The organism is Brevundimonas sp. SPF441, assembly GCF_009661015.1.
Lineage (GTDB): Bacteria > Pseudomonadota > Alphaproteobacteria > Caulobacterales > Caulobacteraceae > Brevundimonas > Brevundimonas vesicularis.
This window is the reverse complement of sequence record NZ_WJWX01000018.1, coordinates 1-53,719: the sequence shown is the minus strand read 5'-3', so window position 1 is coordinate 53,719 and position 53,719 is coordinate 1. Positions and strand designations below refer to the sequence as shown.

At 65.3% G+C, this 53,719-nt stretch carries 62 protein-coding genes, 5 tRNA genes and 1 pseudogene (1 of these 68 cut by a window edge); 42 read left to right on the top strand and 26 right to left on the bottom strand.

The features are described from left to right. Positions 1-170, top strand: the end of a protein-coding gene (locus GGC30_RS11270; protein ID WP_228763712.1) for a hypothetical protein. The gene continues 322 nt to the left of window position 1, outside the view; the window shows 170 of its 492 coding nt (coding positions 323-492); its start codon lies beyond the left edge, outside the window; the stop codon is at positions 168-170. Here GGC30_RS11270 and GGC30_RS11265 read toward each other — a convergent pair whose 3' ends face one another. Then, entirely contained in the window at positions 171-806 is a 636-nt protein-coding gene (locus tag GGC30_RS11265) for a DUF938 domain-containing protein (RefSeq protein WP_153924101.1), read from the bottom strand. Between the two features lie 196 nt (positions 807-1,002). Between GGC30_RS11265 and GGC30_RS11260 the strand changes: the two genes are divergently transcribed. Then, the gene (locus GGC30_RS11260; RefSeq protein ID WP_228763711.1) at positions 1,003-2,850 is read left to right on the top strand and encodes a phosphoenolpyruvate carboxykinase (GTP); all 1,848 of its coding nucleotides are present in this window, start codon (positions 1,003-1,005) and stop codon (positions 2,848-2,850) included. Between the two features lie 48 nt (positions 2,851-2,898). After that, positions 2,899-3,912 carry an NAD(P)/FAD-dependent oxidoreductase gene (locus GGC30_RS11255; RefSeq protein WP_370451959.1) on the top strand — a complete coding sequence of 338 codons (1,014 nt, stop codon included), beginning with the start codon at positions 2,899-2,901 and terminating at the stop codon, positions 3,910-3,912. Here the strand turns inward: GGC30_RS11255 and GGC30_RS11250 are convergent. Then, on the bottom strand, positions 3,909-4,643 hold the full coding sequence (locus GGC30_RS11250) for a TonB family protein (protein ID WP_153924099.1): 735 nt from the start codon (positions 4,641-4,643) through the stop codon (positions 3,909-3,911). The genes GGC30_RS11255 and GGC30_RS11250 overlap by 4 nt on opposite strands. A 166-nt stretch (positions 4,644-4,809) precedes the next feature. Here GGC30_RS11250 and GGC30_RS11245 point away from each other — a divergent pair, with 166 nt between their 5' ends. Together GGC30_RS11245 and GGC30_RS11240 are read left to right on the top strand one after the other, a co-directional pair. Continuing rightward, positions 4,810-5,607 (top strand): transglycosylase SLT domain-containing protein, encoded by a 798-nt coding sequence (locus tag GGC30_RS11245; RefSeq protein ID WP_055754840.1) that lies wholly within the window; start codon positions 4,810-4,812, stop codon positions 5,605-5,607. Positions 5,608-5,695: 88 nt separating this feature from the next. Continuing rightward, positions 5,696-6,835 (top strand): DUF2336 domain-containing protein, encoded by a 1,140-nt coding sequence (locus tag GGC30_RS11240; RefSeq protein ID WP_153924097.1) that lies wholly within the window; start codon positions 5,696-5,698, stop codon positions 6,833-6,835. A 118-nt stretch (positions 6,836-6,953) separates the two neighbouring features. Here the strand turns inward: GGC30_RS11240 and GGC30_RS11235 are convergent, their stop codons facing one another. From GGC30_RS11235 to GGC30_RS11225, 3 genes are all read right to left on the bottom strand, one after another. Beyond that, a complete protein-coding gene (locus GGC30_RS11235; RefSeq protein WP_055754927.1) occupies positions 6,954-7,430 on the bottom strand; it encodes a hypothetical protein in 477 nt (158 codons plus the stop codon). A 61-nt stretch (positions 7,431-7,491) separates the two neighbouring features. After that, positions 7,492-8,244: an NAD kinase gene (locus GGC30_RS11230; RefSeq protein ID WP_153924095.1), complete on the bottom strand. Its 753-nt coding sequence runs from the start codon at positions 8,242-8,244 to the stop codon at positions 7,492-7,494. A gap of 73 nt (positions 8,245-8,317) precedes the next feature. After that, positions 8,318-9,442 (bottom strand): DUF2336 domain-containing protein, encoded by a 1,125-nt coding sequence (locus tag GGC30_RS11225; protein WP_153924093.1) that lies wholly within the window; start codon positions 9,440-9,442, stop codon positions 8,318-8,320. A gap of 172 nt (positions 9,443-9,614) precedes the next feature. On the opposite strand from GGC30_RS11225, the gene GGC30_RS11220 reads away from it, so the two are divergent. The 4 genes from GGC30_RS11220 to GGC30_RS11205 all read left to right on the top strand — a co-directional run bounded on the left by GGC30_RS11220 (position 9,615) and on the right by GGC30_RS11205 (position 15,571). Further along, a complete protein-coding gene (locus tag GGC30_RS11220; protein ID WP_055754843.1) occupies positions 9,615-10,379 on the top strand; it encodes a class II aldolase/adducin family protein in 765 nt (254 codons plus the stop codon). Between the two features lie 35 nt (positions 10,380-10,414). After that, the gene (locus tag GGC30_RS11215; RefSeq protein ID WP_228763710.1) at positions 10,415-11,149 is read left to right on the top strand and encodes a hypothetical protein; all 735 of its coding nucleotides are present in this window, start codon (positions 10,415-10,417) and stop codon (positions 11,147-11,149) included. Positions 11,150-11,261: 112 nt separating this feature from the next. After that, positions 11,262-12,365: an efflux RND transporter periplasmic adaptor subunit gene (locus GGC30_RS11210; protein ID WP_039247238.1), complete on the top strand. Its 1,104-nt coding sequence runs from the start codon at positions 11,262-11,264 to the stop codon at positions 12,363-12,365. Continuing rightward, positions 12,365-15,571: an efflux RND transporter permease subunit gene (locus GGC30_RS11205; protein WP_228763714.1), complete on the top strand. Its 3,207-nt coding sequence runs from the start codon at positions 12,365-12,367 to the stop codon at positions 15,569-15,571. Before GGC30_RS11210 ends, GGC30_RS11205 begins: the two co-directional genes overlap by 1 nt. Positions 15,572-15,575: 4 nt before the next feature. Here the strand turns inward: GGC30_RS11205 and GGC30_RS11200 are convergent, their stop codons facing one another. Next, complete coding sequence (locus GGC30_RS11200; protein ID WP_153924089.1) at positions 15,576-16,079, bottom strand: cytochrome c family protein; 504 nt, start codon at positions 16,077-16,079, stop codon at positions 15,576-15,578. A 151-nt stretch (positions 16,080-16,230) separates the two neighbouring features. Here GGC30_RS11200 and GGC30_RS11195 point away from each other — a divergent pair, with 151 nt between their 5' ends. From GGC30_RS11195 to GGC30_RS11185, 3 genes are read left to right on the top strand one after another with little or no spacing between them, the layout of a single operon-like run. Next, on the top strand, positions 16,231-16,497 hold the full coding sequence (locus GGC30_RS11195) for a FeoA domain-containing protein (protein WP_055754847.1): 267 nt from the start codon (positions 16,231-16,233) through the stop codon (positions 16,495-16,497). Beyond that, positions 16,497-18,365: a ferrous iron transporter B gene (locus GGC30_RS11190; RefSeq protein ID WP_153924087.1), complete on the top strand. Its 1,869-nt coding sequence runs from the start codon at positions 16,497-16,499 to the stop codon at positions 18,363-18,365. The genes GGC30_RS11195 and GGC30_RS11190 overlap by 1 nt, the downstream gene beginning before the upstream one ends. A 33-nt stretch (positions 18,366-18,398) precedes the next feature. Continuing rightward, the gene (locus tag GGC30_RS11185) at positions 18,399-19,163 is read left to right on the top strand and encodes an A24 family peptidase (protein ID WP_153924085.1); all 765 of its coding nucleotides are present in this window, start codon (positions 18,399-18,401) and stop codon (positions 19,161-19,163) included. On the opposite strand, the gene GGC30_RS11180 is transcribed toward GGC30_RS11185, so the two are convergent. Continuing rightward, entirely contained in the window at positions 19,160-19,786 is a 627-nt protein-coding gene (locus GGC30_RS11180; protein WP_039247253.1) for a TetR/AcrR family transcriptional regulator, read from the bottom strand. The genes GGC30_RS11185 and GGC30_RS11180 overlap by 4 nt on opposite strands. Before the next feature lie 21 nt (positions 19,787-19,807). After that, positions 19,808-19,883: transfer RNA gene (locus GGC30_RS11175), tRNA-Thr, on the bottom strand. A gap of 334 nt (positions 19,884-20,217) precedes the next feature. Between GGC30_RS11175 and GGC30_RS11170 the strand changes: the two genes are divergently transcribed. The 11 genes from GGC30_RS11170 (at position 20,218) to GGC30_RS11120 (ending at position 30,201) form a co-directional block, all read left to right on the top strand. After that, positions 20,218-21,414, top strand: coding sequence for a tyrosine-type recombinase/integrase (locus GGC30_RS11170; protein ID WP_370451961.1), 1,197 nt, complete (start codon positions 20,218-20,220; stop codon positions 21,412-21,414). Continuing rightward, entirely contained in the window at positions 21,411-21,956 is a 546-nt protein-coding gene (locus tag GGC30_RS11165; RefSeq protein WP_153924081.1) for a hypothetical protein, read from the top strand. Before GGC30_RS11170 ends, GGC30_RS11165 begins: the two co-directional genes overlap by 4 nt. A 102-nt stretch (positions 21,957-22,058) precedes the next feature. After that, complete coding sequence (locus GGC30_RS11160) at positions 22,059-22,292, top strand: AlpA family transcriptional regulator (protein ID WP_292119016.1); 234 nt, start codon at positions 22,059-22,061, stop codon at positions 22,290-22,292. A 5-nt stretch (positions 22,293-22,297) separates the two neighbouring features. Continuing rightward, complete coding sequence (locus GGC30_RS11155; RefSeq protein ID WP_153924077.1) at positions 22,298-23,446, top strand: AAA family ATPase; 1,149 nt, start codon at positions 22,298-22,300, stop codon at positions 23,444-23,446. A 483-nt stretch (positions 23,447-23,929) separates the two neighbouring features. Next, positions 23,930-24,190 (top strand): hypothetical protein, encoded by a 261-nt coding sequence (locus GGC30_RS11150; RefSeq protein ID WP_153924075.1) that lies wholly within the window; start codon positions 23,930-23,932, stop codon positions 24,188-24,190. Further along, positions 24,187-25,668 carry a hypothetical protein gene (locus GGC30_RS11145; RefSeq protein WP_194943583.1) on the top strand — a complete coding sequence of 494 codons (1,482 nt, stop codon included), beginning with the start codon at positions 24,187-24,189 and terminating at the stop codon, positions 25,666-25,668. Before GGC30_RS11150 ends, GGC30_RS11145 begins: the two co-directional genes overlap by 4 nt. Beyond that, positions 25,665-25,889, top strand: coding sequence for a hypothetical protein (locus GGC30_RS11140; protein ID WP_153924073.1), 225 nt, complete (start codon positions 25,665-25,667; stop codon positions 25,887-25,889). Before GGC30_RS11145 ends, GGC30_RS11140 begins: the two co-directional genes overlap by 4 nt. 11 nt (positions 25,890-25,900) lie before the next feature. Continuing rightward, a complete protein-coding gene (locus tag GGC30_RS11135; protein ID WP_153924071.1) occupies positions 25,901-26,248 on the top strand; it encodes a hypothetical protein in 348 nt (115 codons plus the stop codon). A gap of 2 nt (positions 26,249-26,250) precedes the next feature. Further along, positions 26,251-26,943, top strand: coding sequence for a hypothetical protein (locus GGC30_RS11130; RefSeq protein WP_153924069.1), 693 nt, complete (start codon positions 26,251-26,253; stop codon positions 26,941-26,943). A 121-nt stretch (positions 26,944-27,064) separates the two neighbouring features. Then, on the top strand, positions 27,065-29,377 hold the full coding sequence (locus tag GGC30_RS11125) for a hypothetical protein (protein WP_153924067.1): 2,313 nt from the start codon (positions 27,065-27,067) through the stop codon (positions 29,375-29,377). Beyond that, positions 29,374-30,201 (top strand): hypothetical protein, encoded by an 828-nt coding sequence (locus GGC30_RS11120; RefSeq protein ID WP_153924065.1) that lies wholly within the window; start codon positions 29,374-29,376, stop codon positions 30,199-30,201. The genes GGC30_RS11125 and GGC30_RS11120 overlap by 4 nt, the downstream gene beginning before the upstream one ends. A gap of 427 nt (positions 30,202-30,628) precedes the next feature. Here GGC30_RS11120 and GGC30_RS11115 read toward each other — a convergent pair whose 3' ends face one another. The 3 genes from GGC30_RS11115 to GGC30_RS11105 are packed head-to-tail and all read right to left on the bottom strand — an operon-like array spanning position 30,629 to position 31,463. Next, positions 30,629-30,781, bottom strand: a complete 153-nt coding sequence (locus tag GGC30_RS11115) for a hypothetical protein (RefSeq protein WP_153924063.1) — start codon at positions 30,779-30,781, stop codon at positions 30,629-30,631. Then, positions 30,778-31,152 carry a hypothetical protein gene (locus tag GGC30_RS11110; protein WP_153924061.1) on the bottom strand — a complete coding sequence of 125 codons (375 nt, stop codon included), beginning with the start codon at positions 31,150-31,152 and terminating at the stop codon, positions 30,778-30,780. The genes GGC30_RS11115 and GGC30_RS11110 overlap by 4 nt, the downstream gene beginning before the upstream one ends. After that, positions 31,149-31,463 (bottom strand): hypothetical protein, encoded by a 315-nt coding sequence (locus tag GGC30_RS11105; protein ID WP_153924059.1) that lies wholly within the window; start codon positions 31,461-31,463, stop codon positions 31,149-31,151. Before GGC30_RS11105 ends, GGC30_RS11110 begins: the two co-directional genes overlap by 4 nt. Before the next feature lie 291 nt (positions 31,464-31,754). Between GGC30_RS11105 and GGC30_RS11100 the strand changes: the two genes are divergently transcribed. Further along, entirely contained in the window at positions 31,755-32,012 is a 258-nt protein-coding gene (locus tag GGC30_RS11100) for a hypothetical protein (RefSeq protein WP_153924057.1), read from the top strand. 98 nt (positions 32,013-32,110) lie between these two features. Here the strand turns inward: GGC30_RS11100 and GGC30_RS11095 are convergent. From GGC30_RS11095 to GGC30_RS11065, 7 genes are all read right to left on the bottom strand, one after another. After that, a tRNA-Ser gene (locus tag GGC30_RS11095) sits at positions 32,111-32,200 on the bottom strand. An 87-nt stretch (positions 32,201-32,287) separates the two neighbouring features. Next, positions 32,288-33,220, bottom strand: a complete 933-nt coding sequence (locus tag GGC30_RS11090) for an NAD regulator (protein WP_153924055.1) — start codon at positions 33,218-33,220, stop codon at positions 32,288-32,290. A gap of 4 nt (positions 33,221-33,224) precedes the next feature. Beyond that, the gene (locus GGC30_RS11085) at positions 33,225-33,866 is read right to left on the bottom strand and encodes an HD family hydrolase (RefSeq protein WP_153924053.1); all 642 of its coding nucleotides are present in this window, start codon (positions 33,864-33,866) and stop codon (positions 33,225-33,227) included. Between the two features lie 94 nt (positions 33,867-33,960). Next, positions 33,961-34,764: a methyltransferase type 11 gene (locus GGC30_RS11080; protein WP_153924051.1), complete on the bottom strand. Its 804-nt coding sequence runs from the start codon at positions 34,762-34,764 to the stop codon at positions 33,961-33,963. A 73-nt stretch (positions 34,765-34,837) separates the two neighbouring features. Then, positions 34,838-35,698: a MoxR family ATPase gene (locus GGC30_RS11075; RefSeq protein ID WP_153924049.1), complete on the bottom strand. Its 861-nt coding sequence runs from the start codon at positions 35,696-35,698 to the stop codon at positions 34,838-34,840. 63 nt (positions 35,699-35,761) lie between these two features. Beyond that, complete coding sequence (locus GGC30_RS11070; RefSeq protein WP_153924047.1) at positions 35,762-35,956, bottom strand: hypothetical protein; 195 nt, start codon at positions 35,954-35,956, stop codon at positions 35,762-35,764. Between the two features lie 12 nt (positions 35,957-35,968). Continuing rightward, positions 35,969-36,412, bottom strand: a complete 444-nt coding sequence (locus GGC30_RS11065; RefSeq protein ID WP_153924045.1) for a hypothetical protein — start codon at positions 36,410-36,412, stop codon at positions 35,969-35,971. Positions 36,413-36,568: 156 nt separating this feature from the next. Between GGC30_RS11065 and flbT the strand changes: the two genes are divergently transcribed. After that, the gene (flbT, locus tag GGC30_RS11060; protein WP_153924043.1) at positions 36,569-36,991 is read left to right on the top strand and encodes a flagellar biosynthesis repressor FlbT; all 423 of its coding nucleotides are present in this window, start codon (positions 36,569-36,571) and stop codon (positions 36,989-36,991) included. Then, positions 36,951-37,316, top strand: a complete 366-nt coding sequence (flaF, locus tag GGC30_RS11055) for a flagellar biosynthesis regulator FlaF (protein WP_055808591.1) — start codon at positions 36,951-36,953, stop codon at positions 37,314-37,316. Before flbT ends, flaF begins: the two co-directional genes overlap by 41 nt. A 251-nt stretch (positions 37,317-37,567) precedes the next feature. Here the strand turns inward: flaF and GGC30_RS11050 are convergent, their stop codons facing one another. From GGC30_RS11050 to GGC30_RS11020, 7 genes are all read right to left on the bottom strand, one after another. Further along, the gene (locus GGC30_RS11050; RefSeq protein ID WP_228763708.1) at positions 37,568-38,332 is read right to left on the bottom strand and encodes an exopolysaccharide biosynthesis protein; all 765 of its coding nucleotides are present in this window, start codon (positions 38,330-38,332) and stop codon (positions 37,568-37,570) included. A 99-nt stretch (positions 38,333-38,431) separates the two neighbouring features. Then, positions 38,432-38,617 carry a DUF3008 family protein gene (locus GGC30_RS11045; RefSeq protein WP_039247297.1) on the bottom strand — a complete coding sequence of 62 codons (186 nt, stop codon included), beginning with the start codon at positions 38,615-38,617 and terminating at the stop codon, positions 38,432-38,434. A 29-nt stretch (positions 38,618-38,646) separates the two neighbouring features. Then, on the bottom strand, positions 38,647-39,816 hold the full coding sequence (locus GGC30_RS11040; protein WP_153924038.1) for an isovaleryl-CoA dehydrogenase: 1,170 nt from the start codon (positions 39,814-39,816) through the stop codon (positions 38,647-38,649). Between the two features lie 43 nt (positions 39,817-39,859). Next, complete coding sequence (locus GGC30_RS11035; protein WP_153924037.1) at positions 39,860-41,005, bottom strand: glycoside hydrolase family protein; 1,146 nt, start codon at positions 41,003-41,005, stop codon at positions 39,860-39,862. A 78-nt stretch (positions 41,006-41,083) separates the two neighbouring features. Then, complete coding sequence (mgtE, locus tag GGC30_RS11030) at positions 41,084-42,502, bottom strand: magnesium transporter (protein ID WP_066551775.1); 1,419 nt, start codon at positions 42,500-42,502, stop codon at positions 41,084-41,086. Positions 42,503-42,567: 65 nt separating this feature from the next. Then, positions 42,568-42,652 (bottom strand) — tRNA-Leu (locus GGC30_RS11025). Between the two features lie 86 nt (positions 42,653-42,738). After that, complete coding sequence (locus GGC30_RS11020; protein ID WP_017505209.1) at positions 42,739-42,990, bottom strand: FliM/FliN family flagellar motor switch protein; 252 nt, start codon at positions 42,988-42,990, stop codon at positions 42,739-42,741. A gap of 65 nt (positions 42,991-43,055) precedes the next feature. On the opposite strand from GGC30_RS11020, the gene lipB reads away from it, so the two are divergent. The 4 genes from lipB (at position 43,056) to GGC30_RS11000 (ending at position 46,592) form a co-directional block, all read left to right on the top strand. Next, a complete protein-coding gene (gene lipB / locus GGC30_RS11015; protein ID WP_153924035.1) occupies positions 43,056-43,772 on the top strand; it encodes a lipoyl(octanoyl) transferase LipB in 717 nt (238 codons plus the stop codon). Positions 43,773-43,899: 127 nt separating this feature from the next. After that, complete coding sequence (locus GGC30_RS11010; protein ID WP_153924033.1) at positions 43,900-45,384, top strand: hypothetical protein; 1,485 nt, start codon at positions 43,900-43,902, stop codon at positions 45,382-45,384. A 77-nt stretch (positions 45,385-45,461) separates the two neighbouring features. Beyond that, entirely contained in the window at positions 45,462-45,956 is a 495-nt protein-coding gene (gene msrB / locus GGC30_RS11005) for a peptide-methionine (R)-S-oxide reductase MsrB (protein ID WP_153924031.1), read from the top strand. Positions 45,957-46,004: 48 nt separating this feature from the next. Next, positions 46,005-46,592 carry a hypothetical protein gene (locus GGC30_RS11000; protein WP_228763707.1) on the top strand — a complete coding sequence of 196 codons (588 nt, stop codon included), beginning with the start codon at positions 46,005-46,007 and terminating at the stop codon, positions 46,590-46,592. A gap of 66 nt (positions 46,593-46,658) precedes the next feature. On the opposite strand, the gene GGC30_RS10995 is transcribed toward GGC30_RS11000, so the two are convergent. Further along, positions 46,659-46,733, bottom strand: a tRNA-Thr gene (locus GGC30_RS10995). A 110-nt stretch (positions 46,734-46,843) separates the two neighbouring features. On the opposite strand from GGC30_RS10995, the gene GGC30_RS10990 reads away from it, so the two are divergent. The 12 genes and pseudogenes from GGC30_RS10990 to GGC30_RS10935 all read left to right on the top strand — a co-directional run. Continuing rightward, positions 46,844-47,056 (top strand): hypothetical protein, encoded by a 213-nt coding sequence (locus GGC30_RS10990; protein WP_153924023.1) that lies wholly within the window; start codon positions 46,844-46,846, stop codon positions 47,054-47,056. A gap of 102 nt (positions 47,057-47,158) precedes the next feature. Then, positions 47,159-48,448 carry a UDP-N-acetylglucosamine 1-carboxyvinyltransferase gene (gene murA / locus GGC30_RS10985; protein ID WP_153924021.1) on the top strand — a complete coding sequence of 430 codons (1,290 nt, stop codon included), beginning with the start codon at positions 47,159-47,161 and terminating at the stop codon, positions 48,446-48,448. Beyond that, positions 48,438-48,923, top strand: a complete 486-nt coding sequence (locus GGC30_RS10980; protein WP_066551770.1) for a DUF2948 family protein — start codon at positions 48,438-48,440, stop codon at positions 48,921-48,923. Before murA ends, GGC30_RS10980 begins: the two co-directional genes overlap by 11 nt. Further along, entirely contained in the window at positions 48,920-49,387 is a 468-nt protein-coding gene (locus GGC30_RS10975) for a UPF0262 family protein (protein ID WP_153924019.1), read from the top strand. Before GGC30_RS10980 ends, GGC30_RS10975 begins: the two co-directional genes overlap by 4 nt. Positions 49,388-49,490: 103 nt before the next feature. After that, positions 49,491-49,709: a translation initiation factor IF-1 gene (gene infA, locus GGC30_RS10970; protein ID WP_008261544.1), complete on the top strand. Its 219-nt coding sequence runs from the start codon at positions 49,491-49,493 to the stop codon at positions 49,707-49,709. Then, entirely contained in the window at positions 49,710-50,291 is a 582-nt protein-coding gene (locus GGC30_RS10965; protein ID WP_284877656.1) for a Maf family protein, read from the top strand. Further along, a complete protein-coding gene (locus GGC30_RS10960) occupies positions 50,288-51,322 on the top strand; it encodes a ribonuclease E/G (RefSeq protein WP_153924017.1) in 1,035 nt (344 codons plus the stop codon). The genes GGC30_RS10965 and GGC30_RS10960 overlap by 4 nt, the downstream gene beginning before the upstream one ends. Before the next feature lie 3 nt (positions 51,323-51,325). Beyond that, on the top strand, positions 51,326-51,490 hold the full coding sequence (locus GGC30_RS10955; RefSeq protein ID WP_082854100.1) for a DNA gyrase inhibitor YacG: 165 nt from the start codon (positions 51,326-51,328) through the stop codon (positions 51,488-51,490). Positions 51,491-51,553: 63 nt separating this feature from the next. Further along, positions 51,554-51,629: transfer RNA gene (locus GGC30_RS10950), tRNA-Phe, on the top strand. A gap of 533 nt (positions 51,630-52,162) precedes the next feature. Beyond that, positions 52,163-53,044: a MotA/TolQ/ExbB proton channel family protein gene (locus GGC30_RS10945; RefSeq protein ID WP_017505197.1), complete on the top strand. Its 882-nt coding sequence runs from the start codon at positions 52,163-52,165 to the stop codon at positions 53,042-53,044. A gap of 5 nt (positions 53,045-53,049) precedes the next feature. Continuing rightward, entirely contained in the window at positions 53,050-53,484 is a 435-nt protein-coding gene (locus tag GGC30_RS10940) for a biopolymer transporter ExbD (RefSeq protein ID WP_055754882.1), read from the top strand. Between the two features lie 14 nt (positions 53,485-53,498). Further along, a pseudogene (locus GGC30_RS10935) lies at positions 53,499-53,719 on the top strand (energy transducer TonB); the annotation flags it as partial.

The window sequence follows — 53,719 nt, the reverse complement described above, 5'->3', positions numbered from 1 at the left end:
TGGCGCGCGCCAACGGTCTGACGGTCATCGCCTTCGCGGACGGCGTTGCGCTGGCGGCCGACAGCTTCGGCTTATCGGCCCAGGCTGAGGGCGCGGTGTTCAAGGACGGGGGGGTGACCCTCCTGAACGAGCGGGCCGAACTGTCCAAGCTGGTCGGCGCGATCGTGTGATCAGACGGCGCGGAACAGCAGGATGAGGTTGTTCGCCGGCATCTGAACCCGCAGCGTGGCCGCAAGGCTATGCGAGCGGGCCAGGGTCTCAACCGCTTCGCGATCACGCAGACCCCATTCTACGTTTCGCGCCTTCAGGCTGGCGTCGAAGGCCGCGTTCGACTCCGCCAGCGGAACCTCGGCCTCGCGGTAGGGGCCATAAAGCGCCAGCAGGCCGCCGGGCCGTCGCAAGACCCGACCGGCCAGATCCATCAGCCCCTCGGTCGCCGACCAGGGGCTTATGTGCGTCATGTTCGCACAATACAGGGCGTCAAACATGTCGGACGGCCATGTCGTGTGATCGCCGGCGTCGAGCGCCAACGGCGGCTTCAGGTTCGACAGATCGAGCTGGCGGCTCCAGGCGGTGATGCTTTCGCGGGCTTGATCGCTGGGGTCGCTGGGCGTCCAGTCCAGATCCGGCAGGGCGGCGGCGAAGGCGGCGGCGTGTTCGCCCGATCCGGACGCGATCTCGAGCACCGATCCACTCGCCGACAGGTGGGCGCGGAGCACGCTAAGAATCGCCTCGGCGTTGCGCCGCGCAGCGGGTGATGTCAGTGCGCCGTCCGGCAAGACGCTGATGGAGTCCAGGCTGTTCATTCCTCCCAAGTATCGTCGAAACGCGACGAACACATCTGCGATTTCTCACCGCGAAAGCCCGGTTGTTTGTGCATTTTTTGCGCAACTTGACGATCATCCAGGCCCGGCGCAATTCGCTTGTAACAGTGCGTGATCGTCACGCACTGAAGGCCACGACGGCGTCAGATCGTCGGACCTTTTCGCTCAGGAGACGCCCTTGTCCATTCTCACTACGCCCGGATTGCGTCTGGCGCCCACCGCCCATGCTGGGCTGATCGCCTGGGTCGAGCAGATCGCCGCCCTGACCAAGCCCGCTAAGGTCCATTGGTGCGACGGCTCCGAGGCCGAGAAAGAGGCCATCACCGCCGACTTGCTGGCCAAGGGCACGCTGAAGGCGCTGGATCAGACCAAGCGGCCGGGCTGCTACTACGCCGCCTCCGATCCCCGCGACGTCGCGCGCGTGGAGAGCCGCACCTTCATCTGCTCTGACGACGAGGCTGACGCCGGTCCGACCAACAACTGGGCCGATCCGATCGAGATGCGCGCCCGTCTAGACGGTCTGTTCGACGGCTGCATGGCCGGGCGGACGATGTATGTCGTCCCGTTCTGCATGGGCCCGCTAGGATCCGAGATTAGCGCCCTGGGCGTAGAGATCACCGACAGCGGCTATGTCGCGCTGTCGATGGGGGTGATGACCCGCATGGGTAAGCGGGCGCTGGATCAGTTGGGCGAAACGGGCGTCTTCGTGCCGGCCGTCCATACGCTGGGTGCGCCGCTGGCCGATGGTCAGGCTGACGTGGCCTGGCCCTGCAACGACGACAAATGGATCGTGCATTTCCCCGAGACGCGGGAAATCTGGTCCTATGGCTCGGGCTATGGCGGCAACGCCCTGTTGGGCAAGAAATGCTACGCCCTACGCATCGCCTCGATCATGGCTCGCGATGAGGGATGGCTGGCCGAGCATATGCTGATCCTCAAGCTGACGGATCCGAAGGGCAGGGCGAAATACGTCGCCGCCGCCTTCCCCAGCGCCTGCGGCAAGACCAACCTGGCCATGCTGCAGCCCAGCCTGCCGGGCTGGAAGGCCGAGACCATCGGCGACGACATCGCCTGGATGCGGTTCGGCGATGACGGGCGACTGTATGCGGTCAATCCTGAGGCCGGCTTCTTCGGCGTCGCGCCCGGCACCAGCCGCAACACCAATCACAATGCGCTGGAGACCCTGGCCTCCAACACCATCTTCACCAACACCGCCCTGACCAACGATGGCGATGTCTGGTGGGAGGGTCTGACCAAGGAGACGCCCGAAGGTCTGACCGACTGGAAGGGCCGTCCGCACGATCCCGCGTCCGGCGAACCCGCCGCGCACCCCAACGCCCGTTTCGCGGCGCCCGCCAGCCAATGCCCGGCCATCGCGCCGGAGTGGGAAGATCCCAAGGGCGTGCCGATCGACGCGATCCTGTTCGGCGGCCGCCGCGCCAGCGCAGTGCCGCTGGTGACCGAAGCCTTCGATTGGGAGCACGGCGTCTTCATGGGCTCGACAGTGGCGTCCGAGGGCACCGCAGCGGCCGAGAACAAGGTGGGCGAACTGCGCCGCGATCCCTTCGCCATGCTGCCGTTCTGCGGCTACAACATGGGCGACTATTTCGCCCACTGGCTGAAGATGGGGCAGGGCCGAGACGCCTCGAAACTGCCGCGCATCTTCTTCGTCAACTGGTTCAGAAAGGATCAGGACGGCCGCTTCGTCTGGCCCGGTTTCGGCGACAATGCGCGCGTGCTGAAGTGGATCAGCGAGCGCATCGACGGCGAGGCCGAGGCGGTCGATACGGCGGTCGGGCGCGTGCCGTCAGTCACGGCCTTGGACCTGTCAGGCCTGGACCTGACGCCGGCGCAGTTGTCGACCCTGCTGGACGTGGATGCGGCCGTCTGGGCCGAAGAGGCGGCGCTGATCCCCGACTTCTATCGCCAGTTCGGCGATCGACTGCCGACCGCCCTGTGGAACCAGCACGCGGCCCTGGTCGCGCGTTTGGATGACGCCGGCGCGGCCTCGATGGCGGCGGAATAGGCGAAAGCCATCTTGCAATAGGGGCGTCGCGGGTCGATCAGACGGCCCGTGACGTCTTCCTCTCCCATCGTGATTATCGGCGCGGGCGTGCTGGGCCTCTGCACGGCGTTCGAACTGCATCGGCGCGGGCGGACCGTGTTGGTGGTCGATCCGGGCGAGGTGAACGCCTCGCTCGTGGCTGCGGGGATGATCGCCCCGGCGATGGAATCGGCCATCGATGACGTGTCGCCCGATTATGCCCGGCTGTTTCGGGCGGGGCGCGACCTGTGGCCCGAGTTCGCTAACGCCGCCGGCATCGCTCTGGCACATCGACCCGCCGAATGGCGAGGCGGAGATGTGGGGGCGATGGAGGCGCGGTTGCGCGCGCTGGGCTTCGACGCGCGGCGCGATGGCGCCGGCGTCACGACCGATGACGATTATCAGGTCGAGCCAACACAGGCTCTGGCGGCGCTAAGGCGAGCGCTGGGTGACGCTGTCGTAGCCGGGACGGTGACGACGATCGCCCGCATCGATGGCGGCTGGCGGCTCGAAGTCGGTGATCGGTGGCTGGATGCGGAGGGGGTCGTGCTGGCCACCGGCGCCGGTGACGCCATCATTGGTCTGCCCGAGACCGCGCGCCGTTTGATCGAGGAGATTCAGCCGATCGGCGGACAGATCGGCGTGACAGCCGGACATCTTGTCGATCATGTTGTGCGCGGGCCGGGCGCCTATGTCGCGCCAATGGCCTCGGGTGCGGTCATCGGAGCGACGATGGAGCCTGGGCGGCGGGATACGGCGCCGGATGCCAAGGCGTCCGAACGCCTGACCCAGGCGGCTTGGGCTGCGCTGGGTCGGTCGCCTGAGCCGCTGTTTATCGAATGGCGCGTCGGCATTCGCGGCGCGACGGCGGATGGTCTGCCGCTCGCGGGCGCGGCGCCTGGTGAAGAGGGTCTGTTTATGGCCTTGGCGCCGCGTCGAAATGGCTGGTTGCTGGGGCCCTTGGTCGGCGCCGTGGTGGCCGATGCGATCGAGGGGCGGACGGCGTCGCCACAAGCCCGCGCCCTCGACCCTAGTCGGTTCTAGCCCTCCATCGCGAACCGGACGGTGAAGTTGACGGTCGCGCCGTCGACAGGCCGGCCGTCTACGGTGCGCGGGTTCATGCGGAACGACCGCGTCAGGCTCTGCGCGGCGCGGCCGAAGCCTTGGCCGCTGGGCGTTTCACCCACGACGCGACAGCCGGTCAGACCGCCATCGACCCGCACCACGCAGCTGAGGCTGGCGGAACCTGGCATGCCGTTCTCTGCGGCGCGGCTCGGATAGGCCCGCGCCATCTGAGCCGCCGACGGGCGGCTGGCCCAGGTCGGGTTGTTGATCACCGAGGGCGGGCGAGGCGGCGTCTCGACCGTCGCCGTGCCGCCTTCGACGCCGGTGGGCGCGGTGCTGACGATCACTTGTCCGGGCGGCGCCGTGTTCGTCAGATTCTCTGGCGGGGTGAGTGCGATTGTCGGCACATCGACAGGAACGGTCAGCGCCGGCTTATGGATTGGCGTCGGCGGGGCGGCCGTAACCGTGGGCGGAAGCGGCTTGGGCTCCGGCAGCCTTTGGAAGACGACATCGATGGGGTCGTCGGGCTTGATGGGTTGCGTCAGCCCGCTCAGCTCGAACCGTTGATTATAAAGCGCCACCCCCGCCGCAACGTGCAGGACCACGGAGACGCCGATAGCGCCCAGCATCCAGCGCGGGATGGGTTTCTTGCGTTCCCCGAAGTCGATCGGGCTGATCAAGCCGGGACCACCGGCAGCACGGATCATCATAAGGTCACTCCCTCGTTCACCGCCCCCGCAGCGCCCGTAACTGGAAGTTGAGCGCGCAGGTTGTGGCGGCTTTACGGCGAAGTTTTCCCGTTCGACGAAGGTCGAGGCGTTAACGCGGCTGTTAAGAATTAAGAGTTGGTTAACTACGTTCGCCGACCCTTCGCACATGGGTATCGGAGCGATTCCATCGACAGGCGGAGTAGAGGCGGCCATCCGGCGCGCGTCGAACGCCGTTGGCGTGGACTATGACTTCCTGGTCAAGACCGCGCGGCGCGAGAGCGCGATGAACCCGTCGGCCAAGGCCCCGACCTCGTCGGCCGCCGGCCTGTTTCAATTCATCGAACAGACTTGGCTGGGCACGGTCAAGCAGCACGGGGCCCAGCACGGCTACGGCCAATACGCCGACCTGATCCATCGCGGGTCGGACGGACGTTGGCGCGTCGAGGGTTCGGCGCGTAACGTGGTGCTGGACCTGCGGTTCGATCCCCATGCGGCCTCGACCATGGCGGCTGAGTTGACGGCGTCCAATGCCGCATATCTGCGCGGACGTACGGGCAAGGAACCGGGCGCAGGCGATCTGTATGCGGCTCATTTCCTGGGGCCGGCTGGGGCCGCCGGTTTGATGGAGGCGATGGATCGTAATCCGGGCGGCAGCGCCGCAGCGCTGTTCCCCGACGCTGCGCGGGCCAACCGCAGCATCTTCTATCGCAATGGACGCGCCGCCACGGTCGCCGAGGTCCACGCCAATCTGCAGCGCACGGCAGGCGAGGGCGCACCTGCCGCCGGAGCCGGCGAGACGAAATACGCCGTGCCGAACCTGAGCGACAAGGACCAGATGCTGGCCGCACGTCTGGATCGGCTGAAGCAGGATCAAGGCCTTCTGGCGCTATTGCTCGGTCAGGATGGATCATCCAGCAGCGGCTTCGGCGGCGCTTTCTCGCCAAATGGCAAGGAATCGACCTGAGTCGTTGCATTGCAACCGATGGTAAACCGCCCGTTAAGCATGGCAGTCTCATTCTGGGATCAACGTCCGATTCCATCACGAGCCGTCCATGACCGCCTTCCGCGCCCGCCTGACAGAAGTGGACATTCGACGCCTGATCAAGGCGACGGATGACGACGAGCGGGCCGAGGCGGCGCACAAGCTGTGCCGCAACATGGAGCGCGCGGAACTGAATGAGGACGACCGGGCGGCGGCGCAGAAAATCCTGCGTCTGCTGGCCAATGACGCCGCCGAACTGGTGCGTCGCGCTATGGCCGTGACGCTGAAGGCGTCCGATCTGATTCCCAATGACGTGGCGCGCAAACTGGCCGGCGATCTGGACAGCATCGCCCTGCCGATCATCGCCTCGTCGCCGGCGTTCAGCGACGAGGATCTGATCGAGATCGTGCGCGCCGGATCGGTCGTGCGTCAGGTCGCCGTGGCGGGGCGGGCGCGGGTGTCGCGCGATGTCGCGACGGTGCTGGCGGCCGAAGGCTGCGAGCAGTCGGTTCGCACCTTGGCGGCGAACGACAACGCCGACCTGTCTGAAGGGGCGCTGGCCACTGTCGTCGATCGTTTCGCCGAGGCGCCCGAAGTGCTGACCGCCGTGGCTTATCGCCAAGTCCTGCCGCTGCATGTCACCGAACGGTTGATCCAGTTGGCCAGCGAGGCGGTGCGCGAACATTTGATCAGCCATCACGCTGTGGCGCCGGAAACCGCGATCCGTCTGGCCCAATACTCTCGTGAGCGGATGACGGTCGATCTGGTCGATCAGGCCAGCGCCAGCGCCGATCTGGCGGCCTTCATGGCCCAGCTGAACGCCCGTCGCGTCCTGAACGCATCGCTGCTGCTGCGCGGACTGGCGCGGGGTCAGATGGCGATGTTCGAATATGGGCTGGCCGAACTGGCCAACACGCCCCATCACCGCGCCTGGCTGATGGTGCATGACGCCGGTCCGCTGGGGCTGAAGGCCATCTATGATCGCGCGGGTTTGCCGCCGCGCCTGTTCCAGGCCTTCCGCGCGGGCGTCGACACCTGGCGTGCGCTGGCGGCGGAGGGGATCGATACGTCGAGCGCCGATTTCCGCGATCAGATGCTGGAGCGGTTCCTGACCCAGCGTCCGGCCGTACTGCGCGACGATCTGGCCTATCTGATGGAGCGGCTGGATCAGTCGCCGTCGCTCAGCCTGACCGCCGCCAACGCGGCCTGATCCTGAGAGCCTGGCTCACGGCATCGACGAGCTACGAAGCGATTCGTCTCAACCGATCAGGCTCAAAGAAAAAGGCCCGCCGGACGCGACGGCCTTTCGCAAATGGCTGGAGGGACGGTCAGCCTGCGAGGTGATCTGCGACGCGGGCTTCCAGGGTCTCGGCGAGGGCGCGGCCGGTCGGATGTTCGTCGGTCTTGATCTGGTCGCGGACCACGGCGCGGATGGCGTCGATGTGGGCGTCCAGAATGGCGATGGGCGCGGTCATGCGGCGATCAGCGTCGTCCAGCATCTTGCACAGCGAACCAGCGATGCGCGTCACCAGCGGATATTCATAGGTCGTGCCCAAGCCCTTCAGATCATGAGCGCGGAAATATAGAGCCTCTGCAGTGACGGGGGTGTAGCCCTGCTCACGGATGTCGGCCTGCGCCTTGTCGAGCTTGACGATCTCGTCGTTCAGCCACTGGCCGAACTGGGCCGACATGGCTTTCAGCGCCTCCTCTGCACGAGCGATGGCGTCGGCGTTGATGCCGAAGCCGCCGCCGACCTTGAGCCGCAGCGAGTTGGTCGGAGGGGTGATCTGCGCCGGATTGCTCATGGCGGGCTCCATAGGACGTTCACGCCAAGATACGGTAGCGAGCTTAAGAAGCCGTGACCGATCAGTTCGCGAACTGTTCGGCCATCACCCGCTCGTCGAACGACCGGCCCGCATCGAAGAGCATGGTCAGGGTGACGTCACGACGCTCGCGCACCTCGACGCGGGCGACACGGCGGACCTCGAAGTTGTCGGCGGTCGCCGAGACCGGGCGTTTCTCGGCCTCCAGAACCTCGAACCGCACCTTGGCGCCGTGCGACAACAGCGCGCCGCGCCAGCGACGAGGTCGGAAGGCGCTGATCGGCGTCAGGGCCAGGATGCGGGCGTCCAATGGGATGATCGGGCCGTGCGCCGAAAGGTTATAGGCGGTCGATCCCGCAGGTGTCGCCACGAGGCAGCCGTCGCAGGATAGTTCTTCAAGCCGCACGCGTTCATCGACGGTGATCCGCAGCTTGGCCGACTGGCGTGTCTGGCGCAGCAGCGACACCTCGTTGATGGCCAGACCGGTGTGGACCTCGCCGCTTTCGGTCCAGGCGTCCATCTGCAGCGGGTGGATGACCGTCCTTTCGGCCGTCGCGATCCGCTCAAGCAGACCGTTGTCGTCGTAGTCGTTCATCAGAAAGCCGACCGATCCCCGGTTCATCCCATACACGGGCGTGCGCTGCCGCAGGTTGCCGTGCAGGGTTTCCAGCATCTGTCCATCCCCGCCCAAGGCCACGATCACATCGGCCTCGTTTTCGGGCACGGCGCCATAGCGGGCGATCAAGGCCTTGCGCGCCGCCTGGGCTTCGGGCCGGTCGCTGGCGACGAAGGCCAATCGGGGCGACGACGGCAGGGGAGAGGGGCTTGACTGAGTCACTTGGCGACGTGGCCCGAGCTTGGGCGCAGAGTCAAACGGTCGCGGGCTTGTGCATCATCTGATGGAAGGCGCGAGAGGCGGCGTGCGCGCTCATCGGCGTCGCCTTCCAGCCGCCGTCGGCAGGCATTCCGCCCGAAAGTTTGCGCACCTCGACCAAGAGGGAGGCGAAGACAGCCTTATCCACGCCCACGGCGATGCAGGCCAAATAAAGCGGCTCGGCGGTCGGCGCGCGGATGGCGTGATGCACCTGAGCCTCGCTGAAGCCGCCGAGAACCGCCAGCGTCTGTTCGAACAGTTCGAAACGCTGTTCTCGCAGCGCGCGGACCAGCAGACCGGGGCGCAGCTGGCCGGCGGCTTGAAGTTTTTCCACCAGTCGTCGTTCCGCGTCGATGCGTGCGCGATCCTCGGTCATCCGGGCGGACATGGCGCGCCATTCCGGGCTGCCGACAGCCTTCGCCGCCGCGTCCTGAACCGCCGCATTCAACTGGGCGTCGTCGATGCGGAAGCGTTCGCCGATCGACTGACGCAGAGCCTGGCCGACCCATTGATAAAGCTGCTGAGCCAGTTGTTCGTTCAGCCTGGGGTGACGCGTCAACGGGGCCCGTAGGCCCGCGATGCGGCGCGAATGATCGACCAGCTTGCGCATGGCGTCTTCGCCAATGTCGGCCGTACGGTTGGACGCCAGCGCCGTCATGGTGACGGGTTCGGCGCGATCGACGATCGTGTCCACGACCGGCCGCGCCAGCTGCGGGCGCCGGGCGACGGCGATTTGATGCTCCAGCGTCGCCTCGATCAGCAGGCGTATCAGGTCGGCGTTTTGAAGAAGCGGGCTGGAGGTGATGACCGGGCGGGCGATCTCGATCTCATCCAACGCCAGCATGTTGACCAGGGCAGGCGGCGCCCAGTCGACGCCCGCGATCCGTTCGGACAGGGCCAGTCGAATATCCCGCTCGGCCTGGGCTGTCAGAGCGAGGAAGATGTCGCTGAGCAGCGGCGCGACCTTGGGCGGCGGCGGATCGGATTCACACAGCGAGGTGACCTTCAGCAGCAGGCGCTGACGGTCGTCGGCCGAACGGCTGCTGGCCAGCGCCAGAAGCTCAGACACAGTCCGGTCGTCCCAGGCGTCGCGGGGCGGCTCCAGTTGAACGACAGACAAGGCGGCTCCCCGAACCGGCGACGATGCTTAACCATATGCTTGCGTGATGAAGACCGGGTTAAGCAAGGCCGCCGCAGGGGGTGACGTCACGTCAACGGCGGCTTGTCGGCTTGACGACGCGACCGCGCGGGGTGACGGTTTGTAAAAGCCCATCCAGAGGCAGGAGGAAATCATGGCGGACGGAACCAGTCCCTCGATCAAGTCGCGCGTGTCCGAAGCCGAATGGCAGGTCCGTGTCGAGCTGGCGGCCCTCTATCGGCTGGTCGCCTTGAACGGTTGGGACGACATGATCTTCACCCATATCTCGGCGCGCGTGCCCGGGCCGGAGCATCATTTCCTGATCAATCCCTACGGCTTCTACTTCGACGAGATCACGGCCTCGTCGCTAGTGAAGGTCGATCTGGAAGGGAACATCGTCCAGGACACGCCCTATTTCATCAATCCGGCGGGCTTCACCATCCACTCGGCCGTCCACGCCGCGCGCGAAGACGCCAAGTTCGTCATCCATCTGCATACAGTGAACGGCGTGGGCGTCGCCGCTCAGGCCGAAGGTTTGCTCCCCGTCAGTCAGAACGCGTGTTTACTACAGCATCAGGTTGCGTATCATGGGTACGAGGGGTTGGCCCTGAACCATGACGAACGCGAACGTCTGGTCGCCGACCTGGGGGACAAACCGCTGATGCTGCTGCGAAACCACGGCACGTTGGCGGTCGGGGAAACGGCGGCTCAGGCATGGATCGGCATCTTCTTCCTGGAGAGGGCCTGCGCGCAGCAGGTTGCGGCGTTGTCCGGCGGGCGCGAGCACATCTTGCTGGCGCCGGACGAGGCTCAGGCCGAGACCAAGGAGCAGGGGCGCGGCATCGGCTTCATCTCGTCGCTGGCCTGGCCGGGCGCTCTGCGACAGCTGGATCGCAAGTCGCCGGGCTACGACGCCTAATTCCCGTTGTCGCGGGGGCTCTGGCCCTCGCGGCATTGACGCCGATTGAAGTCGTCGCCGGCGCCTGGACCCAGCCGAAAGGCAAGGGCCAAGCGATCGTCAAATACGAGCGGCTGAGAGCCGACACGGGCTTCGACGCTGCTGGCCAGGAGCGTGATCTGCCTGGCCAGCGGCGCGACGCGACATTGGGTCTGTTCGCCGAATACGGCGTGGCGGATCGGCTGACGCTTCAGTTGAAGGCGGACTGGCAGGACGGCGAAGACGCCTTCGTCAACTACAGTGGGCGCGGCCCCATCGAGATCGGTGCGACCTGGCAGGTCTGGCGCGACGACCGGAACGCCGTCAGCCTTTACGGCGGCTATACCCAGGCCGGGGAGGGGCGCAACGCCGGCTATGCCGCGCTGGGCGTTGGCGATCACGATTGGGAGGCGCGAGTCTCGGTCGGCCGGTCCCTCGGCGACATGGGCGAGCGCTGGGGAATGGACGGCGCATTCGTCGAGCTTCAGGCCGCACGCCGTCTTCGCGACGGCCTACCGGATGAAACCCGCATCGACGCCACGGCGGGCGCCCGGATCAGCGAAGATTGGATGGTGCTGGGTCAGGCGTTCGGCGGCGCGGCCGACGGCGGCGCGCGCTGGCTGTCCCTGGAAGCCTCTGTCGTACGTGATTTTGGCGCGTGGAGCGTACAGGCCGGATGGAGACAAACCGTCGCAGGCCAGGAGATTCCCATCAGTCGCGGGCCCGTTCTTGCGATCTGGCGACGATTTTAGCGAAGATTTCTGCGACGGAAAATGTGATCCGGCACGTTACTGATACGTAACATTGCGCGCACTTCATTACCCGGTAATGCATGCGGCGTCCCCCTGATCGAGAGACCCCCGCGTGATCAAACGTCACTTCTTCCTTGTCGCCGCCGCTGTCTTGCTTGCTCTGATGGTCGTCGCCGCCATCGTCAAAGTCTCCGCGGGAGATGAAAAGAAGGCGGCCGGGCCGGGCGGCGGTCGCGGACGCGGGGCGCAGCAGGTGTCGGAGGCCGTTGTCGCGCAGCGGCCCTTCTCGGACCAGGTTCGCGTTTTGGGCGTGGCGCGCGGCGAGCGGTCGGTGAACGTCACCTCCTCGACCACCGAACTGATCACCCGCGTCCTGTTCGCGGACGGCCAGTATGTCTCGGCCGGTGCGCCGCTGGTCGAGCTTCAGGCGCGCGAGGAAGACGCGGCCATTATCGAGGCCCGCGCCAACGTCAATCAGGCTCAGCGTGAGTACGACCGCTACAAGGCCCTGGCCGACCGGGGCGTCGCGCCCCAGGTCATGCTGGAACAGGCCGAGACCGCGCTCGAAACCGCCCAGGCGTCGTTACAGGCGGCCCAGGCGCGTCGCGGCGACCGGGTGATCCGGGCGCCCTTCTCAGGTCGTGTCGGTCTGACCACGGTGACGCCCGGCACGCTGATCAACCCGGGCGCGGTGATCACGACGCTGGACGACACGTCGACGATCCGCGTCGATTTCCCCCTGCCTGAGCGCTATCTGAACCTGCTGCGTCCCGGCGCCCAGCTGACCGCGACGGCAGATGCCTATGGCGACGAGCCGTTCACGGGCCGGATCGCCCTGATCGACACGCGCGTCAACGAAACGACCCGCGCCGCAACCGCACGCGCGGAGTTCCCCAACCCCGGCGGTCGCATCCGTCCCGGCATGCTGATGCGCGTCGCGGTCCAGCAGGGCCAGCGTCAGAGCGCCGCCGTGCCCGAGTCGGCCGTGCAATACGAAGGCGCCGGCGCCTTCGTCTATCGCATCGCGCCCGGCCAGAACGGCTCCACCGCTCAGCGGGTCGAGGTCGAGACCGGAGCCGTCGAGAACGGCTTTGTTGAAATCCTGTCCGGTATCGAGGCAGGCGACCGCATCGTCGGATCGGGCCTGAACCGTATTCAGCCGGGCGCCCCGGTCAGCGTAGGCGGCCAGGGTCGCAAGTCGGGCGCCGCCAAATGATGCTGTCCGACGTTTCGGTCCGGCGGCCCGTCTTCGCGGCCGTCGCGGCCATCGTGCTGTGCGTCATCGGCGCGGCGGCCTTCTTCTTCCTGCCCGTGCGTGAACTGCCGGACGTCGATCCGCCCATCGTCTCGGTCAACACCAGCTACGCCGGCGCCTCGGCCGAGGTGATCGAGAGCCGCATCACCGAGCCAGTGGAGCAGCAGATCGCCGGCATCCAGGGCGTCGAACGCATCAACTCGACCAGCCGCGACGGACGCTCCAATGTAAACATCGAGTTCTCGTTGGATCGGAATATCGACGACGCCGCCAACGATGTGCGCGACCGCGTCAGCCGCGTCGTCGGCCGCCTGCCGGATCAGGCCGACCCGCCTGAGGTGGCCAAGGCCGATTCCGACAGCCAGCCGATCATCATCGTCTTCCTGCGCTCGACCAGCATGAACCGGCTTCAGCTGACCGACTACGCCGACCGCTATCTGATCGACCGGATGGCGACGGTGCCCGGCGTGGCGCAGGTCAACATCTATGGCGAGCAGCGCTATTCGATGCGCATCTGGCTGGACTCCGCGGCCATGGCGGCGCGGGGCCTGACGGTCAACGACGTCGAGACGGCCCTGACGAACCAGAACGTCGAACTGCCCGCCGGCTCGCTGGAATCGACGGACAAGGACTACACCGTCCGCGTGGCGCGCACCTACGCGCTGCCGGAAGACTTCCGCCAACTGCCCATCGGCACGCGAGGCTCGGCCTCGGCCTCAGCGACGGTCGCCACAGGCATGGGCAGCGGATCGTCGGCCATCATCCAGGGGCAGCCGACCTATGTGACGCGCCTTGGTGACATCGCCCGCGTCGAGGAAGCGCCGGAAGAAGACCGGCGTCTGTTCCGTGGCAACGGGATGGATCAAATTGGCCTGGCCGTGACCCGTCAGGCGCAGTCGAACGACCTCGCCATCTCGGACGGCGTCCACAAGATGATCGAGGAAATCCGGCCGACCTTGCCGCCGGGTGTGACCATCGAGGTCGGATCCGACAACTCGGTCTTCACCTCGCACGCGATCGACGAGGTCTGGATCACCATCGGCATCTCCATGGCCCTGGTGGCCCTGGTGAACTTCATCTTCCTTGGCAGCCTGCGAGCCGCGCTGATCCCCTCCATCGTGGCGCCGATCTGTCTGCTGGCGACCTTCATCGTCTTGGCCCCGCTAGGCTTCTCGCTGAACCTGCTGACGCTCTTGGCCCTGGTGCTGGCCATCGGCTTGGTGGTCGATGACGCCATCGTGGTGGTCGAGAACATCCAGCGCCGTCTGGATCTGGGCGAGCCGCCTCTGGTCGCCGCCGAACGCGGTGCGCGCCAGGTCTTCTTCGCGGTCGTGGCCACCACCATTGTGCTGCTGTCGGTGTTCGCGCCGCTGCTGTTCCTGCCGGGCTATGTCGGACGTCTGTTCGTCGAACTGGCCGCAGCGATCGCGGCGGCCGTGGCCTTCTCCGCCTTCCTGGCGCTCAGCCTGTCGCCGATGCTGGCCTCCAAAATCCTTCGACCCGCACATGGCGGCGGCTGGGTGGCGCGCAAGGTCGACTGGGGTATGGACCGGTTGAAGTCGTCCTATGGCCGGTCGCTGGACATGCTGTTGGGCCGTCGTATCGCCGTGATCGGCGTCGGCGCCCTGATCCTGCTGGTCGCAGCGGGGGCGGGCGGCATCTTCCTGACCCTGCCCAACGAGCTGGTGCCGGACGAGGATCGCGGCCGGGTCACGGTGCGCGTCGCCGGGCCCGAGGGCGCGGGCTTCGACTATACCCGCAAGATCATGCTGGGGCTGGAGCCTCTGCTGGCTGAATACAAGACCAGCGGCGAGGCCGACAGCTATCTGGTGTCCGCGCCCGGCTTCGGCGGCGGCAGCTTCAACTCCGGCAACGCCGTCCTCACGCTCGCCGACTGGTCCAAGCGCGACCGCTCGGCGGCGGAGATCGCTCAGGAACTGAACGGCAAGCTGCGCGGCCAGACGGGTGCCCAGGTCAACGCCTCGACCCCCGGCGCCTTCCAGCGCGGCGGCGGCAACTCCAATTCCATCGAGCTGATCGCGACAGGAAGCGACTATCAGCAGATCTACGCCTGGCTGCAGCCGATGCTGGCCGCGGCCCAGGCCAATCCCGGCTTCTCGCGTCCACGCCTGAACTATGAGCCGAACTCGCCGCGCCTGCTGGTCGATGTCGATCCGCAGAAAGCCGCCGCCCTGGGCGTTTCGTCCCAGTCGATCGGCCGCACGCTGGAGACCATGTTCGGCTCTCGCCGCGCCACGACCTACATCAAGGGCGGTCAGGAATACGATGTCATCCTGCAGACCGAGCGCGACAATCGTCGTGAGGTCGCCGACCTGGAAGCCCTGTATGTCGCGACCGGGGGCGGCCAACTGGTGCCGCTGTCGGCCGTGGTCACGACCAAGACCAGCGGCGACACGCCGGACCGCCGCCGACTGGACCGACAGCGCGCGATCTCCCTGCAGGCCGACCTCAATCCCGGCACCACGATCGACGACGCGATCCAGTTCCTGAACGCCGAGGCGGCAAAGCAGCCGCAAGGGGCCGTCGTCACCCAGTGGGGCGGCGCGGCGCGCGATCAGCAGGAGGCGGGCGGGGCCGTGTTCGCGGCCTTCGGTCTGGCGTTGTTGCTGGTCTTCCTGGTTCTGGCGGCCCAGTTCGAAAGCTGGATCACGCCTGCGGTCATCATGCTGACGGTGCCGCTGGCGGCGGCGGGCGGTCTGTTCGGCCTGCTGATGGCGGGCTCCAGCCTGAACATCTACAGCCAGATCGGCCTGATCATTCTGATCGGCGTGGCGGCTAAAAACGGCATTCTGATCGTCGAGTTCGCCAACCAACTGCGTGACCAGGGACGCTCCATCAGGGAGGCGATCATCGAGTCGTCGTCCTTGCGTCTGCGTCCGATCATCATGACTTCGATCGCCACCGCCTTTGGCGCTCTGCCGCTGGTGCTGTGGCAAGGCGCCGGCGCCGGCAGCCGTCAGACGATCGGCGTGGTGATCTTCACCGGAGCCATCTTCGCCACCGTCCTGACCTTGTTCGTGGTGCCGGTGATCTATGGCGTCCTGGCGCGCTTCACCAAGTCGCCCGAATGGACCGCCCGCAAGATCGAGGAGTGGGAAGCTCAGGAACTGCGCGAGGGCGGCCCCAAGGAACTGCCCGAGGCCTGACGGATCAAGAGGCGGGCGCAGGCTCCGGTTTGTAGCTCGTCTCCACCTTCAGGAAGGCGATGACGTCGCGGCGATCCGTGGCGTCGGGCAGACCGGGGAAGGTCATCTTGTTGCCGGGCAGGAAGGTGCGCGGATTTTCCAGCCAGTGATCCAGCTTCTCGGCGTCCCAGGTGAAGTTCGCCGTGCGCATGGCGTTGGAATAGTTATAGCGCGGGCGATCTCCCGCCTTGCGGCCGAACACACCGTATAGGTTTGGCCCCGCCATGTCCGGGCCGCCTTCGCCTATGGTGTGGCAGGCGCGACAGCGCGCAAACGCCCGACGCCCGTTCTCGAGATCGCCCGCATTGTAGGGGGCGGGCAGGGAGGCCAGCAGGGTCGCCTTTTCCGCATCCGTCAGCACGTGAACCGGCGCGGCAGGCGTAGTTGTGGACGGCTCGCCCTGACCACAGGCGGCCAAGGTCAAAAGCGGGGCCAGAAGAAGGGGTGTGACGAGGGCGTGGCGTGTCATGGCGGCTTCCTGTTTGCCTTGTGATACCGCAACGCGCCGGCGCGGCAATTGGTCAAGCTGTCCTGCTGGACGTAGCCCCCTCGCACCTGATAATCAGTGTCAAAGAAACGCGGAGCCGTTGGGGAGCGGCCTCGCCCGTGCGAGCGTAGAATTGACCGACACCATCAAGTTGAGCCAAGCCCGACGCGGCGATCGCGGCGTCATCGTTCAGGTGGGCGCCCATTGTCACCATCAGGGCGAGGCGGTCGAGCTGGAACGTCGTCTGCTGGAACTGGGCTTTGTCGAAGGCGCGCAGATCGAACTGCTGCACGAAGGTCTGTTCGGACGCGACCCCATCGCTATGAAGGTGGACGACATGCGCGTGGCCCTGCGTCGTCACGAAGCGGAAAGCCTGTCGATCCGGCTGGGTGCCGCCTGATGGACATTGCGCTGAAGACGGCTCGCGTCGCTCTGGTCGGCAATCCCAACAGCGGCAAGACGGCCCTGTTCAACGCGCTGACCGGCGCTCACCAGAAGGTCGCCAACTACGCTGGCGTGACGGTGGAGCGCAAGGAAGGCCTGATCCGCGCCGCCTCGGGCCGCACGATGTCGGTGTTGGACCTGCCCGGCACCTATTCCCTGCGCGCCCGCAGCCCTGATGAGGAGGTCACGCGCGACGCCGTCATGGGGCGATTGGCCGGCGAGACGCCGCCCGACGTGGTGGTCTGCGTCGCGGACGCCACCAATCTGCGTCTGGTCCTGCGCCTGATTCTGGAGCTGAAGGCCGTCGGTCGGCCGATGGTTCTGGCGCTGAACATGTATGACATCGCCCAGCGCCAGGGCCTGCGCATCGATCTGGAGCGACTGGGCGCCGAACTGGGCGTGCCGATCATCACCACCGTGGCCACGCGCAAGCGCGGCATCGACGATCTGGTCGCCGCCATTGAGGACCAGGCCGCCGTCGCCGCCGTGACCGAAAGCCAATGGCGCAGTCCGGACGCCGCCGACTTACGAACCGCCGCCCGCGAGGCCGAGCGGATCATGAAGGCCTGCGTCCGCCCGCCTGAGCGGCCCGACACGCTGACCGGCAGGATCGATTCGGTGCTGCTCCATCCAGTCGGCGGGCTGTTGATCCTGTTCGCCCTGCTGTTCGTGATGTTCCAAGCCGTGTTCAGCTGGGCCGCACCCGTGATGGACGGCATCGAGGCCGGCATCGCCTGGTTGGGCGGCTTGGTCGCCAATGTCCTTCCCGACGGCCTGCTGCAAAGCCTGATCGTGGACGGGATCATTTCCGGGGTCGGCAGCGTGCTGGTGTTCCTGCCGCAGATTTTGATCCTCTTCCTGTTCATCATCGCGCTGGAAGACTTTGGCTATATGGCCCGCGCGGCCTTCCTGATGGACAAGATCATGGGCGGGGCGGGGCTGCACGGCCGGGCCTTCATCCCGCTGCTATCCAGTTTCGCCTGCGCCATTCCCGGCGTCATGGCGGCGCGGGTGATCGATTCGCGACGCGACCGCCTGACCACCATCCTGGTCGCCCCCCTGATGACCTGCTCGGCGCGCATCCCGGTCTATACGCTGATCATCGCCGCCTTCATTCCGAACGAGACGGTCTGGGGCTTCGCGAACCTGCAGGGCCTTGTGATGTTCGGCCTCTACGCCGCTGGCATCGTCAGCGCCCTGATCGTGTCCCTGCTGATCCGCAAGGTGTTTTGGCGCGGTGCGGTCGAGCCCTTTATGATGGAGCTTCCGGCCTACAAGACGCCGGACCTGCGCAGCGTGGGCTTCAATCTGTGGCTCCGGGCCAAGATCTTCATGAACCGGGCGGGCCGCATCATCCTGCCGCTCGTGATCATTCTGTGGGTGCTGGCGACCTTCCCCTATCCGCCCGAGAACGCAACCCTGCCGGCCATCGACTATTCGTTCGCGGGCATGATCGGCCGGGCGCTTGAGCCGATATTCGCCCCTATCGGCTTCAACTGGCAGATGGTCATCGCCCTGATCCCCGGCATGGCGGCGCGTGAGGTCGCGGTGGCGGCGCTGGGCACGACCTACGCCATCGCTGACGCCGAAAATGCGACGGGCCTTCTGGCGTCGACCCTGGCGTCGCACTGGTCGTTGGCGACGGCCTTGTCCTTCCTGGCCTGGTACATCTTTGCGCCCCAGTGCGTGGCGACCTTGGGCGTCGTGCGGCGCGAGACCAACTCGCTGAAATGGACTTGGATCATGATCGGCTACATGTTCGGTCTGGCCTATCTGGCGTCGCTGGTGACCTATCATGTGGCGGTGGCGCTCGGAGGCGGTTAAGCCTGAGCGGTTCGCCGCCTTCGGGACGTCTTGATGAATCCTGTACTCGCCGCCGCCGTCATGGGCGGGCTGGGCCTGATCGTCGGCAGCTTCATCGCCGCCGTCAGTGTTCGCCTGCCGCGCGACGAGGACGTCGTCTTCGGCCGCTCGCGATGCCGGGGGTGCGATCAGACGCTGCGTCCTTGGGAGCTTGTGCCGGTCTTCAGCTGGCTTGGCTTGCGCGGTCGATGTGCGCGATGCCACACCCGAATTTCGCCGCGTTATCCCCTGATCGAACTGGCGTCGGCCGGCGTCGGCATTTGGGCCGGGGTGTGGGGTGCGACAGGCGGCACCTCGACATTCATGATCGCTGCCACAGCCGTTTTGGGTTGGCAGCTGTTGCTGATCGCCATCGTCGACGGTGAACACTTCTGGCTGCCGGATAGTCTGACGCTGCCCTTGATCTCTACAGGCGTCACGGTCGCGCTGATTGTGGATTGGGGTCTCGGCTTTTCCCATCTGATCGGTGCGGCTGTGGGGTTTTGTGGTCTGTGGCTGGTCGGCTGGCTGTACCAGCTCGTCCGCAAGCGCCAAGGACTGGGGGGAGGCGACCCCTTCTTGTTCGCGGGGGCAGGGGCCTGGGTCGGATGGATGGGCCTACCCAGCGTGATGCTGTGGGCCTGCGCGGTCGGGCTCAGTCTCGTCTTCGGTATTTTGGTGGTTCGGCGCAGCGTCAGCGGATCGGAGAAGCTGCCGTTCGGCGTTTTCCTGGCCGTCGGGATCTGGATGACCTGGCTGTATGGGCCGTTGGGCTTCTAACGTCCGGTCGTCAGCTTCACGATGATGATGGCCGCCGTGTCCAGAATGGCCTCTGGCGTATCGGCCCGCCGCAAGAGATCGAAACTGGCCGCCGTCGATTCCGCGATGGAGGCGATCTGGTAGGACGCCAGACGCGGATTGTAATCCCTGGGATGCAGGCCGCTGGCGTGGGCCTGGGCCACGCGGCGTTCGATGGACAGGTGCAGCCGGCGCAAACGGCGCACCCGGCTTTCGACGAAGGCGGCGTCGCCATTGTCGGCCAGCATATGTTCGACACGCAGCACCTGACCGTGGCTGCGCCAGATGGCCATCACGTCCAGAATGAAGGCGCGCGCGATGACGAAGGCCTTGTCGCCCGGCCAGTCGGCTTGGAAATGCGTGGCTAATCCTTGGAAATCCGTCGCGGCGACCTCGCACAACGCCAGAACAGGTTCTTCGACCGTCTTGAAATAGGTGTAGAAGTTGGAAGGCGATACACCGGCGGCCGAGGCCAGATCGGCGACGCGGATTTCACCGTAATGCCGCTCGTTCAACAGGCGTTGGGTCGCGTCGAGGATCGCCTGGCGGGTTCTGCCCCCTCGCGCACCGATCTTGTGGCCCAGCTTGTTGGTGGTGTCGGCCATGTCCCCGATGGTCGAAAGGCGTGGTGCCGGCTGCAGGAATCGAACCCGCGACATCCAGTTTACAAAACTGGCGCTCTACCAACTGAGCTAAGCCGGCCCGCATTTGCGGTTTCGCTCTTATGTCTAGGCCTTGGCCGCGACGCAAGACGATGCTGCGCTGCAAACGGACAAAACGCGCCAATTCAACGCCCCCGACGTCAGCTAGATCATAATGTCACTGTGTCGTGGGGCCGATGGCGGAGAGGGTGTCCGCCTCCGCCAAACTTCATGCCGTCTCAACCCGTCGCAACAAAAGCCTAGAAGCCCGGCGCTGCCTGAAATCGCTAGACACAACCCGTCGCAACCCATATCAACCAATTGCAACCATATTGATGGGTTGATTGTTGGGTGTCTCGATGGCGCGCAAAGCAAAAGAACTAACCCCCTTGGCGGTGTCTCGCCTGACAGCTCCCGGCCTCCATGCCGTCGGCGGCGTCGCGGGGCTTTATCTTCAGGTTCTCCCCAGCGGCGGCCGGTCCTGGATCCTGCGAGCAATGGTGGGAGGCCAGCGGCGCGACATGGGCCTCGGCGGTTTCCCCGATGTCACACTCGCCGGCGCGCGTGACGCCGCCCGCAAGGCCCGTGAGAAGATCGCCGATGGTGTCGATCCAATCGAAGACCGCCGCGCCCGCAAGAGCGCGCTGAAGGCGGAGACGGCGAAGGTCGTGACGTTCGATCAGGCTGCGAAAGCCTACATCGCCGCGCACGGTGATAGCTGGCGCAACGACAAGCACCGCCAGCAGTGGGAAAACACGCTCGCGACCTACGCCTCGCCCAAGATCGGCAAGCTGTCGGTGCGAGACATTGAGGTCGCTCATATCCTGTCGGTCCTGGAGCCGATCTGGAAGGACCGGACCGAAACCGCGACCCGCCTCCGGGGCCGCATTGAGCGAATCATGGGCTGGGCCACGTCGCGGGGCTACCGCGAAGGGCTGAACCCGGCCCGCTGGCGTGATCACCTCGACCAACAACTTGCGGCGCCCAAGCGCATCGCCAAGACGCAGCACCACGCCGCGCTGCCGATTGATGACATGGGCGACTTCATGGGGCGGCTCCGGTCTGCCCAGGGCCTTGGCGCCCGCGCGCTGGAGTTCGTCGTGCTGACCGCCGCTCGGACAGGAGAAGTCCGAGGCGCGAAATGGTCAGAGATCGATATGACGGCGAAGGTTTGGACCGTCCCTGCCGAACGAATGAAGGCTGGCAAGGAGCATCGCGTCCCGTTGTCGGAGGCCGCGGTCGCTCTGCTGGAAAGCCTGCCTCGCATGGCTGGGACCGATCTGGTGTTCCCGTCGTCGCGGCGGACTGAGCTTTCGAACATGACCCTGACTGCCGTGCTCCGGCGCATGGGTGTGGACGTCACGTCTCACGGGTTCCGTTCGACCTTCCGCGATTGGGCGGCTGAGCGGACCAACTATCCCCGCGATGTGGCGGAAATGGCCTTGGCCCACACCATTGGCGACAAGGTCGAGGCCGCCTATCGGCGCGGCGACCTGTTCGGCAAGCGCCAGCGCCTGATGGAAGACTGGGCGCGGTTCATCGCCCGGCCCGCCGTCAGCGGCGATGTCGTCTCGCTCCATGGTGCAGCATGAGCGGGTTTCTTCCCGTCGGTATCGTGCCGCTCGATGCGGTCCGCGATATTTGGGGCGTCGACAAGCTGGGGCGTTACCTGGCCAGTGGGGCGGTCGTCGCATATGTCCGCGACCGCGACGGACAACTGGTCCCGGCCGCGCCGTCTGGCTGGCTGGATGATGGCGCCCGGGCAGCAGTTGAGGCCGGAGCACTGATCGGTGATGCTGGCGAGCGGTTCCCGCTCCTAGTCGAAAGTCGGGTGGCTGGTCATTCGCTGGACGCGCTGCTGGCTGCTGCGGAGAGCGACCGGAAGCGCCGCGAGGCCCAGCCGACAGCCGCGAACGATGCCGCGACGCCTGTCTCGTCTGCGGCTGCAGAGGGTAGGGCGCGCAAGGCATTTCTCGAGATGATCCGCAGCGCCGATGGAAAGATGACCAAGGAGGAGGCTTTCGCAGCGCTCCGACGAAATCACCCTGGCCTGTCCAAGCGGGGCTTTGAGCACCGTATCTGGGCCACGGAAGCCCCGGAGGCCTGGCGCCGGCCGGGTCGGCGAGCTGATTAATCGAAACGGGTAGGCGTATCGAAACGCCGGAATAATCGCGTCGGCTATTTGACCGCGCACTCGCCATAGATGGTGCGGCTTCCTCTCAACGGGAGCCACACAGTGACAACCCATAACAACGACGACGCAGCGCTGAGGGAGTTCGACACCCTCCCGGATGCCGCCTTCGTGCGGATCGGCACCGTCGCCCGCCTCTATTCTGCAACCCCGGCCAGCGTCTGGCGCTGGGTCAAGCGCGACGGCTTTCCGCAGCCGCGCAAGCTCGGACCCCAGGTGACCGCCTGGAACGTAGGCGAGGTCCGCCGTCACCTGACGCAGCTTCAGGCGGCGGGGTGATCCAAATGAGCGCCGCCGAGGCACTCCCAATCGATACCGTCGCCCCCGCCAATGATACTGGGGAGGCGCTGCCCTTCATCGACCTAGCGTCGTGGGTGGGCCGCGAGCCCGATGAGCGATACTTCCTCGTCCCCGGTCTGATCCCTGGCGGCTGCGTCACCTCGCTCTATGGCGATGGCGGATCCGGCAAGACCCTGCTGGCGCTTTGGCTGATGGTCTGCATGGCGTCGAAGCACAGCGCCAAGTGGCTCGACACGACCGTCTTGGGCTGGAAGTCCGTCGGGCTCTTCGCCGAAGATGACACCGACGAGATCGTGCGCCGCCTCATTCGCATCTGCGACGGAGCTGGCGTCGAGTTCGAGAAGGTCGCCCCGCTCATTACCGCGCTGCCCGGCGTGGGCATGGACACGATCGTCGCCTACTTCGCCGACACCGGCGACCTGGTCATCACGCCCCTGATGGAGAGCTTGTTGGCCAAAGTCCGGGAGGTGGGCGCCAACCTGCTGGTCCTGGACTATGCGGCGGCCATCTTCGGCGGAAACGAGATCGATCGCTTTCAGGTCTCAGCCTTCATGCGCCGGCTCAACGCCATCGCGAAGGAACACGACATTTCGATCCTGTTGCTGGGTCACCCGTCCGTCGATGGGATGAAGGGCGGGCGGGGCACGTCGGGCTCTACGGCCTGGCGCAACCAGTCGCGGGCTTTCCTTCACCTGACCGTCAACGATGAGCAGTCGGACCCCGACGACCGGCGCCTGCTGACCCTGACCCTGACGAAGAGCAACTACAGCCGCGTCGGCCTGACCTTCCATCTCGCCTCCGATGGCGGTCGGTTTGAAATCCTAGAGGCCCCAGCAGTCCGAGAGCGAGCCAAGGGGCCACGTCTGTCGGCATCGCAGAAGGTCGCCCTCAAGGCTCTCAATCAGGCGATCTCAGAGGCCGGCGAGCGATCACCGGGCGGACCGATCCCGAACGGGGCCCAAGTCGTGAAGGTCACCCTGTGGCGAGAATACGCATACCGCATGGAGATCAGCGATGCGTCGCCCGAGGCCCGCAAGAAGTCGTTCGCCCGAGCCGTCAAGGAACTGGTGGCGAAGGGGATAGTCGGGGTCGCCGAACCCCTGTGCTGGATCATTGAAGAGGGGGACAAATGATGGGGGACAAACTGTCCCGGGGGACATGTCCTGAGGGGGACAAAGGGGACACCCCTATAGGGGGTGTGTCCCGTCTGTCCCGTCTCCGCTCAGGTGGGGATGTCCCCGGCTTGCAGGTGATTGACTGCGTCGAGGTCCACGAGGGTGACCCGGTCCAGAGATGGGCTTGGGAACCTCACTTAGAGACAGCCCGAAACGCCGACATTTTCCCGCCCGCTGACACGTTGGGCGGAGGCGGTCTCCCCGATAACCCTAGCGTCCAAGCCTTCGTTGACCCAGAGAGGGAAACAACCCACTATGCCACCCATCAATAACGAGGTCGGTTCGCCGGTGACTAGGTCGGGTCAAGCTATCAAGAAGGGATGCGGTCGCAGTCGTGTAACCAACGGCTCTGCCTCGCTGCCTGGCGTTGATGGCCGGTCGGTGACGGCCCGGCGCTACCGCGACCTGGTTGAGGCTCTGACGCTAGAGCAACCCGCCCCCATGACTGAGGCGACCCGGCTTCAGATCAGGGCGGCGGCATCCATGCAGGTTCACGTGGAAGACCTGACGGCCCGCATGGCGCGCGGAGAGACTGTCCCCGCCGAGGAAATGACCAGGGCGGCCAATGGGGCCATCCGCGCCCTGTCGTCCCTCAACCGGCGCCAGCCCAGCCGTAGGGGCGGACTCCTCAAATCTGAGGGCTCCGTGGCGTCCTACCTCCAGACCCGCGCCACCGTGGCGCAAAATGAGGCGGCCGGATGAAGCCGCTCGTCTCCATGCGCGAAGCCCTGACCGACCCAAACCTGCTGGGCGGGGCCATCGAGGGTGACAGTTGGCTCCCGTGGCGGACGCTGCTGATCGCGGCCATGGGCGAACCCCTGAACCAAGAAGAGCGGACCATCTACACGGCACTGACCCAGCGCGATCTAGAGCCCCTGGAGCAGGTCGAAGAGCTTTGGGGCATCGTGGGCCGTCGAGGCGGCAAGACCCGCGCTGCTGGCACGCTGGCGGCCTATGTCGGCGGCCTCTGCGATCACGCGCCCTTCCTGGCGCCGGGCGAAAGGGGCGTCATCCCCATCTTGGCGGCGAGCGTCACCCAAGCGGGTAGGGCGTTCATGCACGCCAAGGGCATCCTTCAGCACTCGCCGGTCCTGGCTGATCTGATCGAAGGCGAGCCCACGGCCGATACCATCCGCCTCTCCACGCTGGTGGATATCGAGGTGAAGCCGGCCAACTTCCGCACCGTGCGATCGATCACGGCGGTGGCGGCCATCGCTGACGAAATCGCCTTCTGGCAGATCGAGGGCGCGGCGAACCCAGACAGCGAGATCTTGAACGCCTTGCGTCCCTCTCTGGCGACGACGGGCGGGCCGCTCTTCGTGATCTCCAGCCCCTACGCCAAGCGCGGCGAGCTGTATGGCACCTTCCGCCGCGATTACGGCGCCAACGGCGATCCGGTTGTCCTGGTCGCGAAGGGCGCATCCCGCGAGTTCAACTCGACGCTGCCTCAGCGGGTCGTTGACCGTGCCTATGCGCGCGACGCGGCGGCGGCGGCCTCCGAATACGGGGGCGAGTTCCGCAACGACGTTCAGGCCTTCATCGATCGTGACGTGGTCGATGCGTGTGTCTCGCAGGGCGTCACCGAACGCCGACCGGTCGGCTGGGTCACCTATTTCGCCTTCGTCGATCCCTCTGGTGGTTCGAACGACGCCATGACGCTGGCCATCGGCCATGCTGACGGCGAGATGGCCGTCCTGGACGCCGTCCGAGAGCGCAAGCCACCCTTCAGCCCGGAGGCGGTCGTGGAGGACTTCTGCGGGCTGCTGAATGAATACGGCATCACCGAAGTGACCGGCGACCGCTACGCCGGCGAATGGCCGCGCGAGCGTTTCCGCAAAAACGGCATCGCCTACAATGTCGCAGACCGGCCCCGCAGCGATCTCTACCGCGACATGCTGCCCGGCCTGAATAGCCGCACAGCCGATCTCCTCGATAACCCCATGCTGGTGACGCAGATCGTGGGCCTAGAGCGTCGCGTGGCGCGCGGCGGCAAGGAATCTATCGACCACGCCCCGAACGGCCATGACGACCTCGCCAACGCCGTCGCTGGCGTCCTGTCGCTGATCCAGCCCCGGAAGGTTTCGACCGTCGCCATGTTCCTGAAGTCGGGACGGCGTGACGCTCCTGTCGGAAAGTCCGCCCGCGTGGCGCCGCGCTATACCTCGGGAGGCCGAGCATGACCGATCAGCCGGCCGACATCGTGGGCGATGTGTCTGACGACGCGTTCGACCACCTGCGCCGCCAAGTCGAGTGCCTCGCCGCCGAGATCGCCCGCCGCGATGCCCTCAGCCGCGCCCAGGTGGACGCCGAAATCGCCCGCGCCATTGAGACCCGCATCAACCCCATCCTCGCCGCCTACGCCCTGCGTGAGCGGGTCGAGGGCAACTTCCCTCTGCATTGAAAGGACTACCCATGACCAAGACCGCGATCACAAACGACAAGCCCAAGGGCAAACCGACACTGGCCGCCCAGATCGGCCTGATGGTGGCTATGGAGGTCGGCAAAGAGCTGGGCCGCCAAGAGGCCGCAGCTCAGCCCGTGGTCAACACCGAGCGCTTGGCTGGATCGTTCGGGTTTCGGCCGCCAGCCGGAAGCGATGCGGTGGCCAATGCCGCCGACAAAAGCCGCCTCGGATACCGGCTTCCTGTCGACCGGCCGGGCCATACGCCGCCGAAGGCTGTCCAGGACGGCGAGCAGGTGACCAACACCGTTAAGCCGATCTCGCAGAGCCTCTACAAACTGCCGAAGGCGGAGGACTGACCATGGCGGACGTCGAAGACGTAAAGCCGGTGATTGACCTGACGCTGACCCTCGATCCGGCCGAGTTCTACGGCGAGGATTTGGCTGGTTGCCCCGCATGGCCAGTGATCCATCCCATGAACCCGGACCCCCTGATGATCAGGGCCGGCGACGCCGAAAAGCGCATCGAGCAAATCCGGGAGCAGCTACACCCCGGCGACGGGCCGCTTCGCGAGCCCAGCGGTGCTGAGCGCCAGTCTCTGCGTGAGCGCCTGTTTACCGAAGAGCGGCCGGTGGGTTTCGAACACCCAGACGAGGCGTCGTGGCGCGCTCGTCATGGCATCGGCGGCCTGATCCCCCGCGACCAGTCGCAGGTGCGGCGCCTGAACCTTATCGTTGAAGCTTGCCACGTCTGGGGCTTCATCGAGAAGACCCGGCTGCAGGCTGAGCGCGGCGCCTCTGCGAAGGTGACCGCGGATCGCGCCCGCTCCGAACATGAGCTGCAGCGCTGCATCTCGTCCCACGCCGACTACGTCGCTGAATACGAGACGATCAAGGAAGCCGCCGAGCGTCACCGCCAGCGCTGCGAGGATGAGCGGGCCTTCCATCGATCACGCGAAATCCTGCGGAACGTGCTGCCTGGCCTCGCCAAGGGCGCGCGCGACGCAGCTAACGACTTGGGTGTTGAGCCGCCTTCCTTGTCCGAGGTGGCCTGATGTCCGAGCGCCGGTTTTTGAGGGTTACCGGCGTAGCGACGGCCTCTGGTCGTTCGGAGCCGTCGCACAAACTGCCCCCCGTGCTTGCTGTCGCGGGGGGCTATTTTTCGAAAGGTGACCAATGGACGGTCCAGTAGTCGGCAGCGCCGTATTTGAGCTTCGCGCGATCCGCCAGAAGCTGAAGCAAGACCTAGACGATTCCCGACGCGACCTGATCGGCTGGATTGATCAGGCTGAGCGTGATGCAGGGGCCGGTGGAAACCGGATCGGCGGAGCGATTTCAGGACTGGTCGGCAAGATGACGACTGTTGTCACCGGCCTAGTCACTCTGCTCGGTCTGGCTGCGGCTGGCGCCCTTAACTTGGGTGTGCAGGGTCTGCGGATGGCGGATGACCTGGCGAACAGCGCGCGCAAGGTGGGCGTCGGAACGGATGCCCTGCAAGAGTGGCGCTTCGTTGCCCAACAGACCGGCGCCGACGCGAAGGACGCGGACAAGGCGCTGGACAGCTTCGCCAATAAACTGGCCCAGGCCACGGCCGGCACATCGAAATCTGCGGTGAAGGCCTTCGGCTTCCTGAAGGTCGGGCCGGAAGAGTTGAGGGGGTTCAAATCGACCGAGGAGGCGCTGGACTACGTCACTGACGCGATCAAGAACCTCAAGTCAGAGGCCGACCGCGCCGCGATTGCCGAGCAGCTCGGTCTGGGCCCGCTCTCCAACGCCTTGCGGGACAGTGCGGTTGATGTCGCTACCCTCAGGGACGAAGCGCGAAGCCTTGGCATTGTCATGGACCAAGAGATGATCAGGCGAGCGAGCGCCGCTCAGGGCGAGTTCGACACGCTCAGCCAGGTCATCGACATTCAACTGAAGTCCGCCTTCATCGACCTTGTGCCGGCGATCATGACGGTTGTGGGGTGGGTCTCGCAGCTCGCCGTGGCCCTCAGCGACGCTATGGATGCGTGGCGCCAGCTAGACGATCGGACAACGCGCGGCTTGGATCGACAGCTTCAGCGCCTGACGGTCGAAAACTCCAACCTGATGCTGAGGTATGGGTCAGTCGAGGCCATGAAGGGGCGAGAGGCAGACCGGGCCGCCGTCGTGGGGGCCTCAGGTGGCGCGGCCGGACCCGGTGGCGCGATTATGGCGCGCAGCATGGGCCCCAACGCCTATGAGACTTTCACGCGCAACCAGGAACAGATCAACGAGATCTATCGGCTGAAGAATGAGCGCGCCCTGACTTCCGCGCCACAGCGCACGGACCGCACTACGGGCGGCACGCTCGACATTCCCGCGCCCCGCGTCCCGGTTGATCGATCGGCCGAACGGGAGGCGCGGCGCGCTGAAAGGGTCGAATCCGAAATCAACAAGCTTCGCGCCCGCGCTCTAGGCATCATCGACGAAGAGACGATGACCGTGCAGCAGAGGTTCGACTCTGAGACGGCCCAGCTTGAAGCCGAGCGCGCCGCCGAACGCGCCCAGCTGGATAGCCGCGAAGCCCGCAAGGACATCACAAAGGCGGAGCGGCAGCAGCTAGACGCGGCGAACCGCGAAGTCGCCCTCAGGGAAGACCGCGTGCGCAACGCCATCCTTCTCCGCGACCTCGATGCCGAGCGCATCGCCCAGGAGCGAATGGTCAGCGATCTGACGGTCCAACTGCTCTCGCTTCAATCGGGCGCCGCGAAGTCCGCAGCGGCGCGTCGGGTGATCGAGCTAGACCTTCTGAAGGAAGCACAGCGTCGCGCCCGCGAGGATTTGCAGCGCGACCCGAACTTCCTCAAAGCACCCCCCCAAGTTCAGAAGGCGATGATCGCCGACCAGGATCGCGTGTTCAAGGCGCAAACCGAGGGCGTGATTCGTGACACGATGGGGCCGCTGGATCAGTGGCGAGATCGCGCCCTTACTGACGCCGACCAAATCCGCGAGGCGTATGAGAGGGTGGCCGTCGACGGCCTTGATGCGCTGAACGCCGGCCTCGTGGACGCCATAGTCAACAGCCGGAACCTTGGAGACGTCTTCTCCAACGTCGCCCGGCAGATCATCGCCGACCTCGCAGCGATCGCGGTTCGCCAATCGATCACAGAACCGTTGGCCCGCTCTCTTTTCGGCGGCGGCGACATCGCAACTACCGGAGCAAAGACCGCAAGCGCAGCGCAGGGCGTGTCCTGGCTGACTAAAATCGCGGGGTTCCTCGGCTTCGCTGGGGGCGGCCGGGTTAGTGGGCCGGGGTCCGACAAGTCCGACAGTATCCTGGCGCGGCTCTCCAACGGCGAGTTCGTCATCAACGCCGAACAGACGCGGCGCCATCTGCCGCTCCTGGAAATGATCAACGGCGGTGGCCTTCCCGGCTTTGCCAACGGAGGACTGGCCATGGGCATGACGCCGGATGGCGATGGCAGCTACGTCACGCTGAGCGGGCCGTCGGAGGTGACCCTGTGAGCCTTGTGAACTCACTTCTGACCGCTGAGGCCTGTCTGGTGGTCTGCGACACCCAGGCCGGCACCTTCAGGGCAACCGGCCCGACCGGCTTTGCGAGCAAGGTTGTGCCAATCCAGCGATTGGGCCTCCTGATCGCGTCCACCGGCAGCGGCGACCTGTTTGACCGTTGGCTGACCCATCTGCAGCTTTCGATTGGTTCAGACCTTGATGATGTCCTGCCCATCCAGCCCGCGCTGCTGAAAGGCATTTTCAATGCGCTGGATGACCGTTCCGCGCATCGGTCGTCCCTTTTCATTTGGGGGTGGAGCAGGCAGGCCCAGCGCGTCCAAGGCTGGATCATGCATTCTCGCGACGATTTCGAACCGGTCGCCCTGGCCGACGGATATACCCTCAAGCCTCCGCCCTTGGACATGGCCGCGTTGGAGGCCATGCCGACGACGGGTAGCAGCCTGGACCGGATGGTTGAGATTGTCGCGCGCCAGGTTGCCGACGACCGCGAGAGGCGGGCGCGCTCCGAGTATATTTCGGCAACCGAAGGGGCAGCGGATCCTCTGCTGTTGGGTGGTGATCTGCTGGCGTTTGTCCTGCGCGCCCCCCCGACGCCGGGAGGGTCGGTCCATATCGAGAGCTGGACGGTCGGGCCTATCGAGGGGGCAGAGAGCGATCGGCTAAGGGTTCTGATGTCAGGTCATGGTGGCCTAGGCGTGACGCTTCACCGCATTCGTATGAATCGCCGTGCCGAGAGGATAGGGCGCCCCATCGCCTTAGCGCTCCTGTGGTGCGAACGGGTGCTGGCTCTGCTACCACTTCGCTGGCGGAGCTGAGGGACAACGATGGCGGGCGATAGTTGGAAGTCGGTAGGGAAGGGCGCGGTCGGGTGTGGGGGCGCTGGCCTTCTCCTCGTCGTGACGGGCGTGGTCGCGCTGCTGGTCGTGTTCATGGCAACCAACGAGCGGGATCGCCGTATCGAGACTGGCGGCAGCACCCGGGGCGCGGACTTCGTCGCTCACTGCATTGTGGGCTTGAAACTGAAAGGAGCGGCGGACGCTGAGTGGGCCATGGCGCGGCCTGCTAGGTCGGAGCCGCTTGTTGGCAGCCCGGACCTGCCCCAGGAAGTCACCTGTATGGCCGAGATGCCAGACGGCCGATTGAGGCCCTACACGATCCGAGCGCTTTGCCCTGAGGGCGCGTCTGAGCGTTGCACTGAACTAGGCTAAGGGTCTGCCGGTATTTCGGCAGACCCTTCCTGGCCTAGTGGATGGTCCGCTGTCGGATTTCGGCTTCGATCCGATCCGGTGACGGTGTCCCCAGGCAGAGCAGATCGAATTCATCAAGGATGGCCTCGACCATCACAGCGCGGGCGTCGTCCGAGAGGGGCGGCTGGTTGTCGTTGGCGGCGATCATTGCGCCGCCTCGTGGGTCTCTGGAGTGCCATTTTCTGACGCCTCATCGTGCCCGAACGTCGCCATAGTCACCCCGCCGAAGCTGGGCTCGCGATCGCTGTCGTGGCCTTCGTCGTCGCATTGGGCACCTTCGTCTTCGCTCTCGTCCTCCCGGTCGTCGTCTGGCCCCTGAAGCCAAGCGTCCTGCGATCCGTGCCATGACAGGATGGGGACGGCCGCCGAAAGGCTGGGTTCGTCGTCGCCGGCGGGCTCCAGATCAGGATCGCCGTCGATGTCATCTAGAACGTTGATGAGGCGGTCGATCAACCGGCAGACCTGAGCCCGGAACTGATGGCGGGTGGCGGCGGGATGGATGGCCAGATCGACGCTCATTGGCCCCGCACCCCATTCAGCCACATCACGACCTGGGTCAGGATCATGGCGACGTCGGGCGAGGCTTCGTCGCGGTCGTGGAGATCGCGGAGCAGGGCCGTCAGCTTGATCTGGGCTTCAGCGGCCTTCGTGACCGGCCGGGCGACGAACTCGCGCCAGATGCCGGCTTCGATGTCGAGCAGGGCGTTGACCTGCTCGTCGGTATCGACGGCGACGCAGGCGGCGCGAGCGTAAGTCGCGAGGCTGCTGAGGGTCATGAGAGGGATGGTCTGTGCGATGGGCACAGGTGTGCTATTGGCGTGTGCAGCCATGACCTGATCTCCTAAGGATCGGTTGCGGTTAGGGCCGGGCGGTCGTTGGTAGCTTCCGCCTGGTCCGACATTCTGATATCAGGGTTTACATGGATGGTAAAGATACTCTGATATCAAAGAAGCGCCGGGGCCCCGCCCCCACGGGTCAGGGTGTGCCTGTCCTGGTCAGGCTTCAGCCAGAAATGCTGGGCAAGCTCGACGGGTGGCTGAGCGCGGAAGCTCGCCACAAGGGCCTGCCCAAGCCGAATAGCCGGGCCCACGCGATCCGACAGATATTGGGAGAGCGCTTCAATGACTGACAACCCGAACCAGGTATCACCTGAACGATTTCGCGAACTGAAGGCGATGCTTGCCGGCAAGCAAGATCCAGAGGATGCGAAAGCCGTGTTGCGCGCGCTCGCTGATGATCCAACGACGCCACCAATCCTCCGCTTCAACATCGCAAGCGCTATGCTCGACCTCGCCACTGGCCGTTCTGTTCAGAGCACGATGGCTCGTCTTCGGCGGGCGTCCGGTCTCGACCCGGAGAAAAAATCGCGCGGTTCGTGACTTTGATCCGAACGAAAACAGGCGATTTCGCTATTGATGGGCCGATTGATGGGTAGCCCCCGGCGTGGGGCAATTTCCTAAGCTAAATCAATAGGAAATGGCGGAGAGGGTGGGATTCGAACCCACGGTACCCTTCCAGGCACGCCGCATTTCGAGTGCGGTACATTCGACCACTCTGCCACCTCTCCGCGGCGCCGGTATCGCTTGGTCGAGCGAGGGGCTTCTCTAGTCGGAGCCGCAGCGCTTCGCAACCCGTCTGTGAAAGAAATCCGACGCTATCTTTGCGCGGGCAAAGACAGGCCCGGCGCGGCGCCGGTCTGGGCGTCCACGCCCTTGAATCGAAACAGTTCGGCGGGTCGGCCACCCGTGGTGGAAGAGAGCTGTCCGGTGGGTTCGACCAGCCCCGTGCGCTCTACGCCGCGTCGAAAATTCTGCTTGTGCAGGCTCAGGCCCGACACGGCCTCGGCGCCCGCCTGGAGTTCAGACAGGGTGAAGACGCCGGGAGTCAGATCGAACAGGACCGGGCGGTATTTCAGCTTGCTGCGCAGACGGCCAAGCGCCGTCGCCAGGATGCGCCGGTGATCCGAGGACATGATGCGGCCCGGCATGGGCTGTGTGGGTGACAGGTCGGCGTCGCGCCAGGCCTCTGCGACCAGACGCGCTTCGTAAAGCAGTTCATAGCGCTCCAGGACCCGCTCCTCGTTCCAGCGGTGCTCGGGCGTCAGGGCGAACAGGGCGCGGGCGCGGGCCAGGCGGTGCTCGTCGCCATCGGCCCAGGCGTGCAGGCCTTCCATGATTCGCGCATCGTGACCGCCGCGCCGATCTTCCCAGGGAAAGAACTCGAACACGGCGTCCCAGCGGGCGTCGTGGGTCTGGCCTTCCGCCGCGTCGGGCGTCAAGGCCAGATAGCCGACGGAGACCTCTCTGTAACGGCCGGGGCCGGGCGTCGCGCGCGGCGAGGCGCGGCCCGCGTCGCCGAAGGTGTAGAGCTGTTCGACGAAGCCTAGTCGGAACCCTGTCTGGGCGGTCACAAAGTCCCGCAGGGCGCGCTCGAAGGTGCGGTCGCGCACGGGATCAAACGGCCCGAAGGGCAGGGCCCGCGAACCGTCCTCGGTCGGGGTCGTCAGGACGACGGCCTGTCGGTCTTTCAGGGTCATCACGACCGCCGACAGACCGATGCGAACGCCGTCCTCCGCCCCTTGGGTCATCGTGTTATTCCGTGTGCCAGGCGTCGTCGGCGGGGATCAGGCCGACAGCGCCAGCCAGGACGCGGTAGCGTTCCAGATATCGGGCCTGGGCGACGGGCGCAGGTTGAGGCTCGATCGTCAGGCTGTATCCCTCGGGCGGGCTGCCGAAGAAGCCCAGCGATTCCTTTTCAGTGAAACCCGCCAGCTGCGTCGCCTCGAAGAAGGCGCAGGCCTTGTCGGCCTTCTTGATCAGCGTCTTGATCGTCTGCGGCGTCTTGGGCGGCAGGCCGTAGCGCAGGTGGATCGCGGCTTCCAGCTTGGCCTCGAAGTCCTTGTACCCGGCCCCGAGCGCCGCCTTGAACGGCGAGATCATGTCGCCGATGACGTATTCCGAGGCGTCGTGCAGCAGGGCGGCCAGACGCCATTTCGGATCCAGGCCGGGCTTGATGTGGGCGGCGATCTCTTCGACCACGCACGAGTGCTGGGCGACCGAGAAGGCGTGCTCGCCGATGGTCTGACCGTTCCAGCGGGCGACGCGCGCCAGGCCGTGAGCGATGTCCTCGATCTCGATGTCGAACGGCGACGGGTCCAGCAGATCCAGGCGACGACCGGACAGCATGCGCTGCCAGGCGCGGGTGGCGTTCTTCTTGGTGGGGCGCTCGGCCAAATCGCGTGTCCTGATCGCTTGTCGGCTGGTCAGGTGACGCAAAGATACGCCGGGATCAAGCGGGAGGCACCAGACGGCGCAGGAAATCGCCGCGTCAGCGTCCGACGTTCAGTGTGACCAGTTCCTTGGCGTCGTCGAAAATGCCGTCGTTTCTACGATCCTTGGACCTGACCACGGCGATGACGATCGGGCCGCCGCTGGGGCCGCGCGCCTCGAAGCCGACCTGGCGCCAGCCCGCATCGCCGGGCTGATCGTCAGCCAGAATATAGGTCATGCGCGTCGCCGCGCCCGGCGCACGGGTGCGCACGCGCGTGGAGTTGTCGTTGGCGTCCACGCTGACCGTCGAGGTTTCTGTGCGGACGTTTTGTCCGTCCTTGGACTGGATGTTGATGCCGCCGATGCGGACGCTGGCGTTATCGCCCTGGGTCTCGATCTTCAGGCCCGGCAGGCGGACCGAGGCGTCTTCGCCGCGCGTCTTGATGTCGACCCCAGGCGCCTGGACGGAAGTCGTATCGCCTGCCTCGATCGATGGCGGAGGCGGCGGCGCATCGCCTGCGCCCGGGGCCAAGCGCGCGACCGTATGGGGCAGATCGGCGCTGGCGCGCGCTTCGAAGTCCCGCAGGACGTCATCGACGGAGCGACCGTCCAGCTTGACCAGATGCAGCACGACGTCGGCGCCCTTGGGGCCGCCATAGACGCAGTTCGCGCCGCCCGCCGCCGCCAGGCCCTTTCGCGTCAGAACGCCAAGATTGTCGGGGCATTGCAGGGCGTCGATCACCTTTAATACGCCTGCGCCCTGATCGTCGCTGGACGAGGTGGTGGTGATGCGGACCGAGTTGTCGCCGTCGCAGGCGGCCAGGCTGGCGCTGAGGGCTAGATAAAGCAGGATATGACGCATGGTCGAACCTCTCTTGGCCTCCATTCTGCCCGCTGCGGCCGCGTGATCCAGTGAAATCGCGGTAATCACAGGGTCAGCCGCCGGGGCGCGAGCCTTCGCGGCGGTTCAGGAAGGCCAGACGTTCGAACAGATGCACGTCCTGCTCGTTCTTGAGCAGCGCGCCATGCAGCGGCGGGATCAGCTTGTTTGGCGTCTTCTCACGCAGGGTCTCAGCATCGATATCCTCGACCAGCAGCAGCTTCAGCCAATCCAGAAGCTCCGAGGTTGACGGCTTCTTCTTCAGGCCCGGCGTGTCGCGGATTTCGTAGAAGGTCTTCAGCGCCTGGGACACCAGGCGCGGTTTGATGCCGGGGAAGTGCACGTCGACGATCGCGGACAGGGTCTCGGCGTCGGGGAAGCGAATGAAGTGGAAGAAGCAGCGCCGCAGGAAGGCGTCGGGCAGTTCCTTCTCGTTGTTGGAGGTGATGATGACGATGGGACGAACTTCGGCGCGGATCGTCTCGTCCGTTTCCTGGACGTAGAATTCCATCCGATCCAGTTCCTGAAGCAGGTCGTTCGGGAACTCGATGTCGGCCTTGTCGATCTCGTCGATCAGCAGGACGGGACGGGCAGGGGCGGTAAAGGCCTCCCACAGCTTGCCCTTCTTCAGGTAGTTGCGGACGTCATGCACGCGTTCCTCGCCCAACTGGCTGTCACGCAGGCGGCTGACGGCGTCGTACTCATAAAGGCCGTTATGGGCCTTAGTCGTGGATTTGACGTGCCAGGTGATCAACGGCGCATCGAAGGCCTTGGCGATCTCATAGGCCAGGACCGTCTTGCCTGTGCCGGGCTCGCCCTTGATCAGCAGGGGACGCTCCAGTGCGACCGCGGCATTCACCGCGACCTTGAGGTCGCTCGTGGCGATATAACGGTCCGTGCCTTCGAAACGGTTCATAGAAAAACCCACTCCGTGTTTCCACGGAGTGGGTTAGCGGATCACTTGCGTCGTGAACAGCGATCAGGTGATGCGCTTGGCCGAGACTGGATCGCTGGCGGGAAAGGTCTCTTCCAAGCCTTCATCGACCAGCGCTTCTTGGCGGCTGTCGGACTTGTCGATCTTGTCGAGCTGGTCCGGCACGCCGCCCTGCGAGGTCGTGCGCTTGGCGTGCGGGGCGTCGGGCGACGCGTCGTGACGGGCTTTGTCGTCGGTCATGTCATTCTCTCCTTATCGCGCCGGAGCGTCTTGATCGCCGTCCGGGCCGTATCCCAGGTCCGTGATGTCGTCATCCGAGAGCCGTTTGGCCTCCCAATGGGCGGCGCTGGCCTGTGCGCCGCGTTCGTTTTCCATGAGGCCCGAATAGACGAGCTCGACTTCATCTGGTGCTGACGGAGGCCCGCCTTCGGCGTCGATCTGATCGCGGTTTTCGCCATCGACGCCCAACAGGGCGTCGGCTTCGCGTTCGATGCCGTCGAGGGCCAACTGGTCATCGAGATCGACCTCGGCGTCCTCGTCGAAATCCTCTTCGTCGGCGTCGCCATCGGCCTGGGTCACGTCCAGCACCTGGTCGGCTTCATCCAGCAGAAATCCGCCGTCGCCCTCGTCGTCCAGATGGGTTTCGTCGAACGTCTCAGACTGTTCCTGATCGTCCTGATAGTCGTTGTCCGGCATGGTCGTCTCCTCTTCGACAAGCCAACGCAACGGCGACGATACGCGTTCCAGCGGATCGATCTCACAAGGGATGGTTAACCGATGCCGGGGTAGGGTCTGATTCACTCTGAGCCGTCGTGCGCGACCGGCTCGACCACGACTGGAGTACGGTCCTCAATGGCCTTGAAGCTGTCGCTGAAACCCGGCGAGAAGTTCGTTTTGAATGGCGCCGTGGTCCAGAACGGCGATCGTCGCGGCGTGCTGATCCTCCAAAACCGCGCCAGCGTCCTGCGCGAGAAGGACATCATGCAGGCCGAGGACGTCACCACGCCCGCACGCCGCATCTATTTCCCGATCATGATGATGTATCTGGACGAGAGTTCGGCGTCGAAGTTCTTCGACGAACTCGCTCTGCGGATCACCGAATTCATGGGCGCGACGCAGAACCCGGACGTCCTGGCCGAATGCGTCTCGGCCTCGCGTCATGTGCTGGCGCGCGAATACTATAAGGCCCTGATGTCGGCGCGTAAGATTGTCGAGTATGAAGAGAGAGTGCTGAATGTCGCTTCAGGCCTACACAGCGGCGACAGCGAGGGCTGAGAGCCCGCGCGACCTGGAGTACCGTCTGTTCGGTCAGGTCACGCGCGCTCTGGTTCACGCCTCGACCGTCGACGAGTCCGACATCGCCACACGTATCGACGCGCTGGACTGGAATCGGCGCCTCTGGTCGACGCTGGCCGGCGAGTGCAGCGATGCAGGCAACGCCCTGGGCGCTCCGATGCGCGCGCAGATCATTTCCCTGAGCCTGTTCATCAATCGCCATTCCTCGGCGATCATGCGGGGCGAAGAGAGCTTTCAGGATCTGATCGATATCAATCGCATGATCATGCAGGGCCTGTCCGGCGGGGCGTCGCCGACGCAGTAGGTCGGCACGCGTTCACGAAAGCGCGAAGCCCATTGGCGCAAGGCGTTGAGCCGTCTTATGTTTCAGCTCCCTGTTCAACAGTCGAAAGGAGGTGATCCAGTGTCTCATTGTCATCAATCGCGAGCGGCGACCGCGACCCTGGTCCTCGGAGAGGGCCTGGTCTGAGCCTTTCAGACTGAGTTGCGGCCGGACCGTTCGCGGTCAGGCAATGAAGGGTCGTCGGGGAAACCCGGCGGCCCTTTTTGTCGCCGTCAGTGCAGCAGTTTGGCGAACCAGCCGGTCACGTGCTGGGCCACCTCGACCACCGTCGCCCAGATCAGGAACAGATAAAGAGCGCTGGCTGCGGTGGCGACGACGCCGAGCAGGATGGCGACCCCGTCGCGCTGCATCATGCCCAGGGCGAACAGAACCAGGGCGATGCCGGGCAGGGCGTCTCCAAACGGGATGGGCAAGGCCATGATCAGGGCCAGCACGACGCAGACCAGGCCGGTGAAGGTGTCGGCGACATCGCCGGTCAGCAGCGGCAGGCGAGGGCGGGTTAAGCGTTCGATGGCGCGCACCATCTTGAGGACGCTCAGGCCGTTCGGGCGTCTGCGAACGGCGCGCCTCACGCCGTCGGAAAAGATGTAGCGGCGCCCGGCGATCCGCACCTTTGCCGACAGGACCCAGCGGCGTAGCCAGGCCGGGGCTGCGAACGGCGTGGCGATCAAGGACGTGTATGCGGCGCGAGACACAGAGGCTTTCAACATCCAGCGCGGCAACCACACGCTCTGCCTCTGGAAGGCGAGTTCCAGGGACATCAGGATGATCGGTACGGCGAAGACCGCCTTGCCGCCCGGCGGCCAGGGCAGGAGCGCCAGCAGCGACAGGATCAGAATCATGGCCCCAAAGCCGCGCTCGCCGAACGACGCGACCAGTTCGGCCATGGTCAGCTTGGGTTCTGGGGCGTGGCCGAGGTCTTCAAGAACGTCGGAGAACCGCCGCAGGTCGTCGTTCGGAGGCGGTTGGGCGGGCATCAGGCGGGGCGCTCGGCTGGAGATTGCGCCCATCTAGGCGGTCGGCGCGCGGATCGCCACTTACAGGACGGACAGGCGATCAGATAAATCGACTGTGTCTCAGTCCTGCACGTGTTCGGGTTTGCCCTTGCGCTTGGTTTCGGCAAGGTCTTCCAACTGCTTTTCCGTCATGGACTCGACCATGGACTTGGACGCGCCCTTCAGCTTTGACTTCGGCGTGTCTCCTCGCTTGGCCGACAGGGCGGCGCCGGCGGCCTTCTGCTGAGCGGCGGATTTGGCGGGCATGGTCTGTCTCCTTTTGCGGAAACAAGGCGTCAGCCGCCGAGCAGTTCCCGTCCGATCAGGAAGCGGCGGATCTCGTTGGTGCCGGCGCCGATGTCATAGAGTTTGGCGTCGCGAACCAGTCGTTCAACCGGCCATTCCTTGGTGTAGCCGGCGCCGCCCAGGGCCTGAACGGCCTCCATCGTGACCTTCACCGCATTTTCGGACGCCAGCAGGATCGCACCCGCCGCGTCGTAGCGCGTTGTCAGGCCGGCGTCGCAGGCCCGGGCGACCGAATAGACATAGGCGCGGGCGCTGTTCAGGGCGACGTACATGTCGGCGATCTTGCCCTGCATCAGCTGGAACGAGCCAATCGGCTTGCCGAACTGCTTGCGGTCACGGACATAGGGCAAGACCACGTCGAGTGCTGCCTGCATGATGCCGAGCGGACCGGCGGCCAGAACGGCGCGCTCATAGTCCAGGCCGCTCATCAGCACGCCGGCGCCGCCGCCCAGCGGACCCATGATATTGTCTTCCGGCACTTCGCAATCTTCGAAAACCAGTTCGGCGGTGTCCGAACCGCGCATGCCCATCTTGTCCAGCTTCTTGCTGACGCTGAACCCCTTCATGCCCTTTTCGATCAGGAAGGCGGTGCAACCCTTTGATCCTGCATCCGGATCGGTCTTGGCGTAGACGACGAGAGTGTCGGCGTGGGGCGCGTTGGTGATCCAGAACTTGGTGCCGTTCAGGATGTAGCGATCGCCCTTCTTTTCAGCGCGGGTGCGCATCGACATGACGTCGGAACCTGATCCGGCCTCGGACATGGCCAGCGAGCCGACATGCTCGCCGCTGATCAGCTTGGGCAGATATTTCTGCTTCTGCTCGTCCGTGCCCCAGCGCCGGATCTGATTGACGCACAGGTTGGAGTGGGCGCCGTAGCTCAGGCCGATCGAGGCCGAGGCACGCGACACTTCCTCCATCGCGACGACATGTTCGAGGTAGCCCAGGCCAAGGCCGCCGAACTCTTCCTCGACAGTGATTCCGTGCAGGCCCAGTTCGCCCATCTCGGGCCAGAGTTCGCGTTTGAATTCGTTTTTTTCGTCGATCTCGGCGGCCAGCGGGGCCAGGCGATCGGCGGCCCAGCGGGCGGTGGTGTCGCGGATGGCGTCGGCGTTATCGCCAAGGCCGAATTCCATGGATTGGGGCGCGAAGGGAATGCTCATGCGCTAGGGCGTAGCATCGCGCACGGCCTTTCGCCAAGCGCTGTCAGACGCGGTCAGCCCGTCCCCAGCGCCGATAGCAGTTGTAGCCCGACACCCCCAGGCAGGCGGCGGCGACCAGGATCAGGACCCAAGCGACCGTGGCGGTGTCGCTGCTGTTCGATATCGACGCGCGGCGAAAGGCGGCCATAGCGACGCCGAGACACAGGGCGCCCAGGCCGCCCATGATGACGAAGGTCAGGGTTTCCCCCAGGCCCGAGCGCCGCTTGGCCCGAGCGCGGGCCACGACTTCGCGCGTGCTCAGCACGTCTTCGCTGGGTGTCGCATCAACCTCAATGGCCGTTGCGGCGGCGCTGTCGCCGGACGCGGCTTCGGCCAGTCCCGGCGCGGTCAGCACCACGCTGGTCTTCTGCGCATCGGCGAAGCCCGACGGCGTCTCAGGCTGTTTGGCCTCAACCGGCGCGTGGATGTCGTTGGCCGCGATGATCGGCGCAGCGACGGAGACGGTCTCCGATTGCCCGGTCAACGGCACGACGTCCGGGAGCGCACCGACAGCCGTCGCGGCATAGACGGCGTGGGGCTGAGGCGCGGTGGTCGCTTGAGCCAGCGCTGCGCCGTCTTGCGCCGGGAAGGGAGCGACGGCTTCATCCAGGGCGCCGTCGACGGCGGGGAGGGTCGGTTCATCCGTCTCGAAAGGAGACGGCAGGGGCGCGGCCAAAAGATCCGCCAAGGTAACCGGCGCGCCGGGTGCGGCGTTGAACAGCGCGTGTTCAGCGGAACGACGGCGGGTTGGCGTCTCTGCGGCGGCTTCATCGGCCCAGGCGCTCAAAGACGCCGACGCCTGCCGGGCAGACCCCGCATTCAACTGTTCGACCACGTCGGAGGCGGCAAACCTGTCAGCGCCGATGGAAAAGGCGAAACTGGCCAGGGCGTCGAACTGATGCTGGTTGAGGGGAACGCGGACATGATCGGTCACGGCCTGCACGACCGGGATCAGGTCGTATTGCATAAGCAGTTCGGCCTCGGCCTCGGACACCCTCGCGCCCTCGCGGGCCGACTGGGTGTGGCCATAGCCGATGACCCAGCGACCGTCGCTGCGCTGCATGGCCCGAGGCCGGAAGCCTTCGAAACTCTTGATCAGCAGGACGCCCTCGCGGGACACCTTGCTCGGTTTGGGGAGGACGTCAGACACAGTTGACCCAATTGGAAACAGGCGCGCGGCGCTCGCACCGCTCCCAGCAAGGGCCGCGCCGGATCGTCCGCGTCGTGTCTAGAGCAGCACCAGTGTGGCCAGACCAAGGAAGATCAAGAAGCCGAAGAAGTCGGTGGTCGCCGTGACGAACACGGCCGACGACACGGCAGGGTCGAACTTCAGCTTGGACAGGGTCAGGGGCGTCAGGACCCCGATCGAAGCGGCGACCAGCAGGTTCAGGATCATGGCCGCGCCTATCACCAGGCCGATCTTCCAGTCTTCGTCCCGGAACCAGAAGCCGGCCGCGATGCCGATTAGGGGGGCCAGGATCAGGCCGTTGGCCAGGCCGACCATCATTTCACGCCAGAAGGTGCGCGGGGCGTTCGAACTGTTCAGCTCGCGTGTCGCCAGGGCGCGCACGGTCACGGTCAGGGCCTGGGTGCCCGCGTTGCCGCCGATGGCCGAGACGATCGGCATTAGGACGGCGAGGGCGACGATCTGCTGGATGGTGGCCTCGAACAGGCCGATGACGCTGGCGCCCAGCGCCGCCGTCGCCAGATTGATCGCCAGCCAGGGCACGCGACCGCGCACGATCTCGGGCACGGACGAACCGCGGTCCTCGTCTGCGACACCGGCCAGACGCAGAATGTCCTCGCGGTTTTCTTCCTGAATGATGTTGACGATGTCATCGACGGTGATCTGACCGACCAGCCGACCGGCCGCGTCCACGACGGGCGCCGAGATCAGGTGGTATTTCTCGAAGATGTAGGCGACTTCTTCCTGATCCTGATCGACGGCGATCTCGTTGATCGGCTCCATCAGATCGGTCAGGGCGACGGTTCGGGCGGCGCGTAGAAGACCGCTGATCGGCACGCCGCCGACCGGACGGTTCAGCGGATCGACGACATAGATGTCGAAGAAAAGCTCGGGCAGGTCGTCGCCCTGTTTGCGGATGTGGTCGATGGTGTCGCCCACGCTCCAGAACTGGGGCGCGGCCATCACCTCGCGCTGCATCAGGCGGCCGGCGGACTCTTCCGCATAGCCCAGGCTGCTTTCGATGGCGGCGCGATCGACTTCGGGCATGGCGGCCAGAACGCGTTCGCGCTGGTCGTCTTCCAGGTCTTCGACGACGGCGGCGGCGTCGTCGGAATCCAGTTCCTGCAGCGCCTCAGCCAGGGTGCCGTGCGGGACCCGCTCCAGCACCTCTTCGCGGATATTGTCGTCGAGCTCGGGCAGGGTCTCGGCCAGAAGCTCGGGCGGCAACCACAGCACGACGACGGCGCGGTGTTCCGCCGTCAGAAAGCCCATCAGGTCAGCGACGTCGGCCGGGTGCAGGTCTTCCAGCAGCGAGCGCAGCCGCATCCCGTCGCCGTCGTCGGCGGCGTCCACGACTTTCTCGACGAATTGCGGGGTGAGGACATAGTCCTCGTCCAGGGCGGCGTGGTCTTCGTTATCGAGCGTCTCGTCTGGAGCAAAGGCGGTGTCCGTGGTGCTCACGTGGTCGCCTCCCTTGGTAGAATGTCCAGCCGTACTTAGCCGATGAATCGCCCTGTTTAGCCAGATGGTGCGGTCGAGAAGACTCGAACTTCCACGGGTTGCCCCACAGCGACCTCAACGCTGCGCGTCTACCAATTCCGCCACGACCGCTCGCATCGGAGCGGCGGCGAATAGACGAAGCCGTTGGAAAAGGAAAGGGCGAAATGAACGACGCAAAGACGTCGCGGATCAAAGCCTCAGGCCGACCCGGCCATGAAGTCGTACACGTCCGCTTGGCGGGTGACGGTGATGGCGATACGGTCGTCTCGGATCTCGATTTCGCCGCGCGCGACCGGATAGTTGTTGGCTAGGATCCAGACCTCGTCGCCCTCTGCGGCGTCCAGGGGAATCACCGCGCCGCGACCCATGCGCAGCAGTTGCGACATCGGCAGCACCGAGCGACCCAGCACCACTGAGATTTCGACATCGACGGCGTTGATCTGGGTCACGTAAAGCTCTCTTCACTGGAGGGCCGTCTCTTGCAGAAACGCCCTGGCGACCACATTGAAGCGTCATGCTTGCTGAGCCGTTAAGCCCGTCCCTTCAGAAACTGCGTCTCGACGATGGCCAACCGGTCGAATGGGCCGTGTCGAAAGGCTACGTAGACTATGCGGCCGCGGAGGCCTTCATGGAGGCGCGCGTCGCCGCCATTGCGGCCGGCGAGGCGAATGAGATGGTCTGGTTGCTGGAACATCCGCCGCTCTACACAGCCGGCGTCTCGGCCAAGGACGACGACCTTCTGGATGCCGGCCGGTTTCCGGTGCATCGCACGGGGCGAGGTGGACAGTTCACCTATCACGGCCCGGGACAGCGCGTGGCCTATGTGATGCTGGACCTGAACCGACGCGGCAAGGACGTCCGGTGTTTCGTGCGCGGGCTTGAGCTGTGGCTGATCGGCGCCCTGGATACGTTTGGCGTAAAGGCCGACATCCGGCCGGGTCGCGTGGGCGTGTGGGTCGAGCGCAAGGGGGCGGGCTGGTCGCGCGAGGACAAGATCGCCGCCATCGGCGTCAAGGTCCGCAAATGGGTCAGCTTCCACGGCATCAGTCTGAACGTGGAGCCGGATCTGGATCATTTTGGCGGCATCGTCCCCTGCGGCATTCAGGAACACGGCGTCACCAGCCTGGTCGATCTCGGCGTTCTGGCGACGATGGATGAGGCGGATGAGGCCTTGAGGCGCAGCTTCGATCGGATCTTCGGCGCAGCGGTCGAGGCGTCGGCGCCGCTTTGATGCGCGCCGCATCGCCGCAGCCCATGTGACAATCGGGCGAAATCCCGCGCGGCGGGGTTGGCAAGCGCCGGACGCATGGGGTTTAACCTTTCCCACGAGCTTGAAATCAAAGGCCGCAGGAAACCCCATGAACCGAATGATCGCCGCCGCATCGGCCGCCGTTCTGTCGCTGACCGTCGCTGCTGGCGCCGCTGTCGCACAGGATTTTCGCGCTCTGGCGCAGCAAGACCTCCAAGCCGCGCATGACGCCTTGGCCGCCAACCACCCCGCCGCCATGATTCCCGGCGCGCCCAGCGAAGCGTTTCGCAGCTGGATCGATGCCGGCCTGACCGATGCGCAAGGCAAGGTGGGACGCGTGAATAGCGGCGACAGCCACGCCTATCTGATGCGCTACTACGCCAACGGCTTCCGCGATTCGAACATCGCGATTCGCCCGACCTACGAAGGCCTCGGCCCCTTCTTCGCGACCAGCTGGCCGGGCGTGACCACGGCGTGGCGCAACGGCGAATATGTCGTCTCCTATGTGAAGCCCGGCGTTCGCAACGTGCCGCCGCTCGGCGCGACCCTGGTCAAATGCGGCGACAAGACCGCCGCTCAGTTGGCCGAAGAGCGGCTGGACCGCTGGGAAGGCGACCTGACGACGGAAGCCGGACGTGTCCGCACCGCCCCCTATCTGCTGTGGAACCGCAATAACCCGTTCACCGGCGGCGTTCCGTCGCTGTGCACCTTCAAGGTCGGGCGTCGTGATCGCGACTTCCAGATGCAGCCCCAGCCGGCCGACGCCGCCAGCCTGGAAGCCGCCTATCGCGCCACCGTCTATACGCCGGGCGCCAATCCGCTGTCGGTCGAGACGGTCGACGGCCGTCCGTGGATCAATGTCCACACCCTGGCTGACGACGCCGGATGGGACGCCTTCTACGCCGCTGTCGAAGCCCAACTGCCCGCCATTCGCGGCGCGCAGGGTCTGGTCATCGATCTGCGCGGCGCAAACGGCGCTTCGCTGAATGCGACGGGCAAGGGCTATGGCCTAGCCAACCGCATCTGGACGCCGGAGTTCACCGTCAGCCGTCAGCCTGAAGCCGGCTCGATCACCTACCGCGCCACGCCCGCGAACCGTCAGTGGTTCGCCGACACCCTGGCGCGCATGCAGGCCGATCCGCGCTTCGTCGCCGAATCCGGCCCGGTGATCGAACAGACCCAGGCCATCGTCGCCGCCTTCGATTCGGCCCTGGCCGCCAATCAGCCGACCTTCACCATGCCGGGCCGTCCTTCGGTGGCGGACACGGGCGCAGCAAACCCTGTGGCGGGTCCGGTCGTGGTCCTGGTCGACAGCGGCTGCACCAGCGGCTGCTTGGATACGCTGGACCTGCTGACGCGCCTGCCGAACGTGCGCCTGGCCGGATCGGTGACGGCGGAGGACTCGATCTTCATCGAGCCGACCGTTCTGCGCCTGCCGTCGAACTATGCCGAGCTGACCTATGGTCATAAGGCCTGGACCACGCGCCAACGCGGCAACGATGCGCCCTTCACCCCGGCGCAAGGCCTTGCCTATACCGGATCGGCGACGGACGAAGCGGCCGTGCGCGCCTGGGTCGGGACGCTGTTCCAATAAGTAAGGACCGGTCGGTCGAATGAACGAGGGGCGGGCAGGGGGTGGAACCCTTGGCCCGCCCTTCTTATTTGCACTCCATGACCGATCTCGCCCAAACCTCCGAAACCCTCCGTTCGCCGTCCGGCTATGACCTGACGCCGCCGAACGCCGAAGAACGCGCCCGGCTCGAAGCCGATTTGAATCCTGAGGAAAAGCGCGTCCTGCTGTCCCATGGAACGGAGGCGCCGTTTTGCGGCACTCTGCTGGGTGAGAAGCGGGCTGGCGTCTTCTGCTGCCGCGAATGCGGCTTGCCGTTGTTCAAGAGCGGAACCAAGTTTGAAAGCGGCACCGGCTGGCCCAGCTTCACCGAGCCGGTCGATGAAGCGCACGTCGACGCGATCCGCGACACCAGCTACGGCATGATCCGGATCGAGACCCAATGCGCACGGTGCGGCAGCCACCAGGGTCACGTCTTCCCCGACGGCCCGCCGCCCACCGGAAACCGCTATTGCATCAACTCGGTCGCGCTCAGTTTCGTAGCCGAGGGCGAGGCCCTGCCGGACCCCCTGCATCGCGGCGACGGCATCGCCTGACCTTGGCCTCAATCGCTGTGCTAGGATGATGTCGAACGGAGGTGGCCTATGCTGATCGCAAGTTTCTTGGCGGGTGTGGCGCTGGCGGCGTCGGACGGTGATCCGGACGGCGTGGTCACGACGGCGCCGACAAATGCGCCAACCCTGGCCCAGGCCCTGGCTGCGACGCCTGAGGCGTCGGTGACCGCGCCGACGGCCCAGGACGCCGCCCCGCACGGCATGACCACCGAACAGCAGATCCAGAACTGGATCAGCGCGCGCACGCCGGGCGCAACCTTCGACGAAAGCGCAGAGCCGGGCGCGCCGGCCGAGCGTAAGATTCATGGCATGGTCGAGGCCGGAATCGGCACCGGCGGCTATCGCAGCTATGGCGCGGCCGTTTCCTTGCCCGTCGGCGAGAACGGCCGCCTGGACCTAGCCTACCGCGAAGGCCGCAATGAACCCTGGGGATACGGCTACGGCGGCTATGGTCTGCGCGGACCGGGCTTCTATTCGCCTTATGGCGGCGGCTGGCGCGGTCGAGGCTATGGGACCGACACCACGACCAAGTCGATGTCTATGGGGTTCAGCTGGAGCAAGGACGGGGACGCGAATGACCGCGATCCCTATCGCCGCGGTCTGTACGGCTACGACTGAAGGCTTTTTTGTCCGATCTGGAAATCAAAAAGGCCCGGCGAAAGCCGGGCCTTTTCAAGTCTCAGATGGTGCCGCCGGGGGGAATCGAACCCACGACCTCAGCCTTACCAAGGATGCGCTCTACCACTGAGCTACGGCGGCCCCGACTGAGGAAGCGGCCGTATAGCCAAACCCTTCCGGGGAGGGAAGCGGCTTTTTGACGATCTGAAAGAAAGTTTGGACATGGCCCGTGATCACGGCATCATCGCGCCATGACTCGCACGCCGCATGACGCCGATACGCCCTCCGCCGCCGCGCAGGCGACGCCGATCGTCGAATCGGGGCCCGGATTTGAAAAGGCCCAGTCCGAAAGGGAAAGGGCGAAGGCGGAAAAGGCCATGCGGCTGGCCTCCGCCCTTCGCACCAACCTGCGACGCCGCAAGGCGCCCGCGCGGACGCCTGCTGCGCCGCGCGACAGCAACTGAAAGTCATCGGCTCGCGATCACGCAGCCCTTTGGCAAGCGCTCGCCGGCTTGCTAGAGAACCTTCCCCCCGAGGCGTTGGCATCGGGCGCGCTTAAGGACGTCATGGACAGCATCGCCATTCAGGGCGGCGCCCAGCTTTTCGGGGACATTCCCGTCAGCGGCGCCAAGAACTCCGCCATCAAGCTGATGGCCGCCTCGATCCTGACGGATCAGCCCTTGCTGCTGACCAACATGCCGCGTCTGGCCGACACCCGGTTCCTGGGTCAGTTGCTGCGCCAGTTCGGCATCGAAGTGACTGAGCGTGACAATGCGGACGGGCAAGAGAGCCTGTTCCACGCCAAGGACCTGACCTCGACCTTCGCGCCCTATGATCTGGTGCGCCAGATGCGGGCTTCGTTCAATGTGCTGGGGCCGTTGCTGGCGCGCACAGGCGAAGCCAAGGTCTCGCTGCCGGGCGGCTGCACCATCGGCGCGCGTCCGGTCGATCTGCACCTGCAGGCGCTGACGGCGCTGGGCGCCGAGATCGAGCTGGACGAAGGGTATGTCACCGCCCGCGCGCCCAAGGGCCTGAAGGGCGCCGAGATCGAGTTCCCCTTCGTCTCGGTCGGCGCCACCGAACACGCGCTTCTAGCCGCTGTGCTGGCTGAAGGCACGACTGTCCTGCGCCGTGCTGCGCGCGAACCCGAGATCGGCGATCTGGCCCACTGTCTGACGGCCATGGGCGCCAGGATAGAGGGCATCGACACCAACGTCCTGACCATCACCGGCGTCTCGTCGCTGAATGGAACGACCTGGTCTGTAATTCCCGACCGGATCGAGATGGGCTCCTACGCCGTCGCCGCCGCCATGGCGGGCGGCGAGGTGCGTCTGACCAAGGCGCGGGCTGAGTTGATCGGTTCGTTGACGGACAAGATGGTCGAGGCGGGCGTCGAGGTCTCGCCGACCGCCGACGGCGTTCTGATCAAACGCGACCCGAAGCAGCGCCTAAAGGCCGTGGACGTCGAGACGGCCATCTATCCGGGCTTCGCCACCGATCTCCAGGCCCAGTTCATGGCGCTGATGACGACGGCGGAAGGCGTCAGCACGGTTCGCGAGACGATCTTCGAAAACCGCTTTATGCATGTGCCGGAGTTGGCGCGACTTGGAGCCGACATTTCGGTTCACGCCGGAGAGGCGCACGTCAACGGCGTCGAAGTTCTGCACGGTGCACAGGTTATGGCCACGGATCTTCGGGCTTCGATGTGCCTGGTCATCGCGGGCCTCGTCGCCGAGGGCGAAACGACGGTCGGACGCGTCTATCATCTGGATCGCGGTTTCGAGCGTTTGGAAGAAAAGCTCGGCGCGTGCGGAGCCGACATCCGCCGCATAAAGGGAACAGGTGATGAGCACTGAGATCGATGGCGTCATCCCCGAAGCCAAGGCGCCGGTCGAACCGCTGCGCCTGCTGGCCGAGGACGCCGACGATCTTCAGATCATCTCCGCCGCGCTCCAAGACGCCATCCTTCGGCCCGTCGATATCGTCTGGGAAAAGGCGGCGCGGACCCTGACCATCGCCTTTAGCCGCTTCTGCTGGGAGTGCGGCGGGACGCGCGTGATGTGCGCCATGCAGTTCGGCGACGTTCTGGCGGTCAAGAGCCGCCGCCTGTCGCGCAGCCCCGACGCCTCGCTCGAACTGCTCGCGCTCGACTTCATTCCGACCGAGGATCTGAGCGGGCGCGTCATCCTGATGTTCGCCGGCGGCGGTGATTTGCGAATCGACGTCGAATGCCTGGACGCCGTGGTCACGGACATCTCCGACCGCTGGCCTGCACGGATCGCGCCGACCCACCTGGACACGCCCGAACTGGACGAAGGGACTGCGGCATGAGCGCCGATCACAAGCTGGCCTCGGTCGAACTGGACGCCGCGACCCTGCCGGCGGCGACGGCCGAGATCGAGCACGAGCGTCGCGTCGCCATCTTTGATCTGGTCGAGAAAAACAGTTTCGAGCCCGTCGGCGCCGAGGGCGGACCCTACAGGTTGAAGCTGTCGCTTCAGGACAATCGTCTGGTGTTCGACATCGACGGCGAGAACTTCACGCGCACCTACGCCATTAGCCTGACGCCGCTGAAGGGTGTGATCAAAGACTATCTGTTGATCTGCGACAGCTACTATGAGGCTCTGCGCGGATCCTCGGCCAGCCAGATCGAATCGGTCGATATGGGCCGGCGCGGCCTTCACAACGAAGGGGCCGAGCAGCTGAAGACGCGGTTGGACGGCAAGATCGTGGTCGATCACGAGACGTCGCGGCGCCTGTTTACATTGCTCTGCGCCCTCTACCGTCGCGGCTGACCTCGACTATCTCTGTGTTTTCGGGCATTAGGCCCGTCCATTCCGCCCCTCGCGCCCGCCCGGCGTGGGGTCGAACGCATATTCAACGGGCGTGAGAGGCCGCATGGCTAAGGAAGAACTGCTCGAGTTTCCCGGCACCGTCAGCGAACTGCTGCCGAACGCCACCTTCCGCGTGACGCTCGAGAACGACCACGAGATCATCGCCCACACCGCCGGCAAGATGCGCAAGAACCGCATCCGCGTTCTGGCCGGCGACAAGGTGCTCGTCGAAATGACCCCCTACGACCTGACCAAGGGTCGCATCACCTATCGCTTCAAGTAAGTGGCTGCGGGTCGCCCCGAACTGGTGCTGGCTTCGGCCAGCCCGCGCCGCATCGAATTGCTGGCGCAGGTCGGGATCACGCCCGACCATATCGATCCCGCCGATATCGACGAAACGCCTCTGAAGGGTGAGACTCCGCCGCGTCTGGCCGAACGGCTCGCCACCTCGAAAGCCCTGGTTGTCGCAGAACGCCGTCCCTCCGCGGTCGTCATCGCCGCCGATACGGTTGTCGCTGTCGGGCGTCGCTTTCTGGAAAAGGCGGCGGACGAGGCCGAGGCGACACGTTTCCTGAAACTGCTGTCCGGCCGCAATCACCGCGTCTTCACCGGCGTCGCCGTCTGGCGCGACGGAAAACTATCGTCGCGCGTCAACGAAACCCGCGTAACTTTCAAACCCCTATCTGACCACGAGATCGCGTCCTACGTCGCCACGGGTGACTGGCGTGGAAAGGCCGGCGGCTATGGCATCCAGGGGCCTGCGGCCGCCTTTATTCAGCGAATCGTCGGCAGCCATCCGTCCGTGATGGGCCTGCCCGTCTATGAAGCCGTCCAGCTTCTGCACGGCGTCGGCTGGCGTTCATGAGCGGTGCAGTCGAGGTCTTCCTCGACGAGACGCCTGGCGAGACGCGTGGCGCCATCATGCGCGACGGCCGCTACACCCATCTTCTGATCCACCGCGAGGATGATGTGGCGCAGACCCGGCTCGGCGCCCGCTCGGTGGGGCGTGTCATCGAGGTGAACCCCGGCTTGCGCGGCGCCTTCGTCGATATTGCCGCACCGACCGCCGCCTTTCTGCCTTTCCCGAGAAATGACCGAATTACCCAAGGTCAGCGGCTAGAAGTCGTCGTCACCACCGAACCTCGTGCCGGGAAAGGAGCGGTGGTCCGTCGTCTGGGGCCGGGGGAGGGGACGCCTCGTCTGATTCAAGCCGCGCCCAGCATCGCCGAGCAGTTGCGCGACCTCGCGCTGGGCGAGGAATCAGTCACCGGCATCGCCGCCATCGACGCCGTGGTCGAGGCGGAGGAGGAGGCTCTGGCTCAATCCATCGTTTTCGCCTCGCACGGAATCGATCTCGCCATAGAGCGCACCCGCGCCTTGGTGGCGGTGGACATCGACTTCGCCCCTACGCCCGGTCGTGATCCGAAACAGGCAAGGGCGGCTGCGAATCGCGAGGGGTTGAAACAGGCGGCGCGGCTGATCGGCCTGCGGAACTGGGGTGGTTTAGTCGTCATCGACATGGTCGGGGACGGTCAGGACGCGGAGGCCCAGGCCAAGGTTGCGCGGGCCGCGTTCGGTCACGAACCCCAGGCCGTCATCGGACCTGTCAGTCGATTCGGCCTGTTGCAGATGTCGCTTCCCTGGCGTCGCACGCCGATCGAAGAGCTTCTGCTCGACGCCGGCGGACGCCCGTCTGTTCAAACACGAGCCTTGTCTGTCGTGCGCGCTGTGCGACGGCAGCTTCTGGTCGATACCCTGTCGCCGCGCATCATCGCGCGTTGCGTGCCGGAAGAAGCCCTGATTGCTCATCCGCTGGCGGCTCGTCTGGGACCGCGAGCGGTGATCGAGGCCGATCCCGCGATCCCGGCTGGGCGCGGACGAATAGAAGAGGGTTGAGCCGTGGCTTCCTGTCCCATCTGCCGCAAGGCCGACGCCGATCCCAAGTACAAGCCCTTCTGCTCACGCCGCTGTTCCGACGTCGATCTGCAGCGCTGGTTCACTGGCGGCTACGCCATTCCGGTCGCCTTGGACGAGGGTGCGGAAGATGATGACGAAAAGGACTGATTGGGCGCTGGACAGGCGGAAAAGCCTCCCCTATAGACCCGCCTCTCGCGACGCCGCGTCGGCGCCTGGATAGCTCAGCTGGTAGAGCAGCGGATTGAAAATCCGCGTGTCGGTGGTTCGAACCCGCCTCCAGGCACCATCTTTTCTTACACCGTGAAAATCGATTGTTTCGGGCGCATGATCCTGCACTGCGGCCTTTGCGCCGCCCATCGGTTTTGGCTGGCTTGCAGCGATCAGCCCTACAACTTGCTGTATTGGGAAATGATCGCGCTCAGGATGGCCGTTTTGAACAAACTTGCTTCATCTGACGTCAGATCATCATCAAAATGTCGCGCGGCTGCACTTTAATGCGCCGGTTGGTGGAACTTTTCTCCATGTCTCTCGACGGGTTAAAAGCCCCTCTTGTCCCTTGACGCTCCGGTAAGGGTTCGTCAAAGGGTTGAGGCGCCTTCGCAAGAAGACGTTAATGCGGATCGCCGGGGACGTGTCTCCGAAGGTTCGACCAGCGGAGACGAGACGGGCGACCGGCTCGATCTCCACCGAAGATTTCAGCGGGCTCTGATCCTCGAAAGGACGGGCGCGTTGAAGGAAACATTTCAGGTTGGGGGGCGGTCGCTGACTATGGCCGCACCTTTGGTTCCACGAGTCAGACCAAGCAGGAACTGGCGAATTATGCTGAACAGCAAAAAGACGAATATCCTTCTCGCCATGGCCGGCGCCGCCGCGCTGATGGCGAGCTCGCCGGTCCTGGCCCAGGCCCCGGCCGAGCCCACCCCGGCCGCCTCGACTGCGGCTCCCGCAGCCGCCGCTCCGGCTGCCGGCGAAGCTGATCCCGCAACGGTGAACGACGCCGTCGGCGGCGGTCACGGCGACATCACCCCAATCTCCATGTTCATGGAAGCCACGGTCGTCGTTAAGGTCGTCATGGCCGGCCTGCTGCTGGCCTCGATCCTGTCGTGGACCCTGCTGCTCATCAAGCTGTTCGAGTTCGGCGCTCTGAACCGCAAGACCGACAACTTCCTCGAAAACTTCCGCGGCGCCCGCACCATCGCTGACATGCGCGCTGTCTCGACCCAGGAAGAGTTCGACGGCAACCCGCTGGCCGACATGGCCGCCGCCGCCACCGAGGAAATCGAACTGTCGCGTCAATCGGGTCTGTCGGTCACCGGCGATCACCTCGACTCGGCCATGGCCCGCGCTCAGTCGGCTGTCGCCGCCGTTCAATCCGGTCTGGCCCTGCGCCTTTCAGGCGGTCAGCAGTTCCTGGCTTCGGTCGGCTCGATCGGTCCGTTCGTCGGTCTGTTCGGCACCGTGTACGGCATCATGAACTCCTTCATCGGTATCGCCCAGTCGAACACGACCAACCTGGCCGTCGTGGCGCCGGGTATCGCTGAAGCTCTGCTGGCCACCGGTATCGGTCTGTTCGCCGCTATTCCGGCCGTTGTCTTCTACAACTACTTCAACACCCGCATCGCGGCTTACGGCACGCGCGCCGACGGCTTCGCCGCTGAGCTGCTGAACGGCATCTCGCGTCAGCTCGACAAGGGGGCGTAAGACGGATGGCCGCCAAGATTAAATCGGGCGGCGCTGGCAACCTGCCTCAGGCCAACAGTGATATCAACGTTACGCCTTTCGTTGATATCATGCTGGTCCTGCTCATCATCTTCATGGTGGCGGCTCCGCTTGCCTCTGTGTCGGTGCCTGTCGAGTTGCCAATCGCCGTCGCCAAGGCGGCCCCGAACCCGCCCAAGCCGGTCTATATTTCGATCCAGAATGACGGCGACGTCTATGTGGGCGACTTCAAGACCGACGTCGGATCCCTGGGCGCCGATCTGAAAGAACAGATCGGTTCCCGGAACCCGGCCGATGAGCGGATATTCATTCGGGGCGACCAGAACACCCGTTACGGCGACTTCATGCAGGTCATGAATGCGCTGCAGGATAACGGCTTCTATAGCGTTGCGCTGGTCGGCGAAGACCAGGCGACGAGTTAGGATGCGGAGATAGTATGACAGACGTCGAATATCATCGCAGTCGCTACGACGTACCCAAGAAGAAGGGCTTCATGGGGGTGTCCTACCCCGTGCTGATCGTCTGCCTGATGGTGGTCAGCATCTTGTTCGCGTTGCTGATCTTCTTTGTTCAGCAGTCCAAGTTCAAGCTGAAGGAGTTCAACTACGTCGACGAGTCCGTCGAGGTCGAGTTGGTCGCTGTCTCTGATACACATCG

What these genes read in the sequence shown, in the direction of transcription:
- GGC30_RS11265 (WP_153924101.1), bottom strand. Translation starts at nt 806, where the DNA reads ATGAACAGCCTGGACTCCATCAGCGTCTTGCCGGACGGCGCACTGACA.
- GGC30_RS11250 (WP_153924099.1), bottom strand. Translation starts at nt 4,643, where the DNA reads ATGATGATCCGTGCTGCCGGTGGTCCCGGCTTGATCAGCCCGATCGAC.
- GGC30_RS11245 (WP_055754840.1), top strand. Translation starts at nt 4,810, where the DNA reads ATGGGTATCGGAGCGATTCCATCGACAGGCGGAGTAGAGGCGGCCATC.
- GGC30_RS11240 (WP_153924097.1), top strand. Translation starts at nt 5,696, where the DNA reads ATGACCGCCTTCCGCGCCCGCCTGACAGAAGTGGACATTCGACGCCTG.
- GGC30_RS11235 (WP_055754927.1), bottom strand. Translation starts at nt 7,430, where the DNA reads ATGAGCAATCCGGCGCAGATCACCCCTCCGACCAACTCGCTGCGGCTC.
- GGC30_RS11220 (WP_055754843.1), top strand. Translation starts at nt 9,615, where the DNA reads ATGGCGGACGGAACCAGTCCCTCGATCAAGTCGCGCGTGTCCGAAGCC.
- GGC30_RS11205 (WP_228763714.1), top strand. Translation starts at nt 12,365, where the DNA reads ATGCTGTCCGACGTTTCGGTCCGGCGGCCCGTCTTCGCGGCCGTCGCG.
- GGC30_RS11200 (WP_153924089.1), bottom strand. Translation starts at nt 16,079, where the DNA reads ATGACACGCCACGCCCTCGTCACACCCCTTCTTCTGGCCCCGCTTTTG.
- GGC30_RS11190 (WP_153924087.1), top strand. Translation starts at nt 16,497, where the DNA reads ATGGACATTGCGCTGAAGACGGCTCGCGTCGCTCTGGTCGGCAATCCC.
- GGC30_RS11185 (WP_153924085.1), top strand. Translation starts at nt 18,399, where the DNA reads ATGAATCCTGTACTCGCCGCCGCCGTCATGGGCGGGCTGGGCCTGATC.
- GGC30_RS11180 (WP_039247253.1), bottom strand. Translation starts at nt 19,786, where the DNA reads ATGGCCGACACCACCAACAAGCTGGGCCACAAGATCGGTGCGCGAGGG.
- GGC30_RS11165 (WP_153924081.1), top strand. Translation starts at nt 21,411, where the DNA reads ATGAGCGGGTTTCTTCCCGTCGGTATCGTGCCGCTCGATGCGGTCCGC.
- GGC30_RS11155 (WP_153924077.1), top strand. Translation starts at nt 22,298, where the DNA reads ATGAGCGCCGCCGAGGCACTCCCAATCGATACCGTCGCCCCCGCCAAT.
- GGC30_RS11150 (WP_153924075.1), top strand. Translation starts at nt 23,930, where the DNA reads ATGACTGAGGCGACCCGGCTTCAGATCAGGGCGGCGGCATCCATGCAG.
- GGC30_RS11145 (WP_194943583.1), top strand. Translation starts at nt 24,187, where the DNA reads ATGAAGCCGCTCGTCTCCATGCGCGAAGCCCTGACCGACCCAAACCTG.
- GGC30_RS11140 (WP_153924073.1), top strand. Translation starts at nt 25,665, where the DNA reads ATGACCGATCAGCCGGCCGACATCGTGGGCGATGTGTCTGACGACGCG.
- GGC30_RS11135 (WP_153924071.1), top strand. Translation starts at nt 25,901, where the DNA reads ATGACCAAGACCGCGATCACAAACGACAAGCCCAAGGGCAAACCGACA.
- GGC30_RS11130 (WP_153924069.1), top strand. Translation starts at nt 26,251, where the DNA reads ATGGCGGACGTCGAAGACGTAAAGCCGGTGATTGACCTGACGCTGACC.
- GGC30_RS11125 (WP_153924067.1), top strand. Translation starts at nt 27,065, where the DNA reads ATGGACGGTCCAGTAGTCGGCAGCGCCGTATTTGAGCTTCGCGCGATC.
- GGC30_RS11115 (WP_153924063.1), bottom strand. Translation starts at nt 30,781, where the DNA reads ATGATCGCCGCCAACGACAACCAGCCGCCCCTCTCGGACGACGCCCGC.
- GGC30_RS11110 (WP_153924061.1), bottom strand. Translation starts at nt 31,152, where the DNA reads ATGAGCGTCGATCTGGCCATCCATCCCGCCGCCACCCGCCATCAGTTC.
- GGC30_RS11105 (WP_153924059.1), bottom strand. Translation starts at nt 31,463, where the DNA reads ATGGCTGCACACGCCAATAGCACACCTGTGCCCATCGCACAGACCATC.
- GGC30_RS11100 (WP_153924057.1), top strand. Translation starts at nt 31,755, where the DNA reads ATGACTGACAACCCGAACCAGGTATCACCTGAACGATTTCGCGAACTG.
- GGC30_RS11090 (WP_153924055.1), bottom strand. Translation starts at nt 33,220, where the DNA reads ATGACCCAAGGGGCGGAGGACGGCGTTCGCATCGGTCTGTCGGCGGTC.
- GGC30_RS11080 (WP_153924051.1), bottom strand. Translation starts at nt 34,764, where the DNA reads ATGCGTCATATCCTGCTTTATCTAGCCCTCAGCGCCAGCCTGGCCGCC.
- GGC30_RS11075 (WP_153924049.1), bottom strand. Translation starts at nt 35,698, where the DNA reads ATGAACCGTTTCGAAGGCACGGACCGTTATATCGCCACGAGCGACCTC.
- GGC30_RS11070 (WP_153924047.1), bottom strand. Translation starts at nt 35,956, where the DNA reads ATGACCGACGACAAAGCCCGTCACGACGCGTCGCCCGACGCCCCGCAC.
- GGC30_RS11065 (WP_153924045.1), bottom strand. Translation starts at nt 36,412, where the DNA reads ATGCCGGACAACGACTATCAGGACGATCAGGAACAGTCTGAGACGTTC.
- flbT (WP_153924043.1), top strand. Translation starts at nt 36,569, where the DNA reads ATGGCCTTGAAGCTGTCGCTGAAACCCGGCGAGAAGTTCGTTTTGAAT.
- flaF (WP_055808591.1), top strand. Translation starts at nt 36,951, where the DNA reads ATGTCGCTTCAGGCCTACACAGCGGCGACAGCGAGGGCTGAGAGCCCG.
- GGC30_RS11050 (WP_228763708.1), bottom strand. Translation starts at nt 38,332, where the DNA reads ATGCCCGCCCAACCGCCTCCGAACGACGACCTGCGGCGGTTCTCCGAC.
- GGC30_RS11045 (WP_039247297.1), bottom strand. Translation starts at nt 38,617, where the DNA reads ATGCCCGCCAAATCCGCCGCTCAGCAGAAGGCCGCCGGCGCCGCCCTG.
- GGC30_RS11040 (WP_153924038.1), bottom strand. Translation starts at nt 39,816, where the DNA reads ATGAGCATTCCCTTCGCGCCCCAATCCATGGAATTCGGCCTTGGCGAT.
- lipB (WP_153924035.1), top strand. Translation starts at nt 43,056, where the DNA reads ATGCTTGCTGAGCCGTTAAGCCCGTCCCTTCAGAAACTGCGTCTCGAC.
- GGC30_RS11010 (WP_153924033.1), top strand. Translation starts at nt 43,900, where the DNA reads ATGAACCGAATGATCGCCGCCGCATCGGCCGCCGTTCTGTCGCTGACC.
- msrB (WP_153924031.1), top strand. Translation starts at nt 45,462, where the DNA reads ATGACCGATCTCGCCCAAACCTCCGAAACCCTCCGTTCGCCGTCCGGC.
- GGC30_RS11000 (WP_228763707.1), top strand. Translation starts at nt 46,005, where the DNA reads ATGCTGATCGCAAGTTTCTTGGCGGGTGTGGCGCTGGCGGCGTCGGAC.
- GGC30_RS10990 (WP_153924023.1), top strand. Translation starts at nt 46,844, where the DNA reads ATGACTCGCACGCCGCATGACGCCGATACGCCCTCCGCCGCCGCGCAG.
- murA (WP_153924021.1), top strand. Translation starts at nt 47,159, where the DNA reads ATGGACAGCATCGCCATTCAGGGCGGCGCCCAGCTTTTCGGGGACATT.
- GGC30_RS10980 (WP_066551770.1), top strand. Translation starts at nt 48,438, where the DNA reads ATGAGCACTGAGATCGATGGCGTCATCCCCGAAGCCAAGGCGCCGGTC.
- GGC30_RS10975 (WP_153924019.1), top strand. Translation starts at nt 48,920, where the DNA reads ATGAGCGCCGATCACAAGCTGGCCTCGGTCGAACTGGACGCCGCGACC.
- infA (WP_008261544.1), top strand. Translation starts at nt 49,491, where the DNA reads ATGGCTAAGGAAGAACTGCTCGAGTTTCCCGGCACCGTCAGCGAACTG.
- GGC30_RS10960 (WP_153924017.1), top strand. Translation starts at nt 50,288, where the DNA reads ATGAGCGGTGCAGTCGAGGTCTTCCTCGACGAGACGCCTGGCGAGACG.
- GGC30_RS10945 (WP_017505197.1), top strand. Translation starts at nt 52,163, where the DNA reads ATGCTGAACAGCAAAAAGACGAATATCCTTCTCGCCATGGCCGGCGCC.
- GGC30_RS10940 (WP_055754882.1), top strand. Translation starts at nt 53,050, where the DNA reads ATGGCCGCCAAGATTAAATCGGGCGGCGCTGGCAACCTGCCTCAGGCC.